Origin of the sequence: Streptomyces sp. P17, assembly GCF_032436805.1 — a bacterium.
Classification (GTDB): Bacteria; Actinomycetota; Actinomycetes; order Streptomycetales; family Streptomycetaceae; genus Streptomyces.
Window position 1 is genome coordinate 57,672 of record NZ_JAVRBF010000002.1, and the last position, 56,988, is coordinate 114,659.

Here is a 56,988-nt window from a genome sequence, read left to right on the forward strand (position 1 = left end):
GCTCGTCGGCGAAGCCCTCCACACAGCCCAGGCGGGTACGCAGGACTGCGTCGGTGAAGCGAACCATCTCCTTCACCAGACGGGGCGGGGTGTAGTACGTGCCGGAGCGTTTACGCAGATCGCGGTCGAACTCCTGGAGGAAATCCTCGTAGAGATGAACGTGGGCGTCGGGCGTCCGTGCTCGGATCGCCTCCCAGTCGACAGCGTCGATGACCTGCACGAGCGTGTCGATTCGGCGGGCGAACTCGGCGTCCACCGTCTCCGTCAGCAACTGCAGGGCTCGACCCATGACCGTGTTCTCTGCCTTCAACTCATGTGCAACATCAACGAAGTTGCGGTCGGCGAGCGGTACGTTCTCGATACGGGCCAGCAGCAGGGCGAAGGCGATCGTCTGGGTGTAACGGTCGGCGAAGAGGTGATCGGGGTCTTGCCCATCGGTTGAGGGGAAGAGCACCTTGCTCCAGTGGTGTGCCAAGGCGGTGAACGGCTTGGGGACAAGTCGTCGGCTGCGAGTACCGTCTGGCGTTCTGCGTTCGAGGGCGAGCTGCTCCAGCACCTCCTCGCGCAAGTACTGACACAGCGGAGCGATAGACGACACCAACTGGCCAACAGTCGTGATGCGTCGGGGCTGCCACCCGAGAAAGTCCCGCAACAGATCCGGAAACGCCGCTCCATCGGCTGCACTGATACGCAACCGGCTGCCGGACCGGTACAGATCACCTTCGAGCCGAACCGTGCGCAGAGGCCGCGACCCGCCTCGGTACAGGCACCAGGTGTGACCGTTGCTATACAGCACATTCGGCAGTCGGCGCATCAGCTCCCACTGCTCCCGGTCCCGCTTCGTGAAGCCGTCAGGCGTGACGTCGTGCCCCGGGGCCTTCAGCTCGAGGAACCCGGTGATGCGCCCCGATGTCTCCACCGCGTAATCCGGACGCACCCGGGCCTCGGGCAAGGAATACTCAGGATGAAGGCGAGGACGCAGCTTCCAGCGCGCCCCGAATGTCTCCACCAGCTTCGCCACCGGCAAGCTGATGGACGCCTCCGTGTCGCTGACCCGCAGACGCTCCCTGCACTCGGACCCAAAGTCCGACACGAGAGTCCGTATCCACTCCTCCGGCACCCTGTCCCCTCCAAGCTGTGGACGCGGGCGGTGGATCACCGCAGACACAGCTTGTTGGAGGCGAAAGGACCGCCTCAGTGCGCACGGGGGGCGCGCGAGGGGCACGGACGGCGCGTTCCGTGACCGCTGGGAAAAGAGGGGCGGATGTTGGTCGGGAAGAGACCTCCAGAGCCCCCTTGACCGCCCCCTCAGGCGGGAAAGCGCTCTCGGGACGCCAATCCCGATTTACTACCGGGGTGCTGGAATCCTTCCTTCATTCCATCATCGCAGCGATGCACAGTGTGCGAATCACCGAAGGCGAGCGGCCCCTCTGCCCCGCCTCTCGAAAGTCCTACAGATGCTTGCCGCCATACGCATTAACCCGCTGGACGGACGACCCCCGAGGACGGGACCAGCGCCCGGCGGACTGCCAGGAGTCAGCACCGCTCACGGAATAGCAGACTGCGGCAGCCAGCTCACCAGGAGATCCGTCCCCGCTCGCTCCGGACGCCAGCTCGCTCATCATGACACCCGCAACGTCTCCGGCCGCCATAATGGAGTCATGCCCTCCAGCCCACAGCACCCCGCACCCACCCCAACGGACGTCTCGGGAGCGGACGCCGAGGACCTCGCGCTGTACCGGGAGAAGTTCCGTCGCCGTCTGCCGGAGTCGCTGGACGAGCTGCGCGGGCCGACACACGGTGTCGTGGATCTGCCGCTGCACCTGGCCTGGTCCGGGATGACCTCGTACGACCTGGGCAAGCCGCGCCAGCGTATGGGCCTGTACCGCACCGTCTTGCACGAGGGCCTGCACGACGACCTGCCCCGCTACCTCAACCAGGACCTGCTCCTCCATCTGTGGCCAGTGCTGCGCACCCTCGTTGGCCGCACCGTGCGCGCCGTATGGGAGGACGCCTTCCCCGAGCTCGCCTCGCGCACCCGGGCGGCCGCGTGACGGACATGCCGGAGCTGCACACGCGGCTCCTGGCGGATGTGATCGCGCTCGGTTCCCCATATCCACTGGTTCACCGGTGGATACGCCGTGCGGGCACACCGCCTCGTTAACCGCCCCAGCCAGGACCTCGACGTCGCCACCGAGAACCCGGCACCCATGGCCGACATCGCCACCACGCTGCGCGCCGGCCTGGAAGCCCGCGGCTGGACGGTGCACGCGCTGGAGACCGCCCCGCTGTCCGCCCGCTTCACCGTGACCGCCCCGGCCACCGGGCAGAAATGCGAAGTCGACATCCTCAAGGAGATCTTCTGGCGGCCGGTCGCCCAGAGCCCGTACGGCCCCGTCCTTGCGGAGGAGGACGTGATCGGGACCAAGGTCCGCGCCCTCGCCGACCGCGGAGCGCCCCGCGACCTGATCGACGTGTTCGCAGCCTCCCGCCGCTGGACCAGTGCCGAGCTCGAAGAGTTCGGCCGCCGCCACGCCCGCGGCCGCTTCGAGCGCGAGGATCTGCAGGCGAACCTCACGGGCGCCGAGTGGACCGACGATGAAGCCTTTGCCGCCTATGGGCTCGATGACGCCACCATCACCGCTCTCCGCTCCTGGGCCGTGGAGTGGGCCGACGACCTCGCGACCCGTCTCCTCGAAGAGTCCGATGATCCGCACATCGACTGATCACGTCCAAATGAGGGCTCGCGGTGAGACTGCGGGCTTGCGCGCTGAAATCCGCCGTACCGTACAGTGCCAGAGGGGTCACCATGAGTGCCCACGGATGCAAGGTGCCCGCCGGGACCGGCTACAGGTGCAGTCCCACATGGTTCACGATGAACCGCTTCTCCTCGGAGTCGAGGGCGAAATAGATGCGTCCGACCTCATTGGGCGAGACGGCGTCCCGGACCTTGATGTGCGGCAGTCCGTCCCAACGCTTTCCGTTGAACATGAAGTAGCGCTTGTCCTTGTCCTTGCTGAGTTTCTCGTCGTTGGGCGCGAATTTCAGTCCGTGGTCGTCGTAAAACCACTGGGCCAGCCTGGGCATCCTGCCGGAACTGGAGTACAGGTCCGTCGCAGCCTGCGCGAGGGCGGTCAGCCGGTCGGTCATCTCCTGGGGGTACGGGTAGCGGGAGTCCTTCCAGGCGCGCGCCGCTCTCGCCGTGAACACGATGTGCTCCTCCGATGCCTTAACGAGAGCTTCGAAAGTGGGTACGGCGTCCGTTCCCAGAGGAGGGATCTCGCTCCAGGCGTCGAATGTGGCCGCCTGCCCGCTCCCGCCCTTCGACAGGTTTAGGTACTCGTTCTTCCAGTAGTCCCGGTCCTGACGCAGGGCCTCAGCGGCGGCGGCATCGTCTCGCGCCTTGTCGCGTTCCTCCATGCAGCTCTGTGCCATGTCCTCCCAGGATGTGGCGTCCTCTTCGAGCTGCCGGACACGTTTCTGCAGCGCTTCGAGCTCGGCGGTCGTGTCTCCGGCGGCCTGGGCGCGCGACAACTGCTCCGCCGCCCTGCGGGCTCCCGCGCGGTACGACGCCTGTCGCGCACGCCCCCACGCCGTGTCACTGCCGCGGGCGATGACAGAGAGATGGGCGAGCGACGGCATCAGCCGCCGTTCCACGAAGGACGTCTGAGACACCTCCTCCCGTGAGTAGGCGGGGTGCTCCAGGCCGAGGTCGGGCCAGACCAGCCGGGCGCCACCGCTGGGTACGGCCACCTGCTCGTGGGCCCGGCGGACGGCCTGTGCGGTCACGTAGTTCAGGGTCACCACCTGGGCCAGGCCCGCGAGTTGTCCCGACGCATCGGCCGCCGCGCTCCATCCCGCCTGGTCCCTGGGGTGCATCAGGAGAATGGGGAGGCGCGTGCGCAGCGCCAGGACGTCGAGGAGTACATCAGCGTGACTCTCCTCCCGGATCCTCTCGTATCGCCCCGTGGCGAGCTGGCTCAGCACCCGCACTTCAAGTTGCTCGTCGCCGAGCACCGCCCGCAACAGGTTGGGGCGCTTGAGCGGCGGATCCTGCACCGGCGCTATCCAGCCGTCGGGGATCTCCCTGCCCATGACGATCCTGAGCCCGCCGCCTTCCCCCGACTGGGAGACCGTGACCCGGGTGACAAACTGGGCCGGTCCCGTAGACAGCGGCTGGTGGATGGTCATGCGCAGAGCGCGGGTGAGTTCGTCGCCCGCCACGGTCCAGCTCACTGCGCGGTCACCATGGCCGGGAATCTTGCCGGCGAGCACCGCCCGGCCATCCCTGTCGAGTTCGGTCGCCGACGGTGCCGGTACACGTCCGTGGTGGCCGAGCCAGTCGGCGAGATGGCCGCGAAGGCTCTCGTAGACGTGGCCCGGCTGCTCCTGGGCGGACCGGATGTCGAAACTGACGGCATACAGCGCCTGCACGGCGGCTCCCCTCACCCCCGATGCCCTGTGCGACGACCGTTTCCCCCTCGAAAGCGGTCAGGGCACCGCTCGGAGAGCAACCGTAATACCGCCACGCCCAGGTCCGTAATGCCCTGGGCGTGGCTTCGGGACCGCCCGTCCGGTCAACCGAACGCCATAGCTGCTGGCCCCGACGGGGCCGATGAAACGGGGAGCCGTCGTGCACTCCGCCAGACCGTCTTGCCGGGCCGGGGCTGTCGCGTACGCCCCAGTCGGCGGCGAGCGCATCGACAAGGAGCAGTCTGTGGCATCCGCCCTCGTCCGGATCGGGAGCCGGTCGCGCCAGCCGGGTGGGGTGAATGTCGGTCAACTCGATTCGGACGCCCAGACTCTCGTCGTGGGAAAGGGCGGGGCTAAGCACCGCCCGGGACGCGGCCGTGGAGGACGGCGTTCGCGGCGAGTTCGGCGATGACCAGGACGACCGTGTCGTGTGCCTCGGTACCGTGCGGGTGGCCCCCACCCGGTTACTGACTTTCGAACTCCGAGAACTGAGCTGCCCGGTGTGGTGCGAGATACCGAGATCATTCCGCGATGGCCCCAGTAACGCCCAGAGCCCCGAAGCGAGCGTCAGCCGAGCGTCAAGATTCCTCGACGGAACCCCTGAAAGCGCCGCCGAAGCGACCGTCTGCCTCAAGAAGTCGCAGGTCAGGCAACCTTCAAGGATCGATCCATCCATTCGACCCGCTGCATGGAGAGGAACAGGTCGGTCGAACCGCCTGCGACACAAAGCCGCAGGTCAAGCGCCCTTCACGGCAGGCTCAAGGATAGCCACACACTCCACATGCGACGTCATCGGAAAGAGATCGAACACCCGCAACGTCCGCACCCGGTACCCCCCGTCCCGGAAGTACCCCAGGTCCCGGGCCAGCGCCGCCGGGTCGCATGCCACATACGCGATGCGTCGCGCCCCGAGGGACGACAGGTGCGCCACCGTCTTGCGTCCCGCCCCCGCCCTCGGCGGGTCCAGGACGATGAGGTCGACCTCCGTGATGCCCGTCCGCGGCAGCACCGCCTCGACCTTGCCCTGTTCGATCCGTACCCGGTCGAAGTCCGCGAGGTTGTGGCGGGCGTCCTCCACCGCGCGCTTGCCGGACTCGATACCGAGGACCGCGCCCTGGTCGCCGAGGCGGTCGGCGAGGGCGCCCGCGAAGAGGCCGACGCCGCAGTACAGGTCGAGGGCCATCTCGCCCTTGCGGGGCAGCAGACCCTGCATCACCGCCGTGACCAGCGTGTCCGCCGCCTTCGGGTGGACCTGCCAGAAGCCGCCGCTGCCCACGCGGTGCGTACGGCCGTCGGCCCGCTCCCGCACGAAGGCGCGGCCGTGGACGCGGTGGACGCCGCCGTCCTTCTCGTCGACCCGCATGACGGACACGGGCTTGTCGAGCTCGACGAGGGGGAGCCGGGCGCCCGGCCTGGGCTCCAGGATCACCATGCGGTCCTGGGAGCCGGTGGCCGCGATGGCCTCCACGGACGCCATCCCGGACCAGTCACGGTCCTCGATGCCCAGCTCGCTCACGCCCGGCGCCGCGATCATGCAGTGCTCGATCGCCTCGACCTCGTGCGAGCGGTGCCGGCGCAGACCGGCCCGGCCGTCCGCGTCGACGGCGTACTGCACGCGCGTGCGCCACTGCGGCACCTGCCCGGCCGGCAGCTTGTCGCCCTCGGCGGGCATCACCGTGCCGTCCCAGCCGGCCTCCTCGGGCGTGAGCCCGGCAAGACGCGCCAGCTGCTCCACGACCACCTCGCCCTTGAGCCGCCGCTGCGCCCCCGGCTTCGCGTGCTGCCAGTCGCAGCCGCCGCAGCGGCCCGGACCGGCGTAGGGGCAGGGCGCCTCGATGCGGTCCTTGGACGCGTCGAGCACCTCGACGGCGTCCGCGCGCAGGAAGCGGGCGCCCTCCTCGCCCTCGGTGACCCGGGCGACGACCCGCTCCCCGGGCAGCGCGTGCCGCACGAAGAGCACCTGGCCCTCGTCGGTGCGGGCGATGCAGTGGCCGCCATGGGCGACGGGTCCGACCTCGACCTCGTACTCCAGCCCCACCAGCGACTTCTTCGGTTCTGCCTGCATGGCGGGGTGACTCCAGATACGTAGCGGAAAACGGCGGGACAACAGCCGACCAGTCTACGTCTGTTTCGAGGACTCCTTCGCCCGCTCCTGGGCCGGACCACGCCGCACGGAACCCGGCGCGTTCCACTCCTGCCGCTTGCGGGCCCGCTTCTTCGCGACCTCGGAGGACTGCAGCTGGTAGGGCACCGACGTCACCATCACACCGGGCGTGAACAGCAGCCGGCCCTTCAGGCGCAGGGCGCTCTGGTTGTGCAGCAGATGCTCGTACCAGTGGCCGACGACGTACTCGGGGATGATCACGGACACGGCGTCGCGCGGCGACTCACGGCGCAGGTTCTTGACGTACTCGATGATCGGCCGGGTGATCTCGCGGTAGGGCGAGTCGAGGACCTTCAGCGGAACGTCGATCCCGCGCCGCTCCCACTCGGCCTTGAGCGCCTTGGTCTCGGCCGGGTCGACGTTGACGCTGAGCGCTTCCAGGGTGTCGGTGCGCATCAGCTTGGCGTAGGCGAGGGCACGAAGCGTGGGCCGGTGGATCTTGGAGACCAGGACCACTGAGTGCACCCGGGAGGGGCGGACACTGTCGTCGCTCGGGCCCTCGGGGGCGGCGATCTCCTCGGCGACCCGGTCGTAGTGCTTCCGGATCGCGGTCATGGTCGCGTAGAAGATCACCATGCCGAGCAGGGCGACCCAGGCGCCGTGCGCGAACTTGGTGACGAGGACGACGACCAGCACCAGGCCGGTGAAGAAGGCGCCGAACGAGTTGATCGCGCGGGACCGGATCATGCGGCGGCGCTTGGCGGGGTCCTTCTCGGTGCGCAGATGGCGGTTCCAGTGGCGGACCATGCCGGTCTGGCTGAGCGTGAAGGAGACGAACACGCCGACGATGTAGAGCTGGATCAGGCGCGTGGAGTCGGCGCCGTAGATCCACACCAGCAGGGCGGCCGCGCCGGCCAGGAGCACGATGCCGTTGGAGAACGCGAGGCGGTCGCCGCGGGTGTGCAGCTGGCGGGGCAGGTAGCGATCCTGGGCGAGGATCGAGCCGAGCAGCGGGAAGCCGTTGTACGCCGTGTTCGCGGCGAGGAAGAGGACCAGTGCCGTGGCGGCGGCGATCACGATGAAGAAGAACGTGCCGTCGCCGAAGACGGCGGCCGCGACCTGCGAGATCACCGGGTTCTGGACGTAGTCGCTGCCGACGGGCACGCCGTTGTCGATGAGGTCCTTGGCCGGGTTCTCCGCCATGCGCACATCGGTGGCCATGGCGAGCCCGATGATGCCGCAGAACATGGTGACCGCCAGGGCCCCCATGAGGGCGAGCGTGGTCGCCGCGTTCTTCGACTTGGGCTTGCGGAAGGCGGGGACGCCGTTGCTGATCGCCTCGACACCGGTGAGCGCGGCACAGCCGGAGGAGAAGGCGCGCAGCAGCAGGAACACCAGGGCGAAGCCGGCGAGCCCCTCGCGCTCGGCCTCGATCTCGAAGTCGGCGGTCGGCGACTTCAAGTTCTCGCCGAGGACCAGGCCCTGGAACGCGCCCCAGGCGATCATGATGAAGACGCCGACGACGAAGACATACGTCGGGATCGCGAAGAGGTTGCCGGACTCCTTCACGCCGCGCAGGTTCATCAGCGTCAGCAGCACGATGATGCCGACCGCGCACAGGACCTTGTTCTCGACGACGAACGGCACGGCCGAGCCGAGGTTCTCCACGCCCGAGGAGATGGACACGGCCACGGTCAGGACGTAGTCCACGAGCAGCGTGCTGGCCACGGTCAGCCCGGCCTTGGGGCCGAGGTTGGTGTTGGCGACCTCGTAGTCACCGCCGCCGCTCGGGTAGGCGTGGACGTTCTGCCGGTAGGAGGCGACGACCGTGAACATCAGGAGGACGACGGCGACCGCGATCCAGGGGCTGAATTGGTACGCCGACACGCCCGCGATGGACAGGACCAGCAGCACCTCGCCGGGCGCGTACGCCACGGAGGACAGCGGGTCGGAGGCGAAGACGGGAAGTGCGATGCGCTTCGGCAGGAGAGTTTCCCCGAGCCGGTCACTGCGCAGAGCCCGCCCGATCAAGATCCGTTTGGGCACGTCGGTCAGTTTGGACACAACAGAGGATCGTAGGCGTTCGAACGGGCTGCCGCCCACCCGCCACCCCACTTCCGCACGGCCCCTGCTCTCCGGGTGAAATCAGGGGCGGCGCGGCTGCGGATTCCGTAGGTCGCGGCATCGGCATGCCTATATGACAAAACCCGCCGGTTTTTCCGGCCGTTGCCGCCCTCCGGAGGTCCCATGGACACCACCGCCCAGCTGATCGGCGCCGCCGCCGCGCTCGTCGGCCTCGGAATCCTGACACTCGCCAGTGTCCGCAGCATCAGCCGCCGTTGATCGATCCCGACTCGCGGCAACCGTGCACAGGGGTGCCGACGTCCTACCGCGCGTGTGTAGCTTGGGCGTCGATCTGAGACCCTGATCTGGCTGAGCAGTATCTCTTCACCTTGGAAGGACGGTCGTGCACATCGTCATCATGGGCTGCGGAAGAGTGGGTTCCGCTCTCGCCCAGACCCTGGAGCAACAGGGGCACACGGTCGCTGTGATCGATCAGGACCCCACCGCCTTCCGTCGACTGGGCCCCGGATTCGGCGGCCGCCGGGTCACGGGCATCGGCTTCGACCAGGACACCCTGCGCGAGGCGGGCATCGAGGAGGCCGGCGCCTTCGCCGCCGTCTCCAGCGGCGACAACTCCAACATCATCTCCGCGCGCGTGGCCCGCGAGATGTTCGGCGTGGAGAATGTCGCGGCCCGTATCTACGACCCCCGCCGCGCCGAGGTCTACCAGCGCCTGGGCATCCCGACCGTGGCGACCGTCCGCTGGACCGCCGACCAGATGCTGCGCCGGCTGCTCCCGTCGGGCGCCGAGCCGCTGTGGCGCGACCCCACCGGTGGCGTCCAGCTCGCCGAGGTGCACACCTCCACGGCGTGGGTGGGCCACAAGATCAGCAAGCTGCAGGAGGAGACGGGCGTCCGCGTGGCGTTCCTGACCCGCCTCGGTGAGGCCATCCTGCCCAGCTCGCAGACGGTGTTGCAGGAGGGCGACCTGGTGCACGTGATGATGCGTGCCGACGAGATCGACAAGGTCGAGGCGGCGTTCACCAAGGGTCCCGAAGAGGAGGGCGGTCACTGATGAGGGTCGCCATTGCCGGTGCCGGCGCCGTCGGCCGCTCGATCGCGGGCGAGCTGCTGGAGAACGGCCACGAGGTCCTGCTGATCGACAAGGCGCCGACCGCCATCTCGGTCGAGCGCGTCCCGCAGGCGGAGTGGCTGCTCGCCGACGCCTGCGAGATCACGTCCCTGGACGAGGCCGCGCTCCAGCGCTGCAACGTCGTGATCGCCGCGACCGGCGACGACAAGGTGAACCTGGTCGTCTCCCTGCTGGCGAAGACGGAGTACGGCGTCCCGCGCGTCGTCGCCCGCGTCAACAACCCCAAGAACGAGTGGCTCTTCAACGAGTCCTGGGGCGTCGACGTCGCCGTCTCCACCCCCCGTCTGATGTCCGCCCTGGTCGAGGAGGCGGTCAGCGTCGGCGACCTGGTCCGCCTGCTGCGCTTCAGCCACGGCGACGCCAACCTGGTCGAGCTGACCCTGCCCGAGGAGTCGGCCCTGGCCGGCACCCAGGTCGGCGATGTGGAGTGGCCGCAGGACACCTCGCTGGTCACGATCATCCGAGGCACCCGCGTGCTCACCCCGACCCGGGAAGACTCCCTGGAAGCGGGCGACGAGCTGCTGTTCGTGGCCGCCCAGGCCCGCGAGGAGCAGCTGGAGGACCTGCTGTCGGTGCGCCGCGAGGACACGGCGAGCTGAGGGTTACGACGACGAAGGGCGCCCAGGGAAGTCCGGGGCGCCCTTCGCGTTGACCGCTACTGGGCCGAGGCTACTCGGCCGAGCGAGCCGCGGACTTCTGTTCCTTCTCGGCCTTCTCCGCCGCCTCCATCTCCGCGAACACGTCGATCGGAGCGGGCGCCTTGGCGAGGAAGATCCACGTCAGCCAGACGGCCAGCAGGAAGGGCGGGATCTTCAGGGAGACCAGGACCCAGCCCAACTGCTCGGTGTCCGCCCACCAGTACAGCGGGAAGAGGACCGCGCACTTGGCGAGCAGGATCGCGCCCCAGGCGTAACTGGCCTTGGCGTACGCCTTCTTGCGGCCGGGGTTGCGGGTGCGCCAGGAGAGGTTCTCCTTGAACACCGGGCCGAGGATCAGGCCGATCAGCGGGACACCGCACAGCGTGGTGATGATGTACGCCAGGCCCAGGCCCAGCGTGTAGAGCATGCCGGGCAGATAGAAGTCCTTGGCGTTGCCGGTCATCATCGCGAAGACGACACCGAAGGCGACGCCGAGGACACCGCTGAAGGCGTGCTTGACGGTGCCCTTCATCACCAGGCGGACGACGACGAGCAGCAGGGACACACCGAGCGCGGCGATCGCCGACAGGTGCAGGTTCTTGTTGATGGTGTAGATGGTGACGAAGAGAAGTCCGGGCAGCACCGTCTCGACCATGCCGCGCAGGCCGCCGAAGGCCTCGAACAACGCGTCCTGGGTCGCTGCCCGGGAGTCGTGCCCGCCTTCTGCGGTGGTGTCTTCGGTCGGCTTGTCGAGCGACGTCACCGGCTACTCCCGTCCGAGCGGTCTCAGTTCGTATTTCGGGTTGAACAGCACCCGGCGGCCCCGGCTCATCGAGATCCGGCCCGATGCGATCAGCTTGCGCCCCGGTTCGATCCCCACGATGGAGCGTCTGCCGAGCCACACCACGTCCAGCGCGGCGGAGCCGTCGAACAGCTCGGCCTCCAGGGCCGGGACCCCGGCACGCGGCCGCAGAGTGACCGTGCGCAAGGTACCAGTAACGGTGACTATCTGTCGGTCGCGGCAGTCACCGATGCGTGTGCAGCCGGCCGTCTCGGCGTCCTCGCGCAGTTCCTCGGACTCCAGGTCCTCCTGCGACGAGGAGAGCCGGTCGAGCATGCGCCGGAACCGGCCCACCGGCTTCTCGGAACGAGGAACAGAACTCATGTCTGAAGCGTACCGGGGCGCGCCGACACCTTCGTACCCGCAGGGAGAGCGCTCGAACCGGCGGTGAGCCACTCCCGACTTGCCTAAAGCCTTTAGGCAATCCCACAATGGATTTCGGTAAACGAAGGGATGGTCATGGTACGCGCAGGACTCACCCCCGAGCTGTTGACCCGGGCCGGGGCGGAGCTCGCCGACGAGGTCGGCTTCGACCGGGTGACCGTCTCGGAGCTCGCCCGCCGGTCCGACGTCAAGGTCGCGAGCCTGTACTCGCATCTGAAGAACTCCCAGGAGCTCAAGACCCGGATCGCCCTGCTCGCGCTGGAGGAACTCGCCGACCGGGCCGCGGACGCGCTGGCGGGCCGGGCCGGCAAGGACGCCCTGACGGCGTTCGCCGACGTCTACCGCGACTACGCCCGTGCCCACCCCGGCCGCTATGCCGCGGCCCGGTTCCGCCTGGACCCGGAGACGGCGGCCCGGAGCGCGGGCGTACGGCACGCCCAGATGACCCGGGCCGTCCTGCGCGGCTACGACCTGCCCGAGCCGGAGCAGACACACGCCGTCCGCCTCCTGGGCAGCGTCTTCCACGGCTATGTCGACCTGGAACTGGCGGGCGGCTTCAGCCACAGCTCCCCCGGCAGCGAGGAGTCCTGGGCCCGGATCCTGGACGCCCTCGACGCCACCCTGCGCAACTGGCCCCGAGCCTGAAGGTCCTTCATGCACTCCACACCCCTCACCCCCGCCCTCGTCCGCGGCGCTCTCGACCTGGAGCGCACCGAGCACGGCCTGCTCCCGCACCGGCTCCCCGCCAGGGCCCGCGCCCAGTGCGCCGACCCCCAGCTCGCCATGGTCGAGTCCCAGCCCTCCGGCGTACGGCTGGCCTTCCGCACCCGCGCCACCGCAGTGACGCTGAGGACACTGCCCACCAAGCGGACGTACGTCGGCGCCCCGCCCCGCCCGGACGGCCTCTACGACCTCCTCGTCGACGGCGCCCTGACCGCGCAGGCGGTGGCGACCGGGGGCAACACCCTCTCCATCGACATGTCGACCGGCACCGCCGAGCACCGCCCCGGCCCGGTCGCCACCCTGCACTTCACCGGCCTGCCCGCCAGGGACAAGGACGTGGAGATCTGGCTCCCGCACAACGAGACCACGGAACTCGTGGCCCTGCGCACGGACGCCCCCGTCGAGCCCCTCCCGGACCGCGGCCGCAAGGTGTGGCTGCACCACGGCAGTTCCATCAGCCACGGCTCCGACGCGGCGAGCCCCACCGGCATCTGGCCCGCCCACGCCGCGGCCCTGGCCGGAGTGGAGCTGATCAACCTGGGCTTCGGCGGCAGCGCCCTCCTGGACCCCTTCACCGCCCGCGCCATCCGGGACACGCCGGCCGACCTGATCAGCGTCAAGATCGGCATCAACCTGGTGAACCTGGACCTGATGCGCCTGCGCGCCTTCACCCCGGCCGTCCACGGCTTCCTGGACACCATCCGCGACGGCCACCCCTGCACTCCGCTGCTGGTCGTCTCCCCGATCCTGTGCCCCATCCACGAGGACACCCCGGGACCGGGCGCCTTCGACCTCGCCGCCCTGAGCTCCGGAAAGCTGAAGTTCCAGGCCCTCGGCGACCCCGCGGAGACGGCCACCGGCAAGCTGACGCTCAAGGTGATCCGCGAGGAGCTGTGCCGCATCGTCGAGCAGCGCGGACCGGACGACCCGAACCTCAGCTACCTGAACGGCCTCGACCTCTACGGCGAGAAGGACTACGCCGAGCTGCCGCTGCCCGACGAACTCCACCCGGACGCGGCGACGCACCGCCGTATCGGCGACCGCTTCGCGAAGCTGGCCCTGAGGGGCTAGCGCTCGAAGCGATACCCCGTCCCCGGCTCCGTGATGCTGCATCCCCCGGGGGACAACCCCCGGACCCCCGGCCAACCTCGCCGCTCACTTCTCGAAGCGATACCCCATCCCCGGCTCCGTGATGCTGCATCCCCCGGGGGACACCCCCCGGACCCCCGGCCAACCTCGCCGCTCACTTCTCGAAGCGATACCCCATCCCCGGCTCCGTGATGAAGTGCTTCGGATGCGAGGGGTCGGCCTCCAGCTTCCGCCGCAACTGCGCCATGTACACCCGCAGGTAATTCGTCTCCGTCCCGTACGACGGCCCCCACACCTCCTGCAGCAGCTGCTTCTGGCTGACCAGCCGCCCGGCGTTGCGGACCAGCACCTCCAGCAGATGCCACTCGGTCGGCGTCAGCCGGACATCCGCCCCGTCCCGGTGGACCTTCTTCGCGGCCAGGTCGACGGTGAACGTGCCGGTCTCGACGATGACGTCCTCCTCGCCGCCCCCGAGGGGCTCGGCGCGCCGGACCGCCGCCCGCAGCCGGGCCAGCAGTTCGTCCATGCCGAACGGCTTGGTGACGTAGTCGTCGGCGCCCGCGTCCAGGGCCTCGACCTTCTCGTCGGAGGAGTGCCGGGCGGACAGCACGAGGATCGGCACCCGGGTCCAGCCGCGCAGACCCCGGATCACCTCGACGCCGTCCATGTCGGGAAGTCCGAGGTCGAGGACGACCACGTCGGGGTGGCGGGCGGCGGCGAGCTGGAGGGCCGTGGCGCCATCCTGCGCCGCGTCGACCTCGTACTTGCGGGCCTTGAGGTTGATCACAAGGGCACGCACGATCTGCGGCTCGTCCTCGATCACGAGCACCCGGGTCATGAAGCCTGCCTTTCGCGTTCCGGTACTGCGGGGTGAAGTAGCTCGTCGGCGGCGACGCGGAGCGTGAGCACCATGGTGAGGCCACCGCCAGGAGTGTCCTCCGCGTTCAGCGTCCCGCCCATCGCCTCCGCGAAGCCGCGCGCCACGGCAAGTCCCAGTCCCACCCCGGCACCGCGCGGTGCGTCACCGTACCGCTGGAAGGGCGCGAAGATCCGCTCCTTGGCGTCGTCGGGGACACCGGGCCCGCGGTCCACGACGCGGACCTCGACGCGGTCGGCGAGGGAGCTGGCGGAGACGAAGACGGGGGTGCCGGGCGGGCTGTACTTGACGGCGTTCTCGACGACGTTGGCGACCGAGCGCTCCAGCAGCCCGGGGTCGACGGCGACCATGGGCAGGGTCTCCGGGATGTCCAGCCCGACGCTGTCCTCGGGCACCCCCCCGAGCGCCATCGGCACCACTTCGTCGAGGTCGATCTCGCGGATGATCGCGGTGACGGTGCCGGTCTGCAGGCGGGACATGTCGAGGAGGTTGCCGACCAGGTGGTCGAGGCGGTCGGCGCCCTCCTCGATCCCGGCCAGCAGCTCCGCCTCGTCCTCCTGCGACCAGGCCACGTCGTCCGAGCGCAGACTGCTCACCGCGGCCTTGATCCCGGCGAGCGGGGTGCGCAGATCGTGGCTGACGGCCGCCAGCAGCGCCGTACGGATGCGGTTGCCCTCGGCCAGCGTGCGGGCCTGGTCGGCCTCCGCGCGGAGCCGGCGCCGGTCCAGGACGACGGCGGCCTGGGCGGCGAACGCTGCGAGCACCCGGCGGTCCTCGGCGGGCAGCACCCGGCCGGTCAGCGCCAGCGCCATGTGGTCGCCGACCGGCATCTCAACGTCCGCGTCGTCGGGGTTGGTGCACGGCTCGGGTCCCACACTCCCGGCGCAGGTCCACGGCTCCACCTCGCTCGCGCGCTCCAGCAGGGCCGCCGACGCCATCCCGAAGGTCTCCCGGACCCGCTCCAGCAGCGCCTCCAGGCTGGTCTCGCCGCGCAGCACGTCGCCGGCGAGGAAGGAGAGGATCTCCGACTCGGCGCGCAGCCGGGCGGCCTGGTGGGTGCGGCGGGCGGCGAGGTCGACCACGGAGGCGACGGACACCGCGACCCCGACGAAGATCGCGATGGCGACGATGTTCTTCGGGTCGGCGATGGTGAACCGGTGCAGCGGCGGAGAGAAGAAGTAGTTCAGCAGCAGCGACCCGAAGGCCGCCGAGGCCAGCGCCGGGAAGAGCCCGCCGAGCAGCGCCGCCGCCACGGTCGCCGTCAGGAACAGCAGCATGGTGTTGGCGAGGCCGAGGTCGACGGCGTTCAGCGCCACCGTCAGCAGCACGGGACCGACGAGGCCGACGATCCAGCCCCAGGTGATGCGGGCCCGTCCCAGCCGGGCCCCCCGTGCGACCGGCAGTCCGCGCCCCTTGGCGACCTCGTCGTGGGTGACGATGTGCACGTCGAGATCGGGCCCCGACTCCCGGGCGACGGTCGCTCCCACGCCGGGCCCGAAGACGTACTGCCAGGTCTTGCGGCGCGAGGAGCCGAGCACGATCTGGGTGGCGTTCACCCCGCGCGCGAAGGCCAGCAGGGCCGCCGGTATGTCGTCGCCGACGACATGGTGGAAGGTGCCGCCGAGATCCTCGACGAGGGTGCGCTGTACGGCGAGTTCCTTGGGCGAGGCCGAGGTCAGCCCGTCGCTGCGGGCGATGTAGACGGCGAGCACCTCACCTCCGGCGCCCTTCTCGGCCAGCCGCACGGCGCGCCGGATCAGGGTCCGGCCCTCGGGGCCGCCGGTGAGCCCCACCACGATCCGCTCGCGTGAGCCCCAGATCTTCGACACCCGGTGTTCGCCGCGGTAGGCGCGCAGATACTCGTCGACCCGGTCGGCCACCCACAGCAGCGCCAGCTCGCGCAGGGCCGTGAGGTTGCCGGGCCGGAAGTAGTTGGACAGGGCCGCGTCGACCTTGTCGGGCTGGTAGATGTTGCCGTGCGCCATCCGCCGGCGCAGGGCCTGCGGGGACATGTCGACGAGCTCGATCTGGTCGGCGCGGCGCACCACCTCGTCGGGCACGGTCTCCTGCTGCCGTACCCCGGTGATGGACTCCACGACGTCGCCCAGCGACTCCAGGTGCTGGATGTTGACGGTCGATATGACGTCGATCCCGGCGGCGAGCAGCTCCTCGACGTCCTGCCAGCGCTTGGCGTTGCGGGAGCCGGGGATGTTGGTGTGGGCGAGCTCGTCCACCAGCGCCACCCGGGGCCGCCGGGCGAGCACGGCGTCCACGTCCATCTCGGTGAAGGCGCTGCCGCGGTACGCGAGCTCCCTGCGCGGGATCTGCTCCAGACCGTGCAGCATCACCTCGGTGCGCGGCCGGTCGTGGTGCTCCACGAACGCCACCACGCAGTCGGTGCCCCGCTCGGCACGCCGGTGCGCCTCGGACAGCATCGCGTACGTCTTGCCGACGCCCGGTGCCGCGCCGAGGTAGATCCGAAGCCTGCCGCGTCCCACAGCGTCGACCTTACGACCAGCAAACCCGACATATGCCACCGGGTACGGCCGCCGGGGCGTCTTTGACGCAACCCTGACGCACCGCACCCGGCGACGGGCTCCCCCGGCTCAGGAGGGGTTGTCCCCGTGGGTGAGGGTCTCCCAGGCGACGAAGAGGTTGTTGCTGCCGGCCGGACGCCTGCTCTCGGTCAGCGTCCCGGTGTTGGCCATCGCGTGGCCGAGGCGGTTGTACAGGGCGTTGTAGCCGACCTCGGTGACGGGCCCGAGCCCCAGACGCAGCGAGCCGCCGCACAGCCGGCCGGGCACGGCCGTACCGAGTTCGTACTTGGCCTGGAACCCGAGCGCGTGCCGCTTTGTGAACAGACGCGTTGGCCGGAGACGGTAGTCCAGACCGATCCAGCGTCAAGAGTCCGCACACGCGAGAAAGGGCCGCACCCCGAGGGGTACGGCCCTTTCGTTACGACTGTCTAGCGGACCTCGGTGATCTCCGGTCCGCGCTGCAGCTGACCCATGCCGCCCGAGAACCGGGAGCCGGCCTCCTCCTGCGGGACCCCTTCGGGGACCATCTGGGCGTCGTTCGGCAGCTTCAGGACGATCGGGTCGCGGGGCGCCATCGGGCCCTCGCCGCGGACCACGACCGTGTCCCGGAAGATCTGCTCCAGCAGCCCGGCCGCCTGCGGCTGCACCGCGCCCTGGCCGGAGATCACACCGCGCAGGAACCAGCGCGGACCGTCCACCCCGACGAACCGCACGACCTGGAAGCCGCCCTTGCCGTCCGGCAGCTGGACCGGGACCTGCGCCCTGAGCTCCCAGCCCAGCGGCCCCTCGACCTCGTCGATGATGCCGCCCTGCTGGGTGATGCCGGAGCCGATCTCCTCGCGCACCTCGCCCCAGATGCCCTCCCGCTTGGGAGCGGCGAAAGCCTGCAGCTGGATCGCGCTGTCGCGCAGGACGACGGTCGCGGCGACGATCGCGTCGCCCGCGACCTCGACCCGCAGTTCCATGCCCTCGACTCCGGGCACGAAGAGCCCGCCCAGGTCCACCCGGCCCTCGCCGGGCTCGCGCACCTCGGTGCTGTCCCACGGTCCGTCGGGCCGAGGCTCCGGCTCCAGGCGCACGCGCTCGCGCGTGCCTTCGTCGTCCGCCTCGGTGTCGACGCCGTCGACGACCTGCTCGGGCTCGCCGGCCGCGTCCTCGGCGGCACCCTTCTTCTTGCGACGTCCGAACACGTCACTGTCCTTCCCGGTCGACTACGACCGAAGCGTATCTAGTCCCACCCGTCGTGCCGCCGTCGGCGGCGTGACCGCTTGTGCCGCGCCCGCCGTCCACGGCGGAGTGCCCACCGGTGGACCCGAAGCCCCCCTCGGCCCGCGCCGAGTCGGGAAGCTCCGCGACCTCCTGGAAGCGGACCCTCTCGACCTGCTGGACGACCAGTTGGGCAATCCGGTCGAAGCGCTCGAACCGCACGGACTCGCGCGGGTCGAGATTCACCACGATCACCTTGATCTCCCCACGGTACCCGGCATCAACCGTCCCTGGGGCATTCACCAGAGCGACACCGCAGCGGGCGGCCAGACCGGAACGTGGGTGTACGAAGGCCGCGTACCCCTCCGGGAGCGCAACAGACACCCCCGTCGGCAACACCGCGCGCTCCCCCGGCTTGAGTTCACAGGCCTCGGTGGTGCGCAGATCCGCGCCCGCGTCGCCGGGATGCGCGTACGACGGAAGCGGTACGTCCGGATCGACGCGGCGGATCAGCACGTTCAGGGGGTCACGGCTCACGGGTTCACCTCGAAGGCGCGGGCACGCCGCACCTGGTCCGGGTCGTTCATGGCGGCCTGGATCTCCTCCGGGCGGCCGTTGTCGATGAAGTGGTCGACCTTGACCTCGATGAAGAGCGCGTCGGCGCGGACGGCGACCGGTCCTTCGGGGCCGCCGACGCGTCCGGTGGCGGTGGAGTAGATCTTCCGCCCGGCCACCGCCGTCACCTCGGCCTGCAGATGCAGCACGGTGCCGACCGGCACCGGCCGGCGGAAGTCGGTCTCCAGACGTCCGGTCACGGCGATGGTCCGCAGCAGCCAGTTCAGCGAGCCCAGGGTCTCGTCGAGGGCGGTCGCGAGGATGCCGCCGTGCGCGAGGCCGGGCGCACCCTGGTGTTCGGGGCGCACGGTGAACTCGGCGGTGAGGGAGACCCCTTCGCCCGCCCGCGCCTGCAGGTGCAGCCCGTGCGGCTGCTCACCGCCACAGCCGAAACACAGGCCGTAGTGCGCGCCGAGAAGCTCACCGGGCGCGGGAGCGTCGGGGTGTCGCACCGGTGTCACGGCGTCGGCCGGCGGCTGAAGGCTTGCGGATGTACCACTCACAGCCGCAGACCTTACCCGCGCGTCGGCGCCTTCCGGACACCGTGCCAGGCTTGGATCCATGCAGCTCTCCGCCACCCCGTACGAAGAACGCCTCACCGCCCCCCGCTCGTGGTGGCTGATGTCGGTGCTGGTCGGCGTCTCCCTGGCGCTGATCGTGCTCCCGTTCGGCACTCTGCCGATGCTCGGCGCCCTGGCCGCCGGTACCGCCGCGGCGGCCGTGGTGGCCAGCTCGTACGGCTCGGTCCGGATCCGTGTGGTGGGCGGCTCACTGATCGCGGGCGAGGCGAAGATCCCGGTCACCGCGCTGGGCGAGACGGAGATCCTGGACCCTGAGGAGGCCCGGGCCTGGCGCACGCACAAGGCCGACACCCGCGCCTTCCTGCTGCTGCGCGCCTACATCCCCACGGCGCTGCGGGTGGAGGTCACCGACCCCGAGGACCCGACGCCGTATCTGTACCTGTCGACGCGGGAGCCGGAGGCTCTGGCGGAGGCCATCAAGGCGGCGAAGGCGGCCTAGGGGGTGTTTTGAAAGTCCTGTGCGGTGCCCGCGGTGTTCGGTGCGTGCCCTCGGCGTGCCGGACGAAGGCCCTCGTACTGGACGTACTTGGGTCTTTGGCCGGTGCGGCGAGGGTGCGTGCCGGGCGCCCTGGGTGCTGTGCGGGACTTTCAAAACACCCCCTAGCACGCGGGGCCGAAGGGGGTCCCCGGAACGGGGACCCGAAGCGCGTCAACTCCCTGACCAGCCGCGCCACAGCCGTCTGGGCCGGACTTCCTGCGCGACGTCCCCCATCGTCAGCGGGTCGGCCGGCGTCTCCAGCGGTGGGAGCTCGGCGAGCGCCTCCCAGGGCACCTGGGTCTTGCGCAGGTCCGCGCGGATCCGGTCGGCCAGTTTCCTGGTGTCCCTGCGGTTCATCAGCGCGCCCACGGCCGCGCCCACCATGAACGGCATCAGGTTCGGCAGATTGCGCACCATCCGCTTCATGATCTGCTGACGCAGCTGGTGCTTCATATGGGTGTTCAGCGCCGAACTCACGGTCGACGGCTTGGTCACGTCGATCCCGCGCTCCCCCGACCAGGAGTCCAGATACGCGGTGGAGCGCTGTTTCAGGTTCCCCGGCGGGCGGACGCCGTAGACCTCGTGGAGTTCGGCGATCAGCTTCAGCTCGATCGCGGCGACTCCGGTGATCTCCGCGGCCAGCTCCGTCGGCATCGCCGGCGGCATGGGCAGCATCGCGGCCGCGCCGATGCCCGCCCCGACCGTGGACGTCGCGGTCATCGCGCCCGCCACGAGCTTGTCGGCGAGTTGCTCGGGGCCGAGGCCCGGGAACTGTCTGCGCAGGGTCGCGAGGTCCCGTACGGGCACTCGCGGGGCGTTCTCGATGATCCGGTCGGCGAGGTAGGCAAGCCCCGCCTTGGCGCGGCTGCCGCCCTTGCGGACGCCTTCCCTGGCCTTGTCCCGGACCACCGCGGCCCGTCGCCGGGCCACGGGCGTCGGTGCCTGCGCCGGCACTGGCGGATCGCCAGGGCCGGCCGCCGGTTCGAGCGAGGCCGACCCAGTGTCGGATGAGCCCCGCTCGTCGTCACGCGCGCCGTGCGGGCCGCCGGGCGGCCCTTGGTCCGCTCCCCGCGCGGGGAAGCGGCGCTTCCAGGGAGGGGTCGAGCCAGTCACGGCCGACCCGTCCTCAGTCGCAGTCGCGGCAGATCGGCTGACCGTTCTTCTCCCGGGCCAGCTGGCTGCGGTGGTGCACCAGGAAGCAGCTCATGCAGGTGAACTCGTCCTGCTGCTTGGGCAGCACCCGGACGGCCAGCTCCTCGTTCGAGAGGTCCGCTCCGGGCAGCTCAAGGCCTTCCGCGGCCTCGAACTCGTCGACGTCCACTGCGGAGGTCGACTTGTCGTTCCGGCGGGCCTTGAGCTCTTCAAGGCTGTCCGAGTCGACGTCGTCGTCGGTCTTGCGTGGGGTGTCGTAATCCGTTGCCATGTCGCTCTCCCCCTCTGGGTGTCTGCGGTGTCTCCAGCGCACGTAACGCGTGAGAGGCCGGACTTGTGCCCGACCCGAGGCGGAGATTTTGCCTCACATCAAGGTCTGTTACTCAATCGACACCCAACCGGACTCCTCAAGAGTGATCGGCTTGGATGGCGATGCGGACCGTACACGGTCCCAATGCCGCACTTCAAAGGCGTCTCACCGTGTACTTCCCGTGATCAAGACCCCCGAAAACCCGGATTTTCCCGGCTTTCCGGCCGGTCGCCTGATCACGGAGAGTGGATGGCCGGAAATTCGCCCTTGTGATCGATCACACACGGTACCGCTCCGCGAGTGCCCAGAAAATTCCGCGCAAAGCGAACATCCCCGGGTGCCGGCACGTCGATCTCACGCGGGCAGCGCGACGCTCATCACCAGCCCGCCGCCCTCACGAGGCTGCGCCGTGATGTGCCCGCCGTGCGCCCGGGCCACGGACCGCGCGATGGACAGACCGAGTCCGACGCCCTTGTCGCTGCCCGTGCGCTCCGTCCGCAGCCGCCGGAACGGCTCGAAGAGATTGTCGATCTCGTATGCCGGGACGACCGGACCCGTGTTGGACACGACGAGCAGCGCCTGGCCGTGCTGGAGCTCGGTGGTGACCTCGACCCAGCCGCCCTCGGGGACGTTGTACCGCACGGCGTTCTGCACGAGGTTCAGGGCGATCCGCTCCAGCAGGACGCCGTTGCCCTGCACGACCGCGGGATCGCGCTTGCCGCGGATCTCCACGCCCTTCGCCGCCGCCTCGCCGTGCACCTGGTCGACGGCCTGCTCGGCCACCTCCGCGAGGTCGACCGGCTTGCGCTCGACGATCTGGTTGTCGCTGCGGGCGAGCAGCAGCAGGCCCTCCACGAGCTGCTCGCTGCGCTCGTTGGTGGCCAGCAGCGTCTTGCCGAGCTGCTGGAGCTCCACCGGCGCGCTCGGGTCGGACAGATGCACTTCCAGAAGCGTGCGGTTGATCGCGAGCGGGGTACGCAACTCGTGCGAGGCGTTGCCGACGAAGCGCTGCTGGGCGGTGAAGGCCCGCTGGAGGCGCTCCAGCATGTCGTCGAAGGTGTCGGCGAGCTCCTTGAGCTCGTCGTCCGGGCCGTCCAGCTCGATCCGCCGGGACAGGTCGGAGCCGGCCACCGCGCGGGCGGTGCGGGTGATCCGGCCGAGCGGCGACAGGACACGGCCCGCCATGGCGTAGCCGAAGGCGAAGGCGATGACGGCGAGGCCGAGCAGGGCCAGCAGAGAGCGGCTGAGCAGGGTGTCCAGGGCGTGCTGGCGCTGTTCGTTCACGCACTCGTTGAGCGCACGGTTGAGCTCGTCCGCAGGCAGGCTGGTGGCGCGCATGTTGCACATGTCGCTGGACACCTGGCCGGACAGGACCCTGAACGGCAGTTCACTGCCGACGTTCAGCGCGCTCGCGGCGAGCAGGTAGATGATCGACAGCAGCAGGATGCCGGCGATCAGGAACATACCGCCGTAGAGCAGGGTGAGGCGTATGCGGATGGTGGGGCGCAGCCAGGGGAAGGGCTGCACCGGCCTTCTCGGGTCCCAGGTCGGCTTGGGCGGCGCCTGGGGCGGTGCGGGGGTCGCTGCCATGGGGGATCAGATCCGGTAGCCGGAGCCGGGGACGGTGACGATCACGGGGGGCTCGCCCAGCTTGCGGCGCAGCGTCATGACGGTGACGCGGACGACGTTGGTGAATGGGTCGGTGTTCTCGTCCCAGGCCTTCTCCAGCAGCTGCTCCGCGGAGACGACGGCGCCCTCGCTGCGCATCAGCACTTCGAGGACGGCGAACTCCTTGGGCGCGAGCTGGACCTCCTTGCCGTCCCGGAAGACCTCGCGGCGGTTGGGGTCGAGCTTGATCCCGGCGCGCTCCAGGACGGGCGGCAGCGGGAGGCTGGTGCGGCGGCCGAGGGCACGCACGCGTGCCGTGAGCTCACTGAAGGCGAAGGGCTTGGGGAGATAGTCGTCGGCGCCGATCTCCAGTCCCTCGACACGGTCGCTGACGTCGCCGGACGCCGTGAGCATCAGCACGCGGGTGGGCATGCCGAGCTCGACGATCTTGCGGCAGACGTCGTCGCCGTGGACCAGCGGGAGGTCGCGGTCGAGGACGACCACGTCGTAGTCGTTGACGCCGATGCGCTCCAGGGCGGCCGCACCGTCGTACACGACGTCGACGGCCATGGCCTCCCGGCGCAGTCCGGTGGCCACCGCATCGGCGAGCAGTTGCTCGTCCTCGACGACGAGTACGCGCACGTCGCTGTTCCTTCCTGATGTCCACCCGCGTAGCGCCGCTGGGGGCGTGCGGGCAGGGGGTCTGGTGGGGTGTGTTGGCCTCCATCCTGCCCTTTTCGGCCATAAGTCGGCGGTAAGACGGGTGAGTGACGCATGAAGGACGGGTGTGAGGACCGGGAATGCGAGATTTTCCGCGGGGGTTGAGGTTTCCGTGAGGGAGAGCGGGGGGAGGACGGCTTTACACCCCGCGATCACGCTCCGCTTGCGCCGCACCACCATGCGGTACGCGGCAATCCGCTTTCCGCAGAGCGGTCGTGGATGTCCGGCACCGTCGCCGCCCGGCAGGGGCAGCGCTGGGCACCCACAGGAGACGTGATCGCCCCTTCCGAACGGCACACCCCCGTGCCACCGACCCACGACCCAGGACGAGGGGGCACAGCATGGACGCATTCACCGCAGGGCTTCTGCAGCGCATAAGGGCGACCGAGTCCGACCTGACGCGGGCTCGTGACGAGGGCGACGACTTCCTCGTCGAAGTGGAGCAGGGCGAACTCGACGACCTGCGCCGCCTCGCCGCCGAGCACGGTGTGGAAGTCGGCGCGTCCAGCGTCTGACCAGCACGTAAGCACAAAGCAGGCCCCCGGCGAATCCAGCGCCGGGGGCCTGCTTCTTCGTCGCCGAGTCCTGTCGCCGAGTCTTGACACCGAACGGACGGCACAGGCCCACCAACCCGCACTGAACCCAGGCCACCGGCCGCGAGGGAGCCGAAGGGCGCGCCGGTGTCGAGACGCCGAACGCGCGGAGGCCCGAAGGGCTGAGCACGTTCGGCGTCTCGACACCGGCACAAAGCGCCCGCAGGCGACCGAGCAATCACAGCTGACCGAGCGAGAAGCAGCCCACCGAGCAAAGACCAGAACCAGCCCACCGAGCGAAACCCCGAACCGGCCCACCGAGCGAAACCCAGCAGCGGGCCATCCAGCCCAGCCTCAATCCCGCCAGGCCCCGAAGTCCTCCAGCAGCCTCTGGAGGGGCTCGAAGACGCCCGGGGTGGCAGCGATCGCCAGGTCGGCCGTGGGGCCCTCTCCGGGGCGTCCACCGGTCAGGGCGCCCGCCTCACGGGCGATCAGGTCGCCCGCCGCGAGATCCCAGGGGTGCAGACCGCGCTCGTAGTAGCCGTCCAGCCGGCCCGCGGCGACGTCGCACAGGTCGACCGCCGCCGAGCCGGAGCGCCGGATGTCCCGCAGGAGCGGGATCAGCTTGTGGGCGACCTCGGCCTGGTGGACCCGGACCTCGGTCACGTAGTTGAAGCCCGTGGAGACCAGCGCCTGCTCCAGGGGCGGCGCCGGGCGGCAGACCAGCGCGCGCTCGCCCTGCCAGGCACCGGTGGCCCAGGCGCCGCCGCCGCGTACCGCGTGGTACGTCTCGCCGCGCATCGGGGCCGCGACGACCCCGACGACGGTCTCGCCGTTCTGCTCGGCGGCGATGGAGATCGCCCAAGTCGGCAGTCCGTACAGGTAGTTGACCGTGCCGTCGAGGGGGTCTATCACCCAGCGCACCCCGCTGGTGCCCTCGGTCGAGGCGCCTTCCTCGCCGAGGAAGCCGTCGTCGGGGCGCTGGTCGGAGATCAGGTCGGTGATCAGCTTCTCGGCCGCGATGTCCATCTCGGTGACCACGTCGATGGGGCTCGACTTGGTCTTGGCGACCGCGAGGTCGGCCGGGCGGCCGTCACGCAGCAGGTCGCCGGCGCGGCGCGCGGCCTCCTGGGCGAGACGGAGCAGGTCCGAGGGCAGGGGGTCGGTCACGGGGCTCCTCAGGCGTAGGGCTGTCGGCCGCTGCTCGGTCGCGGCGGGGTGGGCGAGGTGCGGCTGTCCTTGGAGCATGTGTCACACCCTCGCCGGGCGCACGCCGCTGGCACGCATGCTCGCCGCGCTGCCGGAACACCCCCATGGCTCCGCCGCGAGGGCGCTCCCGCGCTGCCGGAACACCCCCATGGCTCCGCCGCGAGGGCGCTCCGGCGCGGTGCGATCGCTCGCACCAGACACCGCGCGCTGATCCGGCCGGGATGTGACACAGGCTCTTACGCACAGGGGCTGTCGGCGCCCGCGGCGGCGGGCCGGGGGGCGCGGGCGGGGCAGCAGCCGACCGGGCAGAGGTTGTGGCTCGCGCCGAGCGCGCCCAGGGCGCACGGCGTGACCGCCCGTCCGCTCTCGGCGGCGGCCCGCTCCAGGACGAGCTCACGGACGGCCGCGGCGAACCGAGGGTCGGCGCCGACGGTGGCCGAGCGGCGCACCGGCAGCCCCAGCTCCCCGGCCCTGGCCCTGGCCTCGGTGTCGAGGTCGTACAGGACCTCCATGTGGTCCGAGACGAAGCCGATGGGGGCCATCACCACGGCCGGGACGCCGGAGGCGTACCGCTCCTCCAGGTGGTCGCAGATGTCGGGCTCCAGCCAAGGGATGTGCGGGGCGCCGGAGCGGGACTGGTAGACGAGCTGCCAGGGGTGGTCGATGCCGGTGCGCTCACGGACGGCGTCGGCGATCAGCCGCGCCACGTCCAGGTGCTGCCTGACGTAGGCCCCGCCGTCGCCGTGGTCCTCGACCGGACCCGAGCTGTCCGCGGCGGAGTGGGGGATGGAGTGGGTCGTGAACGCGATGTGGGCGCCGCCGCGGACGTCCTCGGGGAGGTCGGCCAGCGAGCGCAGCACACCGTCGATCATGGGCTCCACGAAGCCGGGGTGGTTGAAGTAGTGCCGCAGCTTGTCGATCTTCGGCAGCTCCAGGCCCTCGGCCTCCAGGGTGGCGAGCGAGTCGGCGAGGTTCTCGCGGTACTGGCGGCAGCCCGAGTACGAGGCGTAGGCGCTGGTGGCGAGGACGATGATGCGGCGGCGTCGGTCGCGGACCATCTCGCGCAGGGTGTCCGTCAGATACGGCGCCCAGTTGCGGTTGCCCCAGTAGACCGGCAGGTCCAGGCCGTGGTCGGCGAAGTCCTTGCGCAGGGCGTCGAGGAGTGCGCGGTTCTGGTCGTTGATGGGGCTGACCCCGCCGAACAGGAAGTAGTGCTGCCCGACTTCCGTCAGCCGTTCCTTGGGGATGCCGCGCCCTCGTGTCACGTTCTCCAGGAACGGAACCACGTCGTCCGGGCCCTCCGGGCCGCCGAAGGAGAGCAGGAGGAGGGCGTCGTAAGGGCTGGCATCGAGCGCGTCTGGCATGCGTCCGATCCTGCCACCCGGCACTGACAGCCGGGAAACGGTGGGGTGTCGTCCCGGGTCCCCGGCCGGCCGATCGGGTGCATTAGGGTCACCTAACTCGTAAGCTGTATCGGCCACCTGCACGCCTTACCCGGCGCGCCTCGCGCGCCGCCCTCCCAGCGACCGGAGACCCCGTGCCCAGCCCCTATCGCGCCCTGTTCGCCGCCCCCGGCTCCAAGGGCTTCTCCGCCGCGGGTTTCCTCGGCCGGATGCCCCTGTCGATGATGGGCATCGGCGTGGTGACGATGGTGTCCCAGCTGACCGGGCGCTACGGCCTGGCCGGCGCCCTGTCGGCGACCATCGCGCTCGCCGCGGCGGTGGCCGGACCGCAGGTCTCACGGCTGGTGGACCAGTACGGCCAGCGGCGCGTGCTGCGCCCGGCGACGCTCGTCTCCCTCACCGCGGCGGCCGGACTGCTGCTCGCCGCGCACTACGGCTGGCCGGACTGGACGCTCTTCGTGTTCTGCGCCGGCATCGGCTGTGTGCCGAGCGTCGGCGCGATGATCCGCGCCCGCTGGGCGGCCCTGTACCGGGGCACACCGCAGCTGCACACCGCGTACTCCTTCGAGTCGGTGGTGGACGAGGTCTGCTTCATCTTCGGGCCGATCATCTCCATCGGTCTGTCCACGGCCTGGTTCCCGGAGGCGGGACCGCTGCTCGCCGCGGGCTTCCTGGCGGCCGGTGTCTTCTGGCTGACCGCCCAGCGCGCCACCGAGCCCGTCCCGCACCCGCGCGCGCGGGACGAGAGGCGCGGCAGCAGCGCCCTGCGCTCCCCCGGCCTCCAGGTCCTGGTGGCCACCTTCGTGGCGACGGGAGCGATCTTCGGGGCCGTCGACGTGGTCACCGTGGCCTTCGCCGAGGAGCAGGGCCACAAGGGCGCCGCGAGCGTCGTCCTCGCGCTCTACGCGGCCGGTTCCTGTGTGGCGGGCGCGGTGTTCGGGCTGTTGCACCTCAAGGGGGCGCCCGAACCTCGCTGGCTGCTGGGCATATGCGCGATGGCCGTGAGTATGATCCCCCTCCTACTGGTCGGAAACTTGCCGTTTCTGGCCGTGGCGCTGTTCCTTGCGGGGCTCTGCATCGCTCCCACGATGATCACGACGATGTCCCTCATCGAACAGCACGTACCACGCGCGCAACTGACCGAGGGCATGACCTGGGTGAGCACCGGGCTCGCGGTCGGGGTCGCGCTCGGCTCCTCGGCGGCCGGCTGGGTGATCGACGCGGCCGGTGCGCAGGCCGGGTACGGGGTTCCGGCGGCCTCCGGAGCCGTCGCGGTCGCGGTCGGTTTCCTCGGGTACCGCCGGCTCAATCGGCCGGCTCCGCGTCGGGGAGGCACCGTTGAGCAGCACAACGAGCGGGAAGAACGGCACGTGGCGTAACTGGGGCGGAAACGTCCTGGCCCGCCCCGCGCGGGAGGTCACGCCCGCCTCGGTCGAGGAACTGGCGGATGCCGTACGGCAGGCGGCCGAGGACGGCCTGAAGGTGAAGGCCGTCGGCACCGGGCACTCCTTCACCTCGATCGCCGCCACCGACGGTGTGTTGATCCGCCCTCAACTGTTGACCGGCATCCGCAACATTGACCGGGACGCCATGACTGTCACGGTGGAGGCCGGCACCCCGCTCAAGAGGCTCAACATGGCCCTGGCCCGCGAGGGTCTGTCGCTGACCAACATGGGCGACATCATGGAGCAGACCGTCTCCGGTGCCACCAGCACCGGCACCCACGGCACGGGCCGGGACTCGGGGTCGATAGCCGCCCAGATCACGGCACTTGAGCTGATCACGGCCGACGGCTCGGTGCTCACCTGCTCCGAGAAGGACAACCCGGAGGTCTTCGCCGCCGCCCGAATCGGACTCGGCGCCCTCGGTATCGTCACCGCGATCACCTTCGCCGTGGAGCCGGTCTTCCTGCTGACGGCCCGCGAGGAGCCGATGACCTTCGACCGGGTCACCCACGACTTCGACGAACTGTGGGCCGAGAACGAGCACTTCGAGTTCTACTGGTTCCCGCACACCGGGAACACCAACACCAAGCGGAACAACCGCAGCGCGGGCCCGGAGCGCCCGGTGGGACAGCTCAAGGCCTGGTTCGAGGACGAGTTCCTCTCCAACGGCGTCTTCCAGGCCGCCCAGTGGATCGGCCGCGCGGCGCCCGCCACGGTCCCGGCCATCGCCCGGATCTCCAGCAAGGCCCTGTCCGCGCGGACCTACACGGACATCCCCTACAAGGTCTTCACATCGCCGCGCCGGGTCCGCTTCGTGGAGATGGAGTACGCCGTCCCGCGCGCGGCCGCCGTCGAGACGCTGCGCGAACTGAAGGCGATGGTCGAGCGCTCGGGCCTCAAGGTCAGCTTCCCCGTGGAGGTGCGCACCGCCCCGGCCGACGACATCACCCTGTCCACCGCCTCGGGCCGGGACAGCGCGTACATCGCCGTCCACATGGCCAAGGGGGCCCCGTACCAGCGGTACTTCACGGCCGCCGAGCGCATCTTCACCGCGCACGAGGGCCGGCCGCACTGGGGCAAGGTGCACACGCGGGACGCCGAGTACTTCGCCGAGGTCTACCCGCGCTTCGGCGAGTTCACGGCACTTCGGGATCGGCTCGATCCGGATCGTCTGTTCCAGAACGACTACCTGCGGAGGGTTCTGGGGTCGTAGCGAAGGCGTCGGGTTCCGTGACGTACGCCACGTTCGAGATCCCCCAACTCCCTTGCCGGACGGCCAAGTCCCGCCTCTTGCACCAAGTTGGGCGGCGTGCCAATCCACGCACGTGGCCCAAATGGAGTACTGTTGCGAGCCCTGGGTCCGGTCTCCCGCCAGGACGTCCGTGGCCTTCAAGGACCGCCGGGAGGGGGCTAGTTGCACAGGGTGACGGAGTTGGTCACTTAGCGTTGCGAATAGGTAACCGTGCCATAACGGCGATCCAGGGCCCGTGCCCGACACGCCGGGCAACTCGGCAAGGTTGTGGCAGGCTGCACCCGGGCAGGCCACACTCGACTAGCGGAAGCAGCGACGCACGTGACGTCGGCAGGCACCACCCGGGAGGTCCCCATGCCCGAACTGCGTGTCGTGGCCGTCTCCAATGACGGCACACGGCTGGTGCTGAAGGCTGCGGACAGCACGGAGTACACGCTTCCGATTGACGAGCGTCTGCGCGCCGCTGTTCGCGGCGACCGTCCCCGCCTCGGCCAGATCGAGATCGAGGTGGAGAGTCATCTCCGCCCCCGCGACATTCAGGCACGTATACGCGCTGGTGCGACCGCGGAAGAGGTCGCACAGATGGCCGGTATTCCCGTCGACCGCGTACGGCGGTTCGAGGGGCCCGTGCTGGCCGAGCGCGCCTTCATGGCCGAACGCGCCCGGAAGACTCCGGTCCGCCGTCCCGGCGAGAACGCGGGGCCGCAGCTGGGCGAGGCCGTCCAGGAGCGGCTGACCCTGCGCGGTGCCGAGAAGGACACCGTCCAGTGGGACTCCTGGCGCCGCGACGACGGCACCTGGGAGGTTCTGCTGGTCTACCGGGTCGCGGGCGAACCGCACTCGGCGAGCTGGACGTACGACCCGCCGCGGCGGCTCGTCCAGGCCGTCGACGAGGAGGCCCGCTCGCTGATCGGCGAGTCCGAGGACCTCGCCGCGCCCGAGCCCAGCTTTCCGTTCGTCCCGCGTATCGCCCGGCTGCCGCGCGACCGTCCGCTGGACCGCGCGCTCGACCGGGAGCGGCCCAGCCTGCCGGCGCCGACACCCGATGCCGAGGAGACAGCGAGCGAACGGGACTCGCTGACCAGCCTGTTGGAGGCCGTACCGAGCTTCCGCGGCGACCTCGTGGTACCCGAGCGCCCGTCGGAGGCCCCCGCACCGGCGGAGCCCCCCGCCGAGCCCGCGGCGGAGGAACCGCCCGCTCCCGCGGCGTCGGCCGGCTCCGCCTACGCCGATGTCCTCATGCCCCGCTCCGTGGGCAGCCACCGCGACCGGCTCATCGGCTCGACCGACCGCCAGGCCGAGGCCGACGGCGTCCGCCCGGGCCGTCGCGCGGCGGTCCCGAGCTGGGACGAGATCGTCTTCGGGACGCGCCGCAAGAAGCAGGAGTAGCAGGAGCAGTCGGTCGTACGGCGTCCAGGGCGTCGTACGACCGTGGGCCCGCGCGCTTGGGTGCGGGCCCGTTCCGTGCGTTACTGAGGGTCGGGGCCCACCGCCACCGGACGCGACGGGTCCGAGGACCACTCCGACCACGAACCCACGTACAGCGCGGCCGGGATGCCCGCGACGGCGAGCGCCAGCACCTCGTGGGCCCCGGAGACACCGGAACCGCAGTACACGCCGACCGCCGTGCCGTCGTCGGCGCCGAGGGCCTTGAAGCGTGCGTGCAGTTCCTCGGCGGGCAGGAAACGGCCGTCGGCGGCGACGTTCTCGTTGGTCGGCGCGGACACGGCGCCCGGGATGTGTCCGCCGACCCGGTCGATCGGCTCCACCTCGCCCCGGTAGCGCTCCCCCGCGCGGGCGTCCAGCAGCAGGCCGGAGCGGGCCAGTGCGGCGGCGCCGTCCGCGTCGAGCAGACCCGCCGCGGCGGGGTTCGGCTGGAAATCGCCCTCCGCCGGGGCCGGGACGGAGGTCTCCAGCGGTCCGCCCCAGGCCGGCAACCCGCCGTCGAGGACCCGCACGTCCGGGTGACCCGTCCAGCGCAGCAGCCACCACGCGCGGGCCGCCGCCCAGCCCTGGCCGCCGTCGTACACGACCACCGGGCGCCCGGACGTGACGCCCGCGCGGCGCATCGCGGCGCCGAACTCCGCGAGGTCCGGCAGCGGGTGCCGGCCGGCGGTACCAGGGGTGGAGGCGAGCTCTTCGTCCAGGTCGACGAAGACCGCGCCGGGGAGGTGTCCGGCGGTGTACTCGGCCCGGCCGTCGAAGGGCGGCTCGCCCGCCGCTACAGCCACACTCAACTGCCAGCGGACGTCGAGAAGCACCGGCGGACGAGGTCCGGCCAGGTCGCCGGCGAGTTCGGTTGCGGAGATGATGGCGTTCATGGCCACCATCCTCGCGTACGGGGTGGCCGCAACGTCCATGTCCGGCTACTCTGCTCGGCCGGACAGCCCCGATCACGAGGCGTACGGGATCGGGCACATGCTGTACAGCCGATCGACACCCGTGGGCATTCACACGGAAACGGACGAGAAACGGCACACCGGGCATCCTCCGGGCACAGCGCGCGGTACAGCGGCGCGCCCGGGACGCGCGGCATCACGGGTGGTGCGAGCATCGGCACGGGGGTCCGGAGAGCGGAATCGATGCGGCCACCGCGAGGAGCCGAGGAGAGAGTGACGATGACCGAGGCACGGGGGTCGGCCGGCCTGAACGGCGAACCGCACGCTCGGCACGCGCCCGGCTCGCCCTGCTGGGTGAGTCTGATGGTGCACGGGCCGGCCGCGACCCAGGAGTTCTACGGTGAGCTGTTCGGCTGGGAGTTTCAGCCCGGACCGCAGCAGCTCGGCCCGTATGTGCGGGCGCTGCTGGACGGAGAGGAAGTGGCCGGAATCGGTCAGCTGCCGCCGGACCGCCATCTGCCGATCGCCTGGACGCCCTACTTCGCCTCGACGGACGTGGACCTGACGGCCGACACGGTACGGCTGTGCGGCGGCACGGTGGGTGTCGGCCCCCTGGACGCCGCCGACGCCGGCCGCCTCGCGATCTGCTCCGACCCCTCCGGCGCCGTCTTCGGCGTCTGGCAGGCAGCGGCCCACCTCGGTATCGCCCTCACCGGCGTCCCCGGCACCCCGGTCTGGAACGAGCTCCTGACCTTCGAGACAACGAGCGTGGCCAAGTTCTACGAGACGGTCTTCGGCCACGAGCAGCAGGCAGTGGTCTCGGCGGACTTCGACTACGTCACCCTCCACCTGGCCGGCCGCACGATCGCCGCGATCCTCGGCCTCGGCCACTCGCTTCCCCGCGACCGGGGCCCCCACTGGATGACCTTCTTCGAGGTGGCCGACACAGACGAGTCAACCACCCGAGTAGTCACCCTGGGCGGCCACATCCTCAAACCCCCACACGACAGCGCCCTGGGCCGCATGTCCACAGTGGCAGACCCAGAGGGCGCAAGATTCTCACTGCTCCAGAGCAGGCCCTGATCCTCCCGGCTCGCCGGGACCCCGGCACGGGCGGATCCTGGAGACATCAGCCGCTCCGCGCGAAGTGATCGGGAGGAGCGATGCGACGTCGTACCGCACCGTTGTTCACCTCCGTATTGGCGGGCTCGGCTCTGGCTCTGGCCCCTGTGTCGTCCGACGGGAAGGTCGGGGACACGCTGAGCCTCACGGGCATCGAGGACGCGGAGAAGCTGGACGTCACCGTGACCAAAGTCGTGGATCCGGCACGCGCCGAGAACTCGATCTTCAAGCCGGACGAGGGCAACCATCTCGTCGCCGTCCAGTTCCGTATGAAGAACACGGGCAGGGTCGAGTACACCGACGCGCCATCGTTCGGCGCGGAGGTGATCGACCAGAAGGATCAGCGCTTCGACGCATCGATCATCTACGCCACGACCGCCGGAGCCGAGTTTCCCGGCAGCGTAACGATCCGGCCCGGAGCCAAGGCGGTCGGCTTCCTGACCTTCGAAGTGCCCGACGGATCCCGCGTCGTCGCCGTTCAGTACACGATGAACAGCGGGTTCTCCGACGACACCGGCGAATGGAAGGTCCCCAAGCGCCGCTAGGCAGACGGCACCGGCAGCACATCCGGCGACAGCGCCGCCGCTCTCGCCGTCGCTGCCGTCATGCGGCGGCGGTGGTGGCGGCGGCAGAGGACCTCGTAGCCGATGGTGTCCGATTGGTCGACGTCGCCGACGACGACCTGGGCGCCCTCGACCACCATCTCGCCGCCCACCGTGCGGGCGTTGTGGGTCGCGCGGGCTCCGCACCAGCACAGGGCCTCCACCTGGAGGACCTCGACGCGGTCGGCGAGTTCCACCAGGCGCTGGGAGCCGGGGAAGAGCTTGGAGCGGAAGTCGGTGGTGATGCCGAAGGCGTAGACGTCCAGGCCCAGGTCGTCCACCACGCGCGCGAGTTGGTCGATCTGCTCCGGGGCCAGGAACTGCGCCTCGTCGGCGATGACGTAGTCCGCGCGGCCGCCCTGGGACAAGTGGTCCACCAGGTACGCGTACAGATCCTGGCCGTCCTCGACCTCCACCGCGTCCGTTACCAGACCGAGGCGCGAGGAGAGCTTGCCCTCGCCGGCGCGGTCGTCGCGGGTGAAGATCATGCCGACCAGGCCGCGCGCCGAGCGGTTGTGCTCGATCTGGAGAGCCAGCGTCGACTTCCCGCAGTCCATCGTTCCGGAGAAGAACACCAGCTCGGGCATGGGGTGTTGAGCACCTTTCGGCAACAGGGTCGTACGGGACGTGGCTTCAGGAACGTACTTCGAGCAGCGGAACCAGCTGTTCCGCCGGGGTCATCGAGCCGTGGTTGCCGACCATCGCCGACTCCTTCGGCTCCCGCTCGGATGCGATGATCAGCACATCGTCGCGAGCGGCCGCGACGACGTCGCCGATCCGGGCGTACACCCGCTCGTCGATGTGCGGGCCGAACCATCCCGCCGCGATCGCCTCCTCCCGCGAGGCCACCCAGAACTGCTCGCCGAGCACCTCGCGCCAGCAGGTCAGGACGTCGTTCTCGGCGCCCGGCACCGCGTAGACATGGCGCGCGCGGCCCTCGCCGCCCAGCAGGGCGACCCCGGCGCGCAGCTCCCAGTCCTCGTCGAAGTCGATGCGATGCTGCTCGTCGAAGGGCACGTCGACCATGCCGTGGTCGGCGGTGACGTAGAGCGCGGTGCGCGGCGGCAGCTGCTCGGCGAGGCGCTGGACGAGCCGGTCGACGTACATGAGCTGGCCACGCCACATGTCGGAGTCGACGCCGAAGCGATGGCCCGCGCCGTCCACCTCGGCGTAGTACGTGTAGACCAAGGAGCGGTCACCGGCGGCCAGTTGCTCGGCCGCGAGGTCCATGCGCTCCTCGCCGCTCAGCCGCCCGTGGAAGGTGCCGCCGCTCAGCGCCACCTTGGTCAGCGGGGTGTTCTCGAAGGCCGGCGACGACACCTGCGCGGCGTGCACACCCGCGTTGTGGGCGATCTGGAAGACGGTGGGGTACGGCTGCCAGGGCCGCGGCGCGGTCCACGGCTGCCAGCGCAGCTGGTTCATCAGCTCACCGGTGTCGGGATTGCGCACGGTGTAGCCGGGCAGTCCGTGCGCCCCCGGCGGCAGTCCGGTGCCGACGGAGGCGAGGGAGGTCGCGGTGGTCGCCGGGTAGCCGGTGGTCAGCGGCCGTCCCGTGCCGCCGCGGGAGCTGGCGAGGAGCGAGGTCATGAACGGCGCCTCCTCGGGGTGCGCCTTCAGCTGCTCCCAGCCGAGACCGTCGATCAGGAACACGCAGTTCCGCTCGGCCGGGGCCAGCTCGCTGATCGCGGCGGTCATACCCGGTACGTCCATACCGGCGGCCAGCGTGGGCAGCAGATCGGCGAGCGAGCCCGCGCCGTACTCGGGGAGGGGGGCGGAGTCGAGGGGCAGCGGTTGCGGGTCGTGCTCCCAAACAGGCTGAGCCATCAGCGGGCGGTATCCGCGGTCGCCTCGGAGAGCGCCTGCGCGAAGGCGAGCGCCTGGCGCACCGTCTCCGGGCCGTCGCCGGCCTCGCTGACGCGCAGGCTGAGGTCGTCGGCGGTGGAGCTGCCCGTGTAGCCGTGGTCGGCCTCGCAGTTGGGATCGCCGCAGGCGGCCGGCTCCAGATCGATCCGGGAGACCGCGCCCCAGCCGATGGTCAGCACGACCTCGCGGGGCAGCGTGCCCGGCGTGTACGACTCCGGGTTGGCGACCACCCGGCTGAGCACGACCGACGAGATCCGGCCGATCTTGACCGACTCCGTGGAGGTGGTGGCGTACGGGGTCGGGGAGGTGGTGTCCGCGGCCTGCTCGTCGGTGTGGCTGACGATGAAGCGGTTGTCGGTGAGAACCAGCACGGTGACATGCCGCCGCACCTCGTTCTGATCGAATGTGGTCTCCTGGTGGACCAGGTACGACCGGATGGGCTCGCCGCCCACGGCGGCCTCCACCGCCTCGGCCACGAGGGCCGGGTAGTAGCCGCTGCGCTCGATCGCCGCTCGCAGCCCCTGGGTCGTCGTACTGGTCTTGGCCATGGCCACCATCCTACGGGGGCCCACTGACTGCGAGGGACCGCTCGCGCCGGTCAGTAGGCGGGCAGCGTGCGCGGGCCGAGGTCGTCGCGGGCGGGCGGCGGGGCCAGCCGTACGGTGGCACCGAGCACGGTCAGACCGTGCGGGGCGACGACGACCGGCTCCAGGGTCACGGCGACGACCTCGGGGTGGTCGTGGACCAGGCGCGAGACCCGGAGCAGCAGCTCTTCCAGCGCGGGTGTGTCGACCGGGGTCGAGCCCCGCCAGCCGAACAGGAGCGGCGCGGTCCGGATCGAGCGCACGAGGGAGGTCGCCTCGCGGTCGGTGACCGGGATCAGCCGGTGCGCCATGTCTCCGAGAAGCTGGGAGGCGGCCCCGGCGAGCGCGAACGACAGCACGGCACCGGCCGCCGGGTCGATCACGGCCCGTACGACGGTGTCGACCCCGCGCGCCGCCATGGCCTGCACGACCGGCCGCAGCTCCTCCGGCTTCCCGAACAGCTCGGCCAACTCGGTGTACGCCCGCCGCAGTTGCTCCTCGTCGGCAAGATCCAGCCGGACGCCGCCCAGATCGGCACGGTGCCGCAGGTGCGGCGCGGTGGCCTTGAGGGCGACGGGGTAACCGACGGCGCGGGCAGCTTCGGCGGCGGCGTCGGGGGTGGGGGCGGGGAGGGCCCGGCGGACGTGGATGCCGTACGTCCCGAGCAGCTCGCAGGTCTCCTCACTGCCGAGGGTGAGCCCCTGCCCGCGCGCGAGCAGCCCGTCGATGAGGGCAGCGGCCCCCCGCTCGTCGATGTCCTCGTACTCGGGCACCCGCCCGGGCTCGGCGGCCTCCCGCCGCCACTGGGCGTACTTCACGGCTTCGGCGAGGGCGCGAACGGCTCGCTCGGCGGCGGGGTAGGCGGGAATGAGACGGGGTGCGCGCTGAGGTCCTCCGGGGGCTGCCGACAGCGCGCCACGGTCGGCCGCTTCCGCGTCACCGCGGTCAGCCGCCCGGGTTCCGTCCTGGTCAGCGGCTTGCGCCCGGGCACGGTCGGCCGTTTCAGCCCGGCCGCTCGCACTGGGCTCCGCCGAGCCGCGGGCATGCGATGCCGTCGCGCCGCGGTCGGCCATCGCCGGGCCGCCGACACCCGGCTGCGCCAAGCCGCGGGCGTTCGCACGGCCTGGGGACGCGCCCGTCTCGCTGGAGGGTGCATCCCCGGCGGCACCGGGTCGCCCGTCCGACCCCGCCCCGGCCGCAGCCCCGGCTTCGCCGGAACCGGCCTGCGGTGCCGTGCTCGCCGCGGCCGACAGTGCTTCCGCGAGCCCCCCGAGCTCCACATGCACCACCAGTACCGGCTTCCCCGGTACCTCCTCCGCCGCCGACCGCAGCGCCTCCGCCAGGACCGCGTCCCCCGCCGACGGCTCCCCGATCGCCGGGATCGCGGTGACCACGACGGAGTCGCAGGTGTCATCGGCCAGCGCCCGGGACAACGCGGCCCGGAAGTCCTGCGCCGACGCCCCCGTCGTCAGGTCCAGCGGCGGCAGCGGTCGTAGCCCCTCGGAGAGGCACGCGTCGTAGGTCAGCAGCCCCAGCGACTCGGAGTTGCCGAGGATCGCCACCCGCGGCCCGGCGGGCAGCGGCTGGCGCGCGAGCAGCAGCCCCGCGTCGACGAGTTCGGTGATCGTGTCCACCCGGATCACCCCGGCCTGCCGCAGCAGCGCCGACACGGTGGCGTGCGGCAGCCGCGTCGCGCGGACGGCATGCCCCTGCGGAGCCGCGCCGCCGTGCCGCGCGCCCTGCACCACGACCAGCGGCTTCGCCGCCGCCGTCCGCCGGGCGAGCCGGGTGAACTTGCGCGGGTTGCCGATGGACTCCAGGTACATGAGGGCGACATCGGTGTCCGGGTCGTCGTACCAGTACTGGAGTACGTCGTTGCCGGACACGTCGGCCCTGTTGCCGGAGGAGACGAAGGTGGAGACGCCGGTGACGCCGGTGACCCCGCCGCCGCGCCGGTGCAGCCGGGACAGCAGCGCGATGCCGATGGCGCCGGACTGGGCGAACAGCCCTATCCGCCCGGGCCGCGGCATCTCCGGCGCGAGCGAGGCGTTCAGCCGTACGCCCGAGGAGGTGTTGATGACGCCGAAGGCGTTCGGACCGATGATCCGCATGCCGTACGCGCGCGCGTGCCGGACGAGTTCGCGCTGACGCTCCCGGCCTTCCGGCCCCATCTCGGCGTACCCGGCGGAGAGCACGACCAGCCCCTGGACGCCGTGCTCACCGCACTCGGTGACGACCTCGGGGACCTGTTCGGCCGGCACGGCGACGACCGCGAGGTCCACATGGCCGTCGATGTCGCGCACCGAGCGGTACGCGGGCACCCCGGCGAGCTCCTTCAGCCCCTCGGGGAACGCCTGGTTCACGGCGTACAGCGGACCTTGGAACCCGCCCTCCCGGATGTTGTCCAGGACGCCGCGGCCCACACCGCCGGGTGCGCGGCCGGCACCGATGACGGCCACCGAGCCGGGGACCAGGAGCCGTTGCACGGAGCGCCCCTCGGCGCGCTGTTCGCGCGCGTACTGCACGGCGAGCGAGCGGTCCGTCGGTTCCAGGTCGAACTCCAGGCGGACGACGCCGTCCTCGAAGCTGCGCTTCTGGGTGTACCCGGCGTCCGTGAACACCTTGATCATCTTGGTGTTGGCGGGCAGCACCTCGGCGGCGAACCGCCGGATGCCCCGCTCGCGCGCGACCGCGCCGATGTGTTCGAGCAGGGCGGAGGCGACCCCGCGCCCCTGATGGGCGTCCTGGACGAGGAAGGCGACCTCGGCCTCGTCGGCGGGGGCGGAGGCGGGCAGACCGTCGGCGCCAATGCGGTCATAGCGTACGGTTGCGATGAACTCGCCGCCGATCGTGGCCGCGAGTCCCACCCTGTCCACAAAGTCGTGGTGCGTGAAGCGGTGGACGTCCTTGGCGGACAGACGCGGGTAGGGCGCGAAGAAGCGGTAGTACTTCGACTCGTCCGAGACCTGCTCGTAGAAGCTGACCAGGCGCTCGGCGTCATCAACGGTGATGGGGCGGATGCGCGCGGTGCCGCCGTCGCGCAGCACCACGTCGGCTTCCCAGTGGGCGGGGTACTCGTGCCGGTCCGACGCGCTCTGCATGGGGCCCAGAGTACGGCTCGCGTACGACAACGGCGCGAGGCAGTCTGTGGAGGACGAGTGTCGGATCGAGGCCGCGGTCCGACGGCTGCACGGGACGGGACGAAGGTCCGTTCCGGACACGCTTCACGTGTGGAACACTGGTCTAGACAACCTGAGAACCTGAAGGGCAGCATCACATGGCTGAGCGCCGCGTCAACGTCGGCTGGGCCGAGGGCCTCCACGCCCGCCCCGCCTCCATCTTCGTCCGAGCCGCCACGGCCGCAGGCGTCCCCGTGACGATCGCCAAGGCCGACGGCAACCCCGTCAACGCGGCCTCCATGCTGGCGGTTCTGGGCCTGGGCGCCCAGGGCGGCGAGGAGATCGTGCTCGCCTCCGAGGCCGAGGGTGCGGACATCGCCCTCGACCGTCTGGCGAAGCTGGTCTCCGAGGGTCTCGAAGAGCTTCCCGAGACCGTCTGAGTAATTTCCGGTCGCGGCACACGCCGCTTCCATCGAGGGCTCGCCCGAATTACCGGGCGGGCCCTTCGCCATTTCCGCTTCCGGGCAGCGAAAATAATCCCCCGGAAATTACACCCTCTTTGTATACGGCGCGCATGTTAATGCCGCAGGCCAGACATGTTTACGGGATGTTGCGAATTCCTCACACGCTCCCCGCCGGAAGGGAACCGCAGCCTGTGCGTACCGCTGGAGCGCTCTGTGTGCACGGCGGTGATCGCCCGCGCGCGCTCGCTGTCCCCGCGCGCCACCGCGTCCACGATCGCGCCGTGCTCCGCCCAGGTCTCCGCGGGACTGGCCGGCGCCTCCACCGCGTACATCCAGGCGATCTTGTGCCGCAACTGGGTCAGCATCGAGGTCAGGGCGGGGCTGCCGGAGGCCTGGGCGAGCGTCTCGTGGAACCAGCCGCCCAGGGAGCGCAGATCCTCGCTGTTGCCCCTTCTGGCCCGCTCCTGACCGAGCCTCACCAGGCCGCGCAGCACCTTCAGATGCGCCTCGGTGCGCCGCTGGGCGGCCCGCGCGGCGCCGAGCGGCTCCAGCAGCGAGCGCATCTCCAGCAGGTCGGAGGCCTCCTGCTCGGTGGGTTCCGCGACGCACGCGCCCGCGTGCCGCCGGGTCACCACGAAGCCCTCCGCCTCCAGCGTGCGCAGGGCCTCCCGGACGGGGACGCGCGAGACGCCGTAGCGGCGCGCCAGCAGTTCCTCGGTGAGTCGGCTGCCGCGCTCGTAGACACCGGCGACGATGTCGTCCCGGATCGCCGTGCATACCGAATGCGCCGGAATACGCATGACCGACCTCCGCTTTAATCCCCGTGAAACGTCGATGACTGACGTGTGTTCAGTGACTCTATTGCAGTGAGCCGGAATTTCCGATGGCGGGCCGGAATCCATGGATATTTTTTGGACAGCGAGGGCTCACAAACGCCGAAAACCCCGGCTCGGCGAGCCGGGGTCCCGGGAAGCGGTGGCGGGTGTCGTCAGACGTTCACGCCGCGCGAGCGGAGGTAGGCGACGGGGTCGAGGTCCGAGCCGTACTCCGCGGTCGTACGGGCCTCCAAGTGCAGATGGGGCCCGGTGACGTTGCCGGTGGCGCCGGAGAGGCCTATCTGCTGGCCCGGGGTGACGCTCTGGCCCACCGAGACGCCGATGGACGAGAGGTGGGCGTACTGGGTGTACGTGCCGTCGTGCATCTTGATGACGATCTGGTTGCCGTACGCCCCGCCCCAGCCGGCCTCGACGACGGTGCCCATGCCGACCGAGCGGACGGAGGTGCCGCTGGAGGCGTGGAAGTCGGCGCCGGTGTGGCTGCCGGAGGACCAGAGGGCGCCGCCGGCCTTGTAACTGGTCGACACGTAGGAGCCGGAGACCGGGGAGACGAAGGTGTTCAGGCGCTTGCGCTCGGCCTCGCGGGCGGCGCGCTCCTTGGCCTCGCGCGCCTTCTTGGCCGCCTCGGCGGCCTTCTTGCGCGCGGCCTCCTCGGCCTTCTGCTTCGCCTCGGCCTCGTCGGCCGCCTGCTGCTGGGCGGCGGCCTGGGCGTCGATCTGCGCGGCGACCGAGTCGCCGATGGTGATGACGGGGGTGAGAGCGGTCTGCTCGGCGGAGATGTCCGCGGCGAGCGCGGGGCTCGACAGGGTTCCGATGACGCCGGTGGTGGTGAGTGCCGCGACGCCCGCCGCGCGGGCGGTGGTGCGCTGCATCCTGCTGGGACGACGGTGCTTCCCGGTGGCGCGCGTGAACGCCATGAAGTGGGTGGTCCTTTCCTTCCCTCTCGCCTACCGGGTTAGCTGACGGGTTCGGAGCAGGAAGGTCTCCTACGGACCCCCTCGCTCACGCGCGGGCGTCCGATTCACCCCAGGGACTGCGGTGGGTCCCCGGCTCCCCTGGCTCGCGCCGTACGGGGACTCGGCGATGACTGTCCGGTGCCGCGGATGCGGCGCACTGCCTGACGGACAGCCCGCACGACGCTAAACGGGGCAACTTTCAATCCCCAAACGGATCACGGCTTTTGTAGCGCATGCCACAGGTCAGACAGGCAACCTCTCCCTCAATTCGGACATAAGGGGGCCCTGGTGACGCTTCCGTCACCAGGGCCCCACACGCGCGTGATCGCGCGTTCACGTCCGAGGGTGTGTCTACTCGGCTGTCACAACGGTGACTTCACCGATGCCGAGGGCCTCGACGGGCTCCTTGATCTGCGCCGCGTCACCGACCAGCACGGTCACCAGACGGTCCACCGGGAAGGCGCTCACGACGGCCGCGGTGGCCTCCACGGTGCCGGTCGCGGCGAGCTGGCGGTACAGCGTGGCCTGGTAGTCGTCCGGCAGGTGCTGCTCGACCTGGTCGGCCAGGGTGCTCGCCACGGCGGCGGCCGTCTCGTACTTCAGCGGCGCCACCCCGACGAGGTTCTGTACGGCGACGTCCCGCTCGGCGTCGGTGAGCCCGCCCTCGGCGAGGGTGCGCAGCACGGTCCACAGGTCCTGCAGGGCGGGACCGGTGTTGGGGGTGTCGACGGAGCCGCTGATGGCGAGCATCGCGGCGCCGGTGCCGTCGGGGGCGGAGCGCAGGACCTGCCCGAAGGAGCGCACGCCGTAGGTGTAGCCCTTCTCCTCACGCAGGACGCGGTCCAGGCGGGAGGTGAGGGTGCCGCCGAGGCAGTACGTGCCGAGGACCTGGGCCGGCCACACGCGGTCGTGCCGGTCGGGGCCGACGCGGCCGATCAGCAGCTGCGTCTGGACGGCTCCGGGGCGGTCCACGATGACGACGCGGCCGGTGTCGTCGGCGGTGACCGGGGGTACGGGCCGCGGCTCGGCCGAGGAGCCGGTCCAGGAGCCGAGGGTGTCGGCGAGGAGCGCGTCGAGGTCGGTGCCGGTGAGGTCGCCGACCACCACGGCGGTGGCCGTGGCGGGGCGGACGTGCCGCTCGTAGAAGGCGCGTACGGCCCCGGAGTCGATGGCCGCGACCGTCTCCTCGGTGCCCTGGCGCGGGCGCGACATGCGCACGGTGGCCGGGAAGAGCTGCTTGGACAGCTCCTTGGCAGCGCGCCGGGAGGGGTTGGCCAGCTCGTGCGGGATCTCGTCAAGGCGGTTGCGCACCAGCCGTTCGACCTCGCTGTCGGCGAAGGCGGGCGCCCTCAGCGCGTCGGCGAGCAGTCCGAGCGCCTTGGACAGGCGGGAGACCGGCACTTCGAGGGAGAGGCGTACGCCGGGGTGGTCGGCGTGCGCGTCGAGGGTGGCGCCGCAGCGTTCCAGCTCGGCGGCGAACTCCTCGGCGGTGTGCTTGTCGGTGCCCTCGGAGAAGGCACGCGCCATGATCGTGGCGACGCCGTCGAGGCCGGCCGGCTCGGCCTCCAGGGGGGCGTCCAGGAGCACCTCGACCGCCACGACCTGCTGGCCGGGGCGGTGGCAGCGCAAGACCGCCAGACCGTTGTCGAGGGTCCCGCGCGTGGGTGCAGGGAAGGCCCAGACCTTCGGCTCGCCCGCCTGCGGCTGGGGGTGGAACTCCATCGTGGCGAGCTCGGTCACTTGGCCGCCTCCTCGTTGTCGTCGGTGGCTTCCACGGTGGCCGCGGACTCCAGGTCTTCGGTGGGCTCCTCGACGGTCTCCGTGGGGACGGTCGGCTCGTAGACGAGCACCGCGCGGTTGTCGGGGCGCAGGCGGGCCTTGGCGACCTCCTGGACCTCCTCGGCCGTCACCTCCAGCACCCGCTTCACGGCGGTGAGGGCGAGCTGCGGGTCACCGAACAGGACGGCGTAGCGGCACAGTTCGTCGGCGCGGCCCGCGACGGTGCCGAGCCGGTCCAGCCACTCGCGCTCCAACTGGGCCTGGGCGCGCTCCATTTCCTCGGCCGTCGGCCCCTGCTCGGCGAACCGGGCGAGCTCCTCGTCGATGGCGGCCTCGATGACGGGGACCTCGACGTCACCGGAGGTCTTCACGTCAAGCCAGCCCAGGGAGGGCGCTCCGGCGAGCCGCAGCAGCCCGAACCCGGCGGCGACGGCCGTACGGTCGCGCCGTACGAGACGGTTGTAGAGGCGGGAGGACTCGCCGCCGCCGAGGACGGTCAGGGCCAGGTCGGCCGCGTCGCACGCGCGTGTGCCGTCGTGCGGGAGGCGGTAGGCGGCCATCAACGCCCGCGCGGGGACCTCCTCCTCGACGATCTCGCGCAGCTGCTCGCCGATGATCTCCGGCAGCGAGCCTTCGCGCGGGGCGGGCTTGCCGTCGTGGGCGGGGATGGAGCCGAAGTACTTCTCGACCCACGCGAGTGTCTGCTCCGGGTCGATGTCGCCGGCGATCGACAGTACGGCGTTGTTGGGCGCGTAGTACGTACGGAAGAACGCGCGCGCGTCCTCCAGCGTCGCCGCGTCCAGGTCGGCCATCGAGCCGATCGGCGTGTGGTGGTAGGGGTGGCCCTCGGGGTAGGCGAGGGCGGTCAGCTTCTCGAAGGCCGTGCCGTAAGGGACGTTGTCGTAGCGCTGGCGGCGCTCGTTCTTCACGACGTCCCGCTGGTTCTCCATCGACTCGTCGTCCAGGGCGGCGAGCAGCGAGCCCATGCGGTCGGCCTCCAGCCAGAGGGCGAGCTCCAGCTGGTGGGCGGGCATGGTCTCGAAGTAGTTGGTGCGCTCGAAGCTGGTGGTGCCGTTCAGCGAGCCGCCGGCGCCCTGCACCAGCTCGAAGTGGCCGTTGCCCTTGACCTGGGCGGAGCCCTGGAACATCAAGTGCTCGAAAAGGTGAGCCAGACCGGTGCGCCCCTTGACCTCGTGGCGCGAGCCGACGTCGTACCAGAGGCACACCGCCGCGACCGGGGTCAGGTGGTCCTCGGAGAGCACCACGCGCAGGCCGTTGGCCAGGCGGTGCTCGGTCGCTGTCAGGCCGCCGGAGCCTGCCTGGGCTGTGGCCGTGTGACCCATGGGCATGTACGTCCCTTCGATCGCGGACGCGGTCGTCGAAACCGCGGTTTTCCTACCGGTCCTGCCACTGTATGCAAGCGTGCGCGGCCTCGGCGAAGTTCCCGGTCGACATACGCCGACAGCGGATCGCGTAGCCTGCGGGCAGCCGTGAGCGGAGGTCCGCCGCCGCGCCGGGCCGGACGGCCGACGCCGGGTCCTGGTCCGGGTTGTCAGTGCCGCGGTCCACAATGGTCCGCGTCAGATCCAGTTCACGCGTCAGCATGAGCGCCCCGTAGGTGAGCGCACAGAAAAAGGAGCCTTGGCAGCGATGGCCCGCCGCAGCACGAAGACCCCGCCGCCCGACGACTCGTACGAGGAGCGGATCCTCGACATCGACGTCGTCGACGAGATGCAGGGCTCCTTCCTTGAGTACGCGTACTCGGTCATCTACTCACGAGCCCTGCCGGACGCCCGCGACGGCCTGAAGCCGGTGCACCGCCGCATCGTCTACCAGATGAACGAGATGGGCCTGCGCCCCGACCGCGGCTATGTGAAGTGCGCGCGCGTGGTCGGCGAGGTCATGGGTAAGTTGCACCCGCACGGCGACGCGTCGATCTACGACGCGCTGGTGCGCATGGCGCAGCCCTTCTCGATGCGTGTCCCCCTGGTCGACGGCCACGGCAACTTCGGCTCGCTCGGCAATGACGACCCGCCGGCCGCCATGCGGTACACCGAGTGCCGTCAGGCCGCCGCGACCAGCCTGATGACGGAGTCGATCGACGAGGACACGGTCGACTTCGCCCCCAACTACGACGGCCAGGAGCAGGAGCCGGTGGCGCTGCCCGCCGCCTTCCCGAACCTCCTGGTCAACGGCTCCTCCGGGATCGCGGTCGGCATGGCCACCAACATGCCGCCGCACAACCTGTCCGAGGTCATCGCGGCCGCCCGCCATCTGATCCGCCACCCCAACGCGGATCTGGACGCCCTGATGCGGCACGTCCCGGGCCCCGACCTGCCCACCGGCGGCCGGATCGTGGGTCTGACCGGCATCCGGGACGCGTACGAGACGGGCCGCGGCAGCTTCAAGATCCGCGCGACGGTGTCCGTGGAGAACGTGACGGCCCGCCGCAAGGGCCTCGTCGTCACCGAGCTGCCCTTCACGGTCGGTCCCGAGAAGGTCATCGCCAAGATCAAGGACCTGGTCGGCTCGAAGAAGCTCCAGGGCATCGCCGACGTCAAGGACCTCACCGACCGCGCGCACGGCCTGCGCCTGGTCATCGAGATCAAGAACGGCTTCGTGCCGGAGGCGGTCCTGGAGCAGCTCTACAAGCTGACGCCGATGGAGGAGTCCTTCGGCATCAACAACGTCGCCCTGGTCGACGGCCAGCCCCTCACCCTGGGCCTCAAGGAACTCCTGGAGGTCTACCTCGACCACCGCTTCGAGGTCATCCGGCGCCGCAGCGAGTTCCGCCGCACCAAGCGGCGCGACCGGCTGCACCTGGTGGAGGGCCTGCTCACCGCCCTCGTCGACATCGACGAGGTCATCCGGCTGATCCGCTCCAGCGAGAACAGCGCGCAGGCCAAGGAGCGCCTGATGGAGCGCTTCTCACTGTCGGAGATCCAGACGCAGTACATCCTCGACACCCCGCTGCGCCGGCTCACCAAGTACGACCGCATCGAGCTGGAGGCGGAGAAGGACCGGCTGAACGAGGAGATCGCGGAGCTGACCCGGATCCTGGAGTCGGACGCGGAACTGCGCAAGCTGGTGTCCAACGAACTGGCCGCGGTGGCCAAGAAGTTCGGCACCGAGCGGCGTACGGTCCTGCTGGAGTCGGCGGGCGCCACGGCGGCGACGGTTCCGCTCCAGGTGGCCGACGACCCGTGCCGGGTGCTGCTGTCCTCGACGGGCCTGCTGGCCCGTACGGCGAACGGCGACCCGTTCGCGGAGGACGGCGACGCGAAGCGCTCCAAGCACGATGTGATCGTCTCGGCGGTGCCGGCCACCGCACGCGGTGAGGTGGGCGCGGTGACGTCCGCGGGCCGTCTGCTGCGGATCAACGTCGTCGACCTGCCGACGCTGCCGGAGACGGCGGCGCGGCCGAACCTCTCGGGCGGCGCTCCGCTGACGGAGTTCGTCTCCCTGGAGGGCGACGAGACGGTGGTCTGCCTGGCCACGCTGGACGAGTCCTCCCCGGGCCTGGCGCTCGGCACCGAGCAGGGTGTCGTCAAGCGCGTGGTGCCCGACTACCCGTCCAACAAGGAGGAGTTGGAGGTCATCACCCTCAAGGAGGGTGACCGGATCGTCGGCGCGGTGGAACTGCGCACCGGCGAGGAGGACCTGGTCTTCATCACGGACGACGCCCAGTTGCTGCGCTACCAGGCCTCGCAGGTGCGTCCGCAGGGCCGCCCGGCGGGCGGTATGGCGGGCATCAAGCTGACGGAGGGCGCGAAGGTCATCTCCTTCACTGCGGTGGACCCGGCGGCCGACGCGGTGGTGTTCACGGTCGCGGGCTCGCGCGGCACGCTGGACGACTCGGTCCAGACGACGGCGAAGCTGACCCCGTTCGACCAGTACCCGCGCAAGGGCCGCGCCACCGGTGGCGTCCGCTGCCAGCGGTTCCTGAAGGGCGAGGACTGTCTCTCCCTGGCCTGGGCGGGCCCCGCTCCGGCCCGGGCGGCGCAGAAGAACGGCACTCCGGCCGAACTCCCGGACATGGACCCGCGCCGCGACGGCTCGGGGGTGTCGCTGCGGAAGACGGTGTCGGTGGTGGCGGGCCCGGTCTAGAAGTGTCCTGAAGATCTTGCTTGGGACGCCCCGATCGCCCAGGTTCGCCCGCAAAAGTCGATTGGGGCAATCCGGTGCAAGTCGGGCGGGTTTTCAAGATTCTCAGTGGTCTCCTAGGCCTCCGCGAGGTCCTCGTCCTCGGAGCCCTGTACGTAGCGGAGGATGCCCCACATGCCGGTCTCGTCGGCGTGTGGGGCATCGCTCTCACACGCCTGGAGTTCCTTGGCGAGGGCGGGCGCGTCGATGCCGGAGCCGATGAGGACGAGCTGGGTGAGCCGCTCGTCGGAGGGCGTCCAGGGCTCGGGGTAGAACCGGAGGAACCGCCCGACGGCGTGCACGGAGTACCGGTTCAGGGCGTCGTGCGGGCCGAAGTCGACGTACCCCTTGATCCGGTAGAGCCCCTCGGGACGGCTGTCGAGGAAGCTCATGAGCGCGCGCGGATCGAGAGGCCGTCCGGAAACGAACGAGACACTGTCGTACCCGGTGTGCGGATGCCCGTCATGGCCACCGTGCTCATGCAGGTCGTCGAAGGACAACTGCCCCACGCGCTCCTCGCCGGGCCGGCAGTCGAAGAGGAACTCGGGGTCGACACGCCCGTAGGTGGCGGGAACGACGGAGGCACGACCCGCGAGCTCACGGACGAACGGAATGAGACGATCCGGCTCAGCGGCCCGATCGAGCTTGTTGACGACGACGAGGTCGGCGAGGGCGAGATGCCGGTCGATCTCGGGGTGCCTGGCGCGGGTGTCGTCGAACTCGGCGGCGTCCACGACCTCGACGAGACCGCCGTACACGATCCCCGGATGCTCGCTGGCGAGCACCATGCGGACCAGTTCCTGCGGCTCGGCGAGGCCACTGGCCTCGATGACGATGACGTCGATGCCGACGGCGGGGGCGGCGAGGCGTTCGAGGTGGAGGTCGAGTTCACCGGCGTCGACGGCGCAGCACAGGCAGCCGTTGCCGAGGGAGACGGTCGAGTCGCCGAGCGCGCCGGCCACAGCCATGGCGTCGATCTCGATGGCCCCGAAGTCGTTGACGATCGCTCCGATACGGCTGCCTCCGCTGCCGTGGAGGAGATGGTTGAGGAGCGTGGTCTTGCCGGAGCCGAGGAAACCGGCGAGGACGACGACCGGGATCTGCTGCGACCTGCGACTCGGGACCAACGAGCGACCTCTCTCCCACCGACGCGTGCACCGGCTCGCGACCCGGCGCCCGTGCGAAGAATGAATGCCGCCCCAGGATACGAGCCGAAAGAAACCGCGCGAAGTGAACGATTGTTAGCAGCACTTGCGGGGCAGACGTTGGGCATGGCGCCGGACTGTGCGACCCTCGCTTCCCTCCGTGCGCCTCCTCTCCGCCTCCCTGCCGATCAGAGCCGCTCGGCACCCTGGGAGACGGCAAGCGCCGCCCACCGCTCGCCGGTCCCCATCAGTCGACCCGCACCCCGACGACCGGCGGACGGCCGCCTGAATCGGGGGTTGACATGACCACACGGACCTTTGGGCTTCAGAGGCTGCTGGTTGTCGCGTCGGCAGGGGTCGGGCTCGCGGCAGGTGCCGCGGCTACCCTGGCCGCCCAGCGACCCGCGCTCAGCGGCTTGCGTACACGCGTCGAAATCCTGGAGAAGGCTGCCCAGACCCAGCGGCAGTCCAATTTCGCCCACCAGCAGCGACTGCACTGGGAGTTGCTGAGCAAGGCCATGGACGATCCAGCCCTGGCCGAGGTACTGGACCCCTTCAACGGGACGGTCCCGCCGAGCAAGCGGCGCCAGTTCCTCTTCGCCAACGCCCTCTACACCAACTTGCTCTGCTACTACCGCATGGGCAACATCACGCGCGAGGAGTTCTTCGGCTTCGCGCGGAGCATGCTCCAGATCCCCGTGTTCCGTGAGTACTGGTACGCGACCCGGCCGCACCGCGCCACGCTGATCGACACCTCGGACGAGGCCAAGCTCGGGCGTATGGTCGACGAGCTTCTGGTCCAGTTGGAGGAGACCGACATCGACGAGTGGTGGGTCGTCGGCGAACCGCCGAGCGAGTAGGACCGACCGCTCCCCGGCGCTCCGGCCCGTAAAGCGCCGTCCCTGCGCTCCACGCTCTCGGGCACATCACACGATTGGGCGGTAACAAACCAATAAACCGTCGCGTTTCCCCAGGTGCCAACAAGGTTGACTACTGCGCATCTTGCGGTACGGGTCGATCCCGCGTGCCACCGTCCACGCCGCCCGGTTGTCGAGGCCGCGGTCCCACCGGGCCGCATCACACCGCGCTGCACCCATGCGCTTCCAGCCTCGCGACCAGAAGGAAAGCCAGAACAGTGAGCCAGATCATCCGTCGGATCGGTACCCCGCCGAGCGCCAGGGGAAGCGCCACCGGCTGCAACTGTCCCGACATCTTCGAACTGTCCGACGGAAGGTTCGCTGTCATCGGCACGGACATCACCGAAGAACTCGACGCCCAGCTTCCCCCCGACGCCTCCAGAGCCGATTACGAACGCATCGTGGTAGTGACGCGCGACACGCTCATCCACGCCAAGGCTGATATTCCAGACGCGTAACCGGTCGGATTCGATTTGTACACCCGCTCGTTCAGTCAGCCTGTGTTCTTTCGCCCTTCGACGGCCCCAGCGCCATGCGCCTCTACGCGGCAGGGCGCTGGGGGCGGCATCACCATGACCGCAAGGTCACAGCATGAAAGGCCGAACCCATGGCGAAAATCGTACGGCGGATCGGTGACTCTCCCCGCGCGCGAGGCAGCGCCTCGGGTCAGACGTGCCCAGACATCTTCGAACTCAGTGACGGCGACTTCGCCGTCATCGGCAGGGAGGCCACGGCAGTCCTGGACAAGGAGTTGCGCGCCTACGACGCGTCCAGGGCCGACGACGAGCGCATCGTGGTCATCAGCAGGGAAACTCTGATCCGGGCTCGCAGGGACATTCCCAGGTCCTGACGCCTGGCGCCTTCAGACCGCGCCGAGTCAACGAGACGGGTCCGGCGCCGGACCCGTCTCGCCCGGTCACGCCGGCACCGCCACCGGCGCCCCCGGCCCCACATACCGTGCCGCCGGGCGGATGATCTTGCGGTCCTCCGCCTGTTCCAGGATGTTGGCGCTCCAGCCCACGACGCGAGCCGCCGCGAAGGTCGGGGTGAACATCTCGCGGGGCAGGCCACAGAGTTCCATGACCACGCCTGCGTAGAACTCGACGTTGGTGTGGAGTTCGCGGCCGGGTTTCAGTTCGGCGAGGATCGTCTCCACCTGGCGCTCCACCTCCACGGCGAAGTCGACGCGGGGGCCGCCGAAGCGCTGGGCGATCTCGCGGAGCATGCGGGAGCGGGGGTCCTGCGTGCGGTAGACGGCGTGGCCGAAGCCCATGATGCGGTCGCCGGCGAGGACGCGTTCGCGGATCCAGGGGTCGATGCGGTCGGGGGTGCCGATCGCGTCCAGGGTGTCCAGCGCCCGGCTGGGGGCGCCGCCGTGCAGAGGCCCGGAGAGCGCGCCGACCGCCCCCACGAGGCAGGCCGCCACATCCGCTCCGGTGGAGGTGATGACCCGCGCCGTGAACGTTGATGCATTGAACCCGTGATCAATGGTTGAGATCAAGTATTGCTCGACGGCCCTCGCCCGCACCGGATCCGGCTCCGAACCCGTCAACATGTACAGGTAGTTGGCCGCGTACGACAGGTCCTCACGCGGCTCCACCGGCTCAAGCCCCGCCCCCAACCGATACAGCGCCGTCAGCAGCGTCGGCACGGCGGCCGCCGCGGCGAGCGTGTCCCGGCGGCGGTCGTCCACGTCGATGTCGTACACCGGGCGGAAGCCCTTGACCGCGCCGAGCAGCGACAGCGCGGTGCGCATGCCGGCCAGGGGTCCGGAGCCTCCGACGCCCGCGCTCGCCGCGGCGATGGCGGGCAGGACCGCGCGCACCTCGTCCGGCAGGCGTCGTAGCGCCGCGGTCTGGGCGGCGAAGGCCGCGGCCCGTTCGGCGTCCGGCAGTTCACCGTGGACCAGCAGATGCCAGACGTCCTCGAAGCCGCGGGTCTGCGCGAGTTCGACGGCCGAGTACTGGCGGTAGTGGTAGAAGCCGTCCAGCCCTCGGACGTCACCGATGGCGGTGTCGGTGACAACGACGCCGGCGAGTCCCCGCGGCGCCTCGACAAGAGCAGTGGCCGGCCTGTTGACGGACATGATTTCCTCCCTGAGCTTGATTCGACTGTCCATACTTGACTCGATGCCTGTCAATATTGATTCAATCAATGCATGCGTCAATGTGTTGTCCAGCGGATACGGTGACCCCCATGCGCGACCAAGAGCCCGACCCGGGTCACACGTCCCGGCGGCTGACCACCAAAGAGGCCGCCGAGCTGCTCGGCGTGAAGCCCGAGACCGTGTACGCGTATGTCAGCCGCGGCCAGCTCAGCAGTCAACGCGTGCCCAGCGGCCGGGGCAGCACCTTCGACGCGAAGGAGGTCGAGGCGCTCGCCCGGCGCAACCGGCGGGAGAGCAGCGGGACTTCGGGGTCCGGGGGCGAGCTGTCGGTGCGGACCCGCATCACGTTGATCGACACGGACCGGTACTACTTCCGGGGCGTCGACGCGGCCGAACTCGCCGTCCGCCACTCCTACGAAGAAGTCGCCGAGTGGCTGTGGACCGGGCAGTTGCGCCCCGGCGTCGCCTTCACGGCCCCCGAGGCCACGGTCGCCGCCGCCCGCCGCGCCGTCGACGCCCTGCCCCAGCACACCGGCCCCACGGACCGGTTGAGGGTCGCGGCCGTCGCGGCCTCGATCGTGGACCCGCTGCGTTTCGACCTGTCCGAGAACGCCGTTCTGGGCACCGCGCGCAGCCTCATCCCGACCCTCGTCGCCGCGCTGCCGCCGGTCCGGCGCGACCACCGTGACACGGGCCCGCTGGCCCACCGGTTGTGGGCCCGGCTCAGCGGCCATGAGGCGGACGAGGCGTCGCTGCGCACCCTGGACACGGCACTGGCCCTGCTGGTCGACCACGACCTCGCCGCGTCGACGCTCGCCGTACGCGTGGCGGCGTCCGCCCGCGCCCACGCCTACGCGGCCGTCTCCGCGGGCCTGGGCGTCCTCGAAGGCCCCCTGCACGGCGCGGCCAGCGGGCTCGCCCACCGGATGCTGCTGGACGTCCTCGACCGCGGCGACGCGGCCCCGGTGATCGCCGAGGAGCTGCGGGCCGGCCGCCGCATCCCGGGCCTCGGCCACCGTCTCTACCCCGGCGAAGACCCACGCGCGCGTGTGCTCTTCGGGCTGTTGGAGCAGATCCCACGGGCCGCACCCGCGCTCGCCGTGGCCCGCGACATCGTCGCCACGACCGCCCGCCACACCCCGCTGCACGCCAATGCCGACCTGGCTCTGGCCGTGCTCACCGCCTCCAGCGGCATGCCCGCCACCGCTGGCGAGACGATCTTCGCCGTCGCCCGTACGGCGGGCTGGGTCGCCCATGCCCTGGAGGAGTACGGCGAGCGCCCGTTGCGGATGCGTCCCAGCGGGCACTACGTGGGCCCGAGGCCGCCACAGCCCCTGCCGGAGTAGGACACGAGCGGTTCGGGAAGCCACACCGGAGCAACTCAGGTTAGGCTCACCTTCGTGAGTACCTGCTCAAGTGACTCCCGGGACCTCGATGAGCCCACCGCGGGCACCGCGGCCACCGCGAGCACCTGGCTGCTGCTGGAGCAGCCCGGTCCGTGGGGTGCCAAGGCGCTCACATCGAGCCATCTGGACCCCGCGCTGGGCCGCGCCCTGGAGGCGGCCGCCAAGGGGACCGGCGTGCGCGTCGCGCTCATCCGCCGTCCCGGACGTCACGCCGACCGTGGCACGCCCACCGCGCGGCAGGTGTACGCCGCCCACACCGCGCCCGGGAACACGTGGCTGCACGGCGCCACGATCCGCGACCCCCGCCGGCTGCTCGACGTCGACTTCGCCGCGCTCGGCAAGGGTGACCCTCGCACCTTCGACTCGGCGCTCCGGGCGGGCCCGCACACGGGTGACCCGCTCGCGCTCGTGTGCACCAACGGCAAACGGGACCGCTGCTGCGCCCTCCTCGGCCGTCCCCTCGCGGCCGAGCTCGACGCCTCCGGTGTCGAAGGTGTCTGGGAGGTCACCCATCTGGGCGGACATCGCTTCTCGCCGACGCTGCTCGTCCTGCCGTACGGCTACGCCTACGGCCGCGCCGAGGCGCACGGTGTGAAGGAGATCCTGCAGCAGGCGCGGGAGGGGCGGATCGTCGTCGAGGGATGCCGAGGGAACTCCGCCTGGGAGCGGCCCGGGCAGGCTGCCGAGCTTGCCGTGCGGACGGAAGTGCGTGAGTACGCGGCGGACGCGCTGAGCGTCGTCCGCATGGACGGCGCGGCGCCGCGCTGGACGGTGACCGTCGCGCACACCGACGGACGCCTCTGGTACGTCGTCGTCGCCCAGGGCGCCGCGCTGCCGCCCCGCGCGGAGAGCTGTGGCACCTCGGTGCTGGGCTCGCCCGCCCACATGGAAGTGGTCGCGGTGCGGGAGCTGACGATGGCGACGGCACTGGCCGGCTGAGGTCAACGATGGACGGCCCCGTCCACCATTGATCAAGGTTCAGGGCCGTCGATCAAGTAATGCAGTCCTGGATCAAGAGATCCAGGCCACACCCCCTTCGGTGCCCCTGGCGCATCCACGTACCGTCTTGGGTATGAGCCCCACTCCCCCCGCGCGCCGCCTGCGCCTCGGCCTGCCGCGGCGGATGTTCTCGCAGGTGCTGCTGATGCAGGTCGCCATCGCGGCGGGAGTCGCGGTGCTCGCGACCGGACTGTTTCTCGCGCCGCTCGGCAACCAGCTCGACGACCAGGCGATGCGCCGGGCGCTTGCCATCGCCCAGACCACCGCCGTCGAGCCGCAGATCGCCGAGGACGTGGTGAACACGCCCCCGACGGCCGACGGACCGGTCCAGCGGGAGGCGGAGCGGATCCGGAAGGCCACGCAGGCCGAGTACATCGTGGTGATGGACTGGCGAGGTGTGCGCTGGTCGCACCCCACGCCCGCCGAGGTCGGCAGGACCGTGTCCACCGACCCCGGGCAGGCCCTGGCCGGCCAGGAGGTCATGCAGATCGACAGCGGCACCCTGGGCCGCACGGCCCGCGGCAAGGTGCCGCTGCGCGACAGCGACGGGGACATCGTGGGCGCGGTCTCGGTCGGGATCGCGTACGACAGTGTCCGGGCCCGGCTGATCCACGCGATCCCGGAGCTGCTGGCGTACGCGGGCGGTGCGCTGGCCGTGGGCGCGCTTGCCGCCTGGCTGATCTCCCGGAGGGTCCAGCGGCAGACGCGTGACCTGGCCTTCTCCGATATCTCGGCGCTGCTCGCGGAACGCGAGGCGATGCTGCACGGCATCCGGGAGGCCGTCGTCGCCCTGGACCGCAGGGGCCGTATCCGCCTGCTCAACGACGAGGCGCACCGGCTGCTCGGCATCGGCGACGAGGCCGTGGGCCGCTCCCTGGACGAGGCGCTCGGGGAGGGCCGTACGACCGATGTGCTGGCGGGCCGGGTCACGGGCACCGATCTGCTCACCGTGCGCGGCCAGCGTGTCCTGGTCGCCAACCGCATGCCCACCGACGACGGCGGCGCTGTGGCCACCCTGCGCGACCGCACCGAGCTGGAGCAGCTGGGCCGGGAGCTGGACTCCACGCGCGGTCTGATCGACGCCCTGCGCGCCCAGGACCACGAGCACGCCAATCGCATGCATACGCTCCTCGGGCTGCTGGAGCTGGAGATGTACGACGACGCCATGGAGTTCGTCGGCGAAGTGGTGGGCGACCACAGGGCGACCGCGGAACAGGTCACCGAGAAGATCCAGGACCCGCTGCTCGCGGCGCTGCTGGTCGGCAAGGCGACCGTCGCTGCCGAACGCGGGGGCGCGCTGCTGGTGTCGGACGGGACGTGGCTCCCGGACAGCTTGATCGATCCCCGGGGCATCGTCACGATCGTCGGCAACCTGGTAGACAACGCCCTGGACGCGGTCGCGGGGACCGCGCACGCGCGCGTGGAGGTCGAATTGCGTACCGAAGGGCGCGCGGTCGTTCTCAGGGTGCGCGACACCGGGCCGGGAATCCCGGCCGCACAACGCGAGTTGATCTTCACCGAGGGCTGGTCCACGAAGGAGGCACCGGCCCACCGGGAGCGGGGGATCGGCCTCTCCCTGGTGCGCAGGCTCGCCGAACGGCAGGGCGGCACCGTCGGCGTCGATCAGGCGCGCGGAGGCGGCGCGGTATTCACCGTCGTCCTGCCCGAGGCCCTCACCGAGCCGGCTGTCGAACCGGCCCTCACCGGGTCCACAGCCCGCACTGCCGAGGAGGAGACGCGATGATCGAGGTCCTGGTCGTGGACGACGACACCCGGGTCGCACAGGTCAACGCCGCCTACGTCGAGAGGGTGCCCGGCTTCCACGTGGCCGGCGAGGCGCACAGCGCGGCCGAGGCGCTGCGGCAGGTCGAGGAGCTGCCCCGGGTGGACCTGGTCCTGATGGACCATTACCTGCCCGACGAGACGGGTCTGTCGGTCGTACGGGAGATGCGGCGGCGCGGCCACCAGACCGATGTGATCATGGTGACGGCGGCCCGGGACGTCTCCACCGTCCAGGAGGCGATGCGGCACGGCGCGCTGCAGTACCTGGTCAAGCCGTTCGCCTTCGCGGGCCTGCGCGCCAAGCTCCAGGCGTACGCGGAGCTGCGCCGCACGCTCGACGGCGGCGGCGAGGCCGAACAGGCCGAGGTGGACCGTATCTTCGGCGCGCTGTCCACGACTTCGGAGCCGGAGCTGCCCAAGGGCCACTCCCCCACGACCGCCGATCTCGTCCGCCGCTCCCTGATCAACGCCGAGGGACCGCTGTCCGCCCAGGAGATCGCGGAACGCACCGGCGTCAGCCGTCAGACCGCCCAGCGTTACCTGAAGCTCCTGGAGCGCACGGGCCGGGCGCGACTCACCCTCAAGTACGGGGACGCGGGCCGCCCGGAACACCGTTACGTGTGGGCGACCCGCGCCTGAGGGCACGGCCGGTGGTGGGGGCGGGGGAAGCGGCCGTACCCCACGCCTCTCCATACGGATCCGGCGCGCCGTTGTCTCCGGGGGGCGCCGGCCGCTTATGCCGCTCCCGCTCCCGTCAGGGATCGCACCTCGGTCTCCGCGTGCTTGGCCTCGTCGGGGACCTCGGTGGAGGTGACCGTGCCGAGCCAGCCGGCGAGGAAGCCGAGCGGGATCGAGACGAGGCCGGGGTTCTGCAGCGGGAACACCTGGAAGTCGACGCCGGGGAACAGGGATTCGGGACTGCCGGACACCACGGGAGAGAGCAGCACGAGCGTCATGGCCGGGATCAGGCCGCCGTACACCGCCCATACGGCGCCGCGGGTGGTGAAGCCGCGCCAGAACAGGGAGTAGAGCAGCACAGGCAGATTGGCGGACGCGGCTACGGCGAAGGCGAGGCCCACCAGGAAGGCGACGTTGAGATCGCGGGCCAGCAGACCGAGGGCGATGGCGACCACGCCGATGCCGACCGCGGCGATGCGCGCCACCGCGACCTCGCTGCGCGGCTTGGCGTGCCGGCGCCGCAGTGACGCGTACAGGTCGTGGGCGACGGACGCCGAGGAGGCGAGGGTGATCCCGGCGACCACGGCGAGGATGGTGGCGAAGGCGACGGCGGCGACGATCGCGAACAGAACCGTTCCGCCAGTGGAGTCGGCGCCGCCGCCCAGATCGAGCGCCAGCAGCGGTACGGCCGTGTTCCCCGCGGCATTCGAGCCGCGCACCGCGTCCGGGCCCACGATCGCGGCCGCGCCGAA

At 70.7% G+C, this 56,988-nt stretch carries 51 protein-coding genes, 2 pseudogenes and 1 riboswitch (2 of these 54 running past the window's edge); of the genes and pseudogenes, 22 read left to right on the top strand and 31 right to left on the bottom strand.

Features of this window, described 5'->3' with window-relative positions; all coding sequences use genetic code 11:
- Positions 1-1,021 carry the 5' portion of an N-6 DNA methylase gene (locus RMT89_RS01455; protein WP_315882042.1) on the bottom strand. The gene continues 245 nt to the left of window position 1, outside the view, so only the first 1,021 of its 1,266 coding nucleotides appear in the window; its start codon is at positions 1,019-1,021; its stop codon lies off the left edge, out of view.
- 640 nt (positions 1,022-1,661) lie between these two features.
- Here RMT89_RS01455 and RMT89_RS01460 point away from each other — a divergent pair.
- Together RMT89_RS01460 and RMT89_RS01465 are read left to right on the top strand one after the other, a co-directional pair.
- Entirely contained in the window at positions 1,662-2,054 is a 393-nt protein-coding gene (locus RMT89_RS01460; RefSeq protein WP_315882043.1) for a hypothetical protein, read from the top strand.
- A gap of 5 nt (positions 2,055-2,059) precedes the next feature.
- Positions 2,060-2,726: pseudogene (locus tag RMT89_RS01465) on the top strand (nucleotidyl transferase AbiEii/AbiGii toxin family protein).
- A 121-nt stretch (positions 2,727-2,847) separates the two neighbouring features.
- Here the strand turns inward: RMT89_RS01465 and RMT89_RS01470 are convergent.
- From RMT89_RS01470 to RMT89_RS01480, 3 genes are all read right to left on the bottom strand, one after another.
- Positions 2,848-4,434 carry a hypothetical protein gene (locus RMT89_RS01470; RefSeq protein WP_315882044.1) on the bottom strand — a complete coding sequence of 529 codons (1,587 nt, stop codon included), beginning with the start codon at positions 4,432-4,434 and terminating at the stop codon, positions 2,848-2,850.
- Between the two features lie 775 nt (positions 4,435-5,209).
- Positions 5,210-6,538: a TRAM domain-containing protein gene (locus tag RMT89_RS01475; protein WP_315882045.1), complete on the bottom strand. Its 1,329-nt coding sequence runs from the start codon at positions 6,536-6,538 to the stop codon at positions 5,210-5,212.
- A 54-nt stretch (positions 6,539-6,592) separates the two neighbouring features.
- Positions 6,593-8,641 carry an APC family permease gene (locus RMT89_RS01480; protein WP_315882046.1) on the bottom strand — a complete coding sequence of 683 codons (2,049 nt, stop codon included), beginning with the start codon at positions 8,639-8,641 and terminating at the stop codon, positions 6,593-6,595.
- A 403-nt stretch (positions 8,642-9,044) separates the two neighbouring features.
- Between RMT89_RS01480 and RMT89_RS01485 the strand changes: the two genes are divergently transcribed.
- Positions 9,045-9,716, top strand: a complete 672-nt coding sequence (locus RMT89_RS01485) for a TrkA family potassium uptake protein (protein WP_315882047.1) — start codon at positions 9,045-9,047, stop codon at positions 9,714-9,716.
- Positions 9,716-10,393: a TrkA family potassium uptake protein gene (locus tag RMT89_RS01490; RefSeq protein ID WP_315882048.1), complete on the top strand. Its 678-nt coding sequence runs from the start codon at positions 9,716-9,718 to the stop codon at positions 10,391-10,393. Before RMT89_RS01485 ends, RMT89_RS01490 begins: the two co-directional genes overlap by 1 nt.
- 70 nt (positions 10,394-10,463) lie before the next feature.
- Here RMT89_RS01490 and RMT89_RS01495 read toward each other — a convergent pair whose 3' ends face one another.
- Both RMT89_RS01495 and RMT89_RS01500 read right to left on the bottom strand, forming a co-directional pair.
- Positions 10,464-11,195, bottom strand: coding sequence for a DUF3159 domain-containing protein (locus tag RMT89_RS01495; RefSeq protein WP_315882049.1), 732 nt, complete (start codon positions 11,193-11,195; stop codon positions 10,464-10,466).
- 3 nt (positions 11,196-11,198) lie between these two features.
- Positions 11,199-11,597, bottom strand: coding sequence for an OB-fold nucleic acid binding domain-containing protein (locus RMT89_RS01500; RefSeq protein ID WP_315882050.1), 399 nt, complete (start codon positions 11,595-11,597; stop codon positions 11,199-11,201).
- Positions 11,598-11,732: 135 nt separating this feature from the next.
- On the opposite strand from RMT89_RS01500, the gene RMT89_RS01505 reads away from it, so the two are divergent.
- Together RMT89_RS01505 and RMT89_RS01510 are read left to right on the top strand one after the other, a co-directional pair.
- A complete protein-coding gene (locus RMT89_RS01505; protein WP_315882051.1) occupies positions 11,733-12,302 on the top strand; it encodes a TetR/AcrR family transcriptional regulator in 570 nt (189 codons plus the stop codon).
- 9 nt (positions 12,303-12,311) lie between these two features.
- Positions 12,312-13,451 (top strand): SGNH/GDSL hydrolase family protein, encoded by a 1,140-nt coding sequence (locus RMT89_RS01510; protein WP_315882052.1) that lies wholly within the window; start codon positions 12,312-12,314, stop codon positions 13,449-13,451.
- 172 nt (positions 13,452-13,623) lie between these two features.
- Here the strand turns inward: RMT89_RS01510 and RMT89_RS01515 are convergent, their stop codons facing one another.
- The 6 genes and pseudogenes from RMT89_RS01515 to RMT89_RS01540 all read right to left on the bottom strand — a co-directional run bounded on the left by RMT89_RS01515 (position 13,624) and on the right by RMT89_RS01540 (position 19,207).
- Positions 13,624-14,307 (bottom strand): response regulator, encoded by a 684-nt coding sequence (locus RMT89_RS01515; RefSeq protein WP_315882053.1) that lies wholly within the window; start codon positions 14,305-14,307, stop codon positions 13,624-13,626.
- The gene (locus RMT89_RS01520) at positions 14,304-16,844 is read right to left on the bottom strand and encodes a sensor histidine kinase KdpD (protein ID WP_315882054.1); all 2,541 of its coding nucleotides are present in this window, start codon (positions 16,842-16,844) and stop codon (positions 14,304-14,306) included. The genes RMT89_RS01515 and RMT89_RS01520 overlap by 4 nt, the downstream gene beginning before the upstream one ends.
- 108 nt (positions 16,845-16,952) lie before the next feature.
- Positions 16,953-17,195 (bottom strand): annotated as a pseudogene (locus RMT89_RS01525) (hypothetical protein); the annotation flags it as partial.
- Positions 17,196-17,311: 116 nt separating this feature from the next.
- Positions 17,312-18,073, bottom strand: coding sequence for a DUF3710 domain-containing protein (locus RMT89_RS01530; protein WP_315882055.1), 762 nt, complete (start codon positions 18,071-18,073; stop codon positions 17,312-17,314).
- Between the two features lies 1 nt (position 18,074).
- On the bottom strand, positions 18,075-18,626 hold the full coding sequence (gene dut / locus RMT89_RS01535; protein ID WP_315882056.1) for a dUTP diphosphatase: 552 nt from the start codon (positions 18,624-18,626) through the stop codon (positions 18,075-18,077).
- On the bottom strand, positions 18,623-19,207 hold the full coding sequence (locus RMT89_RS01540) for a PaaI family thioesterase (protein WP_315882057.1): 585 nt from the start codon (positions 19,205-19,207) through the stop codon (positions 18,623-18,625). Before RMT89_RS01540 ends, dut begins: the two co-directional genes overlap by 4 nt.
- Before the next feature lie 58 nt (positions 19,208-19,265).
- Here RMT89_RS01540 and RMT89_RS01545 point away from each other — a divergent pair, with 58 nt between their 5' ends.
- Positions 19,266-19,724 (top strand): DUF3093 domain-containing protein, encoded by a 459-nt coding sequence (locus tag RMT89_RS01545; protein WP_315882058.1) that lies wholly within the window; start codon positions 19,266-19,268, stop codon positions 19,722-19,724.
- 210 nt (positions 19,725-19,934) lie between these two features.
- On the opposite strand, the gene RMT89_RS01550 is transcribed toward RMT89_RS01545, so the two are convergent.
- The 4 genes from RMT89_RS01550 to RMT89_RS01565 form a co-directional block, all read right to left on the bottom strand.
- Positions 19,935-20,876 (bottom strand): hypothetical protein, encoded by a 942-nt coding sequence (locus RMT89_RS01550; protein ID WP_315882059.1) that lies wholly within the window; start codon positions 20,874-20,876, stop codon positions 19,935-19,937.
- 13 nt (positions 20,877-20,889) lie between these two features.
- Positions 20,890-21,186 (bottom strand): DUF4193 domain-containing protein, encoded by a 297-nt coding sequence (locus RMT89_RS01555; protein ID WP_005481602.1) that lies wholly within the window; start codon positions 21,184-21,186, stop codon positions 20,890-20,892.
- A 393-nt stretch (positions 21,187-21,579) separates the two neighbouring features.
- On the bottom strand, positions 21,580-22,815 hold the full coding sequence (locus RMT89_RS01560; protein WP_315882060.1) for a HAMP domain-containing sensor histidine kinase: 1,236 nt from the start codon (positions 22,813-22,815) through the stop codon (positions 21,580-21,582).
- 6 nt (positions 22,816-22,821) lie between these two features.
- Positions 22,822-23,475, bottom strand: a complete 654-nt coding sequence (locus tag RMT89_RS01565) for a response regulator transcription factor (protein WP_003997304.1) — start codon at positions 23,473-23,475, stop codon at positions 22,822-22,824.
- 419 nt (positions 23,476-23,894) lie between these two features.
- Here RMT89_RS01565 and RMT89_RS01570 point away from each other — a divergent pair, with 419 nt between their 5' ends.
- A complete protein-coding gene (locus tag RMT89_RS01570) occupies positions 23,895-24,068 on the top strand; it encodes a hypothetical protein (RefSeq protein WP_003997305.1) in 174 nt (57 codons plus the stop codon).
- A 372-nt stretch (positions 24,069-24,440) separates the two neighbouring features.
- Here RMT89_RS01570 and RMT89_RS01575 read toward each other — a convergent pair whose 3' ends face one another.
- On the bottom strand, positions 24,441-25,256 hold the full coding sequence (locus tag RMT89_RS01575; protein ID WP_315882171.1) for an inositol monophosphatase family protein: 816 nt from the start codon (positions 25,254-25,256) through the stop codon (positions 24,441-24,443).
- Positions 25,257-25,531: 275 nt separating this feature from the next.
- Positions 25,532-26,659, bottom strand: coding sequence for a ferrochelatase (locus RMT89_RS01580; RefSeq protein ID WP_315882061.1), 1,128 nt, complete (start codon positions 26,657-26,659; stop codon positions 25,532-25,534).
- Between the two features lie 173 nt (positions 26,660-26,832).
- Here RMT89_RS01580 and RMT89_RS01585 point away from each other — a divergent pair, with 173 nt between their 5' ends.
- The 3 genes from RMT89_RS01585 (at position 26,833) to sepH (ending at position 30,784) form a co-directional block, all read left to right on the top strand.
- Positions 26,833-28,077, top strand: a complete 1,245-nt coding sequence (locus tag RMT89_RS01585; protein ID WP_315882062.1) for an MFS transporter — start codon at positions 26,833-26,835, stop codon at positions 28,075-28,077.
- Entirely contained in the window at positions 28,037-29,356 is a 1,320-nt protein-coding gene (locus tag RMT89_RS01590) for a D-arabinono-1,4-lactone oxidase (protein WP_315882063.1), read from the top strand. The genes RMT89_RS01585 and RMT89_RS01590 overlap by 41 nt, the downstream gene beginning before the upstream one ends.
- A gap of 393 nt (positions 29,357-29,749) precedes the next feature.
- Positions 29,750-30,784 carry a septation protein SepH gene (gene sepH / locus RMT89_RS01595; protein WP_315882064.1) on the top strand — a complete coding sequence of 345 codons (1,035 nt, stop codon included), beginning with the start codon at positions 29,750-29,752 and terminating at the stop codon, positions 30,782-30,784.
- Between the two features lie 80 nt (positions 30,785-30,864).
- Here sepH and RMT89_RS01600 read toward each other — a convergent pair whose 3' ends face one another.
- Positions 30,865-31,716: a sulfurtransferase gene (locus tag RMT89_RS01600; protein WP_315882065.1), complete on the bottom strand. Its 852-nt coding sequence runs from the start codon at positions 31,714-31,716 to the stop codon at positions 30,865-30,867.
- Positions 31,717-32,013: 297 nt separating this feature from the next.
- On the opposite strand from RMT89_RS01600, the gene RMT89_RS01605 reads away from it, so the two are divergent.
- Both RMT89_RS01605 and RMT89_RS01610 read left to right on the top strand, forming a co-directional pair.
- Positions 32,014-32,817 (top strand): VOC family protein, encoded by an 804-nt coding sequence (locus RMT89_RS01605; RefSeq protein WP_315882066.1) that lies wholly within the window; start codon positions 32,014-32,016, stop codon positions 32,815-32,817.
- A gap of 80 nt (positions 32,818-32,897) precedes the next feature.
- The gene (locus RMT89_RS01610; RefSeq protein WP_315882067.1) at positions 32,898-33,401 is read left to right on the top strand and encodes a DUF4352 domain-containing protein; all 504 of its coding nucleotides are present in this window, start codon (positions 32,898-32,900) and stop codon (positions 33,399-33,401) included.
- Here RMT89_RS01610 and RMT89_RS01615 read toward each other — a convergent pair.
- Genes RMT89_RS01615 through RMT89_RS01630 form a run of 4 tightly spaced genes read right to left on the bottom strand, consistent with a single transcriptional unit; the run spans position 33,398 to position 39,006 of the window.
- Entirely contained in the window at positions 33,398-34,045 is a 648-nt protein-coding gene (locus RMT89_RS01615; RefSeq protein WP_250071171.1) for a thymidine kinase, read from the bottom strand. The genes RMT89_RS01610 and RMT89_RS01615 overlap by 4 nt on opposite strands.
- Positions 34,046-34,091: 46 nt before the next feature.
- Entirely contained in the window at positions 34,092-35,282 is a 1,191-nt protein-coding gene (locus RMT89_RS01620) for an alkaline phosphatase family protein (protein ID WP_315882068.1), read from the bottom strand.
- A complete protein-coding gene (locus RMT89_RS01625; protein WP_315882069.1) occupies positions 35,282-35,869 on the bottom strand; it encodes a DUF5998 family protein in 588 nt (195 codons plus the stop codon). The genes RMT89_RS01620 and RMT89_RS01625 overlap by 1 nt, the downstream gene beginning before the upstream one ends.
- 50 nt (positions 35,870-35,919) lie before the next feature.
- Positions 35,920-39,006, bottom strand: coding sequence for a GNAT family N-acetyltransferase (locus RMT89_RS01630; protein ID WP_315882070.1), 3,087 nt, complete (start codon positions 39,004-39,006; stop codon positions 35,920-35,922).
- A gap of 176 nt (positions 39,007-39,182) precedes the next feature.
- Here RMT89_RS01630 and RMT89_RS01635 point away from each other — a divergent pair, with 176 nt between their 5' ends.
- A complete protein-coding gene (locus RMT89_RS01635) occupies positions 39,183-39,464 on the top strand; it encodes an HPr family phosphocarrier protein (RefSeq protein WP_315882071.1) in 282 nt (93 codons plus the stop codon).
- 137 nt (positions 39,465-39,601) lie between these two features.
- On the opposite strand, the gene RMT89_RS01640 is transcribed toward RMT89_RS01635, so the two are convergent.
- From RMT89_RS01640 to RMT89_RS01660, 5 genes are all read right to left on the bottom strand, one after another.
- Positions 39,602-40,288 carry a GntR family transcriptional regulator gene (locus RMT89_RS01640; RefSeq protein WP_315882072.1) on the bottom strand — a complete coding sequence of 229 codons (687 nt, stop codon included), beginning with the start codon at positions 40,286-40,288 and terminating at the stop codon, positions 39,602-39,604.
- A 188-nt stretch (positions 40,289-40,476) separates the two neighbouring features.
- Positions 40,477-41,241, bottom strand: coding sequence for a M23 family metallopeptidase (locus RMT89_RS01645; protein ID WP_315882073.1), 765 nt, complete (start codon positions 41,239-41,241; stop codon positions 40,477-40,479).
- Between the two features lie 12 nt (positions 41,242-41,253).
- Positions 41,254-41,417, bottom strand: a riboswitch (cyclic di-AMP (ydaO/yuaA leader).
- 214 nt (positions 41,418-41,631) lie between these two features.
- Positions 41,632-43,020 carry a pitrilysin family protein gene (locus RMT89_RS01650; protein WP_315882074.1) on the bottom strand — a complete coding sequence of 463 codons (1,389 nt, stop codon included), beginning with the start codon at positions 43,018-43,020 and terminating at the stop codon, positions 41,632-41,634.
- The gene (locus tag RMT89_RS01655) at positions 43,017-44,402 is read right to left on the bottom strand and encodes a pitrilysin family protein (RefSeq protein WP_315882172.1); all 1,386 of its coding nucleotides are present in this window, start codon (positions 44,400-44,402) and stop codon (positions 43,017-43,019) included. Before RMT89_RS01655 ends, RMT89_RS01650 begins: the two co-directional genes overlap by 4 nt.
- Before the next feature lie 52 nt (positions 44,403-44,454).
- Positions 44,455-44,664, bottom strand: a complete 210-nt coding sequence (locus RMT89_RS01660) for a hypothetical protein (RefSeq protein ID WP_315882075.1) — start codon at positions 44,662-44,664, stop codon at positions 44,455-44,457.
- A 45-nt stretch (positions 44,665-44,709) separates the two neighbouring features.
- On the opposite strand from RMT89_RS01660, the gene RMT89_RS01665 reads away from it, so the two are divergent.
- Entirely contained in the window at positions 44,710-47,166 is a 2,457-nt protein-coding gene (locus RMT89_RS01665; protein WP_315882076.1) for a DNA topoisomerase IV subunit A, read from the top strand.
- A gap of 113 nt (positions 47,167-47,279) precedes the next feature.
- Here RMT89_RS01665 and RMT89_RS01670 read toward each other — a convergent pair whose 3' ends face one another.
- Positions 47,280-48,329 (bottom strand): GTP-binding protein, encoded by a 1,050-nt coding sequence (locus RMT89_RS01670; RefSeq protein ID WP_315882077.1) that lies wholly within the window; start codon positions 48,327-48,329, stop codon positions 47,280-47,282.
- Positions 48,330-48,649: 320 nt separating this feature from the next.
- Between RMT89_RS01670 and RMT89_RS01675 the strand changes: the two genes are divergently transcribed.
- From RMT89_RS01675 to RMT89_RS01685, 3 genes are all read left to right on the top strand, one after another.
- Entirely contained in the window at positions 48,650-49,207 is a 558-nt protein-coding gene (locus tag RMT89_RS01675) for a DUF6082 family protein (RefSeq protein ID WP_315882078.1), read from the top strand.
- Between the two features lie 275 nt (positions 49,208-49,482).
- On the top strand, positions 49,483-49,722 hold the full coding sequence (locus RMT89_RS01680) for a hypothetical protein (RefSeq protein ID WP_315882079.1): 240 nt from the start codon (positions 49,483-49,485) through the stop codon (positions 49,720-49,722).
- 149 nt (positions 49,723-49,871) lie between these two features.
- Positions 49,872-50,114 (top strand): hypothetical protein, encoded by a 243-nt coding sequence (locus tag RMT89_RS01685; RefSeq protein ID WP_315882080.1) that lies wholly within the window; start codon positions 49,872-49,874, stop codon positions 50,112-50,114.
- 66 nt (positions 50,115-50,180) lie between these two features.
- Here RMT89_RS01685 and RMT89_RS01690 read toward each other — a convergent pair whose 3' ends face one another.
- Complete coding sequence (locus RMT89_RS01690; protein WP_315882081.1) at positions 50,181-51,350, bottom strand: citrate synthase/methylcitrate synthase; 1,170 nt, start codon at positions 51,348-51,350, stop codon at positions 50,181-50,183.
- 110 nt (positions 51,351-51,460) lie between these two features.
- On the opposite strand from RMT89_RS01690, the gene RMT89_RS01695 reads away from it, so the two are divergent.
- From RMT89_RS01695 to RMT89_RS01710, 4 genes are all read left to right on the top strand, one after another.
- On the top strand, positions 51,461-52,717 hold the full coding sequence (locus RMT89_RS01695; protein WP_315882082.1) for a citrate synthase: 1,257 nt from the start codon (positions 51,461-51,463) through the stop codon (positions 52,715-52,717).
- A gap of 54 nt (positions 52,718-52,771) precedes the next feature.
- Positions 52,772-53,716, top strand: a complete 945-nt coding sequence (locus RMT89_RS01700; protein WP_315882083.1) for a sucrase ferredoxin — start codon at positions 52,772-52,774, stop codon at positions 53,714-53,716.
- A gap of 133 nt (positions 53,717-53,849) precedes the next feature.
- Positions 53,850-55,520 carry a sensor histidine kinase gene (locus RMT89_RS01705; RefSeq protein WP_315882084.1) on the top strand — a complete coding sequence of 557 codons (1,671 nt, stop codon included), beginning with the start codon at positions 53,850-53,852 and terminating at the stop codon, positions 55,518-55,520.
- Positions 55,517-56,197 (top strand): response regulator, encoded by a 681-nt coding sequence (locus tag RMT89_RS01710; RefSeq protein WP_315882085.1) that lies wholly within the window; start codon positions 55,517-55,519, stop codon positions 56,195-56,197. Before RMT89_RS01705 ends, RMT89_RS01710 begins: the two co-directional genes overlap by 4 nt.
- A 95-nt stretch (positions 56,198-56,292) precedes the next feature.
- On the opposite strand, the gene RMT89_RS01715 is transcribed toward RMT89_RS01710, so the two are convergent.
- Positions 56,293-56,988 carry the end of a cation acetate symporter gene (locus RMT89_RS01715; RefSeq protein WP_315882086.1) on the bottom strand. 897 nt of this gene lie beyond the right edge of the window, so only the last 696 of its 1,593 coding nucleotides appear in the window; its start codon lies beyond the right edge, outside the window; the stop codon is at positions 56,293-56,295.

Coding starts and splice junctions, on each gene's coding strand:
- RMT89_RS01460 (WP_315882043.1), top strand. CDS start 1,662: ATGCCCTCCAGCCCACAGCACCCCGCACCCACCCCAACGGACGTCTCG.
- RMT89_RS01475 (WP_315882045.1), bottom strand. CDS start 6,538: ATGCAGGCAGAACCGAAGAAGTCGCTGGTGGGGCTGGAGTACGAGGTC.
- RMT89_RS01490 (WP_315882048.1), top strand. CDS start 9,716: ATGAGGGTCGCCATTGCCGGTGCCGGCGCCGTCGGCCGCTCGATCGCG.
- RMT89_RS01500 (WP_315882050.1), bottom strand. CDS start 11,597: ATGAGTTCTGTTCCTCGTTCCGAGAAGCCGGTGGGCCGGTTCCGGCGC.
- RMT89_RS01505 (WP_315882051.1), top strand. CDS start 11,733: ATGGTACGCGCAGGACTCACCCCCGAGCTGTTGACCCGGGCCGGGGCG.
- RMT89_RS01510 (WP_315882052.1), top strand. CDS start 12,312: ATGCACTCCACACCCCTCACCCCCGCCCTCGTCCGCGGCGCTCTCGAC.
- RMT89_RS01515 (WP_315882053.1), bottom strand. CDS start 14,307: ATGACCCGGGTGCTCGTGATCGAGGACGAGCCGCAGATCGTGCGTGCC.
- RMT89_RS01545 (WP_315882058.1), top strand. CDS start 19,266: ATGCAGCTCTCCGCCACCCCGTACGAAGAACGCCTCACCGCCCCCCGC.
- RMT89_RS01555 (WP_005481602.1), bottom strand. CDS start 21,186: ATGGCAACGGATTACGACACCCCACGCAAGACCGACGACGACGTCGAC.
- RMT89_RS01560 (WP_315882060.1), bottom strand. CDS start 22,815: ATGGCAGCGACCCCCGCACCGCCCCAGGCGCCGCCCAAGCCGACCTGG.
- RMT89_RS01570 (WP_003997305.1), top strand. CDS start 23,895: ATGGACGCATTCACCGCAGGGCTTCTGCAGCGCATAAGGGCGACCGAG.
- RMT89_RS01580 (WP_315882061.1), bottom strand. CDS start 26,659: ATGCCAGACGCGCTCGATGCCAGCCCTTACGACGCCCTCCTCCTGCTC.
- sepH (WP_315882064.1), top strand. CDS start 29,750: ATGCCCGAACTGCGTGTCGTGGCCGTCTCCAATGACGGCACACGGCTG.
- RMT89_RS01600 (WP_315882065.1), bottom strand. CDS start 31,716: ATGAACGCCATCATCTCCGCAACCGAACTCGCCGGCGACCTGGCCGGA.
- RMT89_RS01605 (WP_315882066.1), top strand. CDS start 32,014: ATGACCGAGGCACGGGGGTCGGCCGGCCTGAACGGCGAACCGCACGCT.
- RMT89_RS01610 (WP_315882067.1), top strand. CDS start 32,898: ATGCGACGTCGTACCGCACCGTTGTTCACCTCCGTATTGGCGGGCTCG.
- RMT89_RS01615 (WP_250071171.1), bottom strand. CDS start 34,045: ATGCCCGAGCTGGTGTTCTTCTCCGGAACGATGGACTGCGGGAAGTCG.
- RMT89_RS01620 (WP_315882068.1), bottom strand. CDS start 35,282: ATGGCTCAGCCTGTTTGGGAGCACGACCCGCAACCGCTGCCCCTCGAC.
- RMT89_RS01625 (WP_315882069.1), bottom strand. CDS start 35,869: ATGGCCAAGACCAGTACGACGACCCAGGGGCTGCGAGCGGCGATCGAG.
- RMT89_RS01630 (WP_315882070.1), bottom strand. CDS start 39,006: ATGCAGAGCGCGTCGGACCGGCACGAGTACCCCGCCCACTGGGAAGCC.
- RMT89_RS01635 (WP_315882071.1), top strand. CDS start 39,183: ATGGCTGAGCGCCGCGTCAACGTCGGCTGGGCCGAGGGCCTCCACGCC.
- RMT89_RS01640 (WP_315882072.1), bottom strand. CDS start 40,288: ATGCGTATTCCGGCGCATTCGGTATGCACGGCGATCCGGGACGACATC.
- RMT89_RS01645 (WP_315882073.1), bottom strand. CDS start 41,241: ATGGCGTTCACGCGCGCCACCGGGAAGCACCGTCGTCCCAGCAGGATG.
- RMT89_RS01655 (WP_315882172.1), bottom strand. CDS start 44,402: ATGGGTCACACGGCCACAGCCCAGGCAGGCTCCGGCGGCCTGACAGCG.
- RMT89_RS01660 (WP_315882075.1), bottom strand. CDS start 44,664: ATGCTGACGCGTGAACTGGATCTGACGCGGACCATTGTGGACCGCGGC.
- RMT89_RS01665 (WP_315882076.1), top strand. CDS start 44,710: ATGGCCCGCCGCAGCACGAAGACCCCGCCGCCCGACGACTCGTACGAG.
- RMT89_RS01675 (WP_315882078.1), top strand. CDS start 48,650: ATGACCACACGGACCTTTGGGCTTCAGAGGCTGCTGGTTGTCGCGTCG.
- RMT89_RS01685 (WP_315882080.1), top strand. CDS start 49,872: ATGGCGAAAATCGTACGGCGGATCGGTGACTCTCCCCGCGCGCGAGGC.
- RMT89_RS01690 (WP_315882081.1), bottom strand. CDS start 51,350: ATGTCCGTCAACAGGCCGGCCACTGCTCTTGTCGAGGCGCCGCGGGGA.
- RMT89_RS01695 (WP_315882082.1), top strand. CDS start 51,461: ATGCGCGACCAAGAGCCCGACCCGGGTCACACGTCCCGGCGGCTGACC.
- RMT89_RS01705 (WP_315882084.1), top strand. CDS start 53,850: ATGAGCCCCACTCCCCCCGCGCGCCGCCTGCGCCTCGGCCTGCCGCGG.
- RMT89_RS01710 (WP_315882085.1), top strand. CDS start 55,517: ATGATCGAGGTCCTGGTCGTGGACGACGACACCCGGGTCGCACAGGTC.